44 protein-coding genes, 1 tRNA gene, 2 pseudogenes and 1 other annotated feature are annotated in these 50134 nt (G+C 62.7%); of the genes and pseudogenes, 31 read left to right on the top strand and 16 right to left on the bottom strand.

Annotation, left to right across the window (positions count from 1 at the left end; translation table 11 throughout):
• Nucleotides 1–138, bottom strand: a pseudogene (locus tag ACOJSJ_RS11030) (NADP-dependent isocitrate dehydrogenase); the annotation flags it as partial.
• Nucleotides 139–299: 161 nt separating this feature from the next.
• Between ACOJSJ_RS11030 and ACOJSJ_RS11025 the strand changes: the two are divergent.
• Together ACOJSJ_RS11025 and ACOJSJ_RS11020 are read left to right on the top strand one after the other, a co-directional pair.
• Nucleotides 300–1034: a phosphatidylserine decarboxylase gene (locus tag ACOJSJ_RS11025; RefSeq protein ID WP_420145026.1), complete on the top strand. Its 735-nt coding sequence runs from the start codon at nucleotides 300–302 to the stop codon at nucleotides 1032–1034.
• A gap of 94 nt (nucleotides 1035–1128) precedes the next feature.
• Nucleotides 1129–1863, top strand: coding sequence for a CDP-alcohol phosphatidyltransferase family protein (locus ACOJSJ_RS11020; RefSeq protein WP_420145029.1), 735 nt, complete (start codon nucleotides 1129–1131; stop codon nucleotides 1861–1863).
• A 130-nt stretch (nucleotides 1864–1993) separates the two neighbouring features.
• On the opposite strand, the gene ACOJSJ_RS11015 is transcribed toward ACOJSJ_RS11020, so the two are convergent.
• Nucleotides 1994–2221: a hypothetical protein gene (locus ACOJSJ_RS11015; RefSeq protein WP_420145028.1), complete on the bottom strand. Its 228-nt coding sequence runs from the start codon at nucleotides 2219–2221 to the stop codon at nucleotides 1994–1996.
• Nucleotides 2222–2477: 256 nt separating this feature from the next.
• On the opposite strand from ACOJSJ_RS11015, the gene rpsB reads away from it, so the two are divergent.
• The 13 genes from rpsB to ACOJSJ_RS10950 all read left to right on the top strand — a co-directional run bounded on the left by rpsB (nucleotide 2478) and on the right by ACOJSJ_RS10950 (nucleotide 15949).
• The gene (gene rpsB / locus ACOJSJ_RS11010) at nucleotides 2478–3236 is read left to right on the top strand and encodes a 30S ribosomal protein S2 (RefSeq protein WP_420145025.1); all 759 of its coding nucleotides are present in this window, start codon (nucleotides 2478–2480) and stop codon (nucleotides 3234–3236) included.
• Between the two features lie 97 nt (nucleotides 3237–3333).
• Entirely contained in the window at nucleotides 3334–4260 is a 927-nt protein-coding gene (gene tsf / locus ACOJSJ_RS11005) for a translation elongation factor Ts (protein ID WP_420145024.1), read from the top strand.
• Between the two features lie 211 nt (nucleotides 4261–4471).
• Nucleotides 4472–5197 carry a UMP kinase gene (gene pyrH / locus ACOJSJ_RS11000; protein WP_311270545.1) on the top strand — a complete coding sequence of 242 codons (726 nt, stop codon included), beginning with the start codon at nucleotides 4472–4474 and terminating at the stop codon, nucleotides 5195–5197.
• A 3-nt stretch (nucleotides 5198–5200) separates the two neighbouring features.
• A complete protein-coding gene (frr, locus tag ACOJSJ_RS10995; RefSeq protein ID WP_420145023.1) occupies nucleotides 5201–5758 on the top strand; it encodes a ribosome recycling factor in 558 nt (185 codons plus the stop codon).
• A gap of 43 nt (nucleotides 5759–5801) precedes the next feature.
• The gene (gene uppS / locus ACOJSJ_RS10990; RefSeq protein ID WP_420145022.1) at nucleotides 5802–6542 is read left to right on the top strand and encodes a polyprenyl diphosphate synthase; all 741 of its coding nucleotides are present in this window, start codon (nucleotides 5802–5804) and stop codon (nucleotides 6540–6542) included.
• Nucleotides 6543–6547: 5 nt separating this feature from the next.
• Complete coding sequence (locus tag ACOJSJ_RS10985; protein WP_420145021.1) at nucleotides 6548–7327, top strand: phosphatidate cytidylyltransferase; 780 nt, start codon at nucleotides 6548–6550, stop codon at nucleotides 7325–7327.
• Entirely contained in the window at nucleotides 7324–8481 is a 1158-nt protein-coding gene (locus ACOJSJ_RS10980) for a 1-deoxy-D-xylulose-5-phosphate reductoisomerase (protein ID WP_420145020.1), read from the top strand. The genes ACOJSJ_RS10985 and ACOJSJ_RS10980 overlap by 4 nt, the downstream gene beginning before the upstream one ends.
• Entirely contained in the window at nucleotides 8478–9611 is a 1134-nt protein-coding gene (gene rseP, locus ACOJSJ_RS10975) for an RIP metalloprotease RseP (RefSeq protein ID WP_420145019.1), read from the top strand. The genes ACOJSJ_RS10980 and rseP overlap by 4 nt, the downstream gene beginning before the upstream one ends.
• 90 nt (nucleotides 9612–9701) lie before the next feature.
• Entirely contained in the window at nucleotides 9702–12353 is a 2652-nt protein-coding gene (bamA, locus tag ACOJSJ_RS10970) for an outer membrane protein assembly factor BamA (protein ID WP_420145027.1), read from the top strand.
• A complete protein-coding gene (locus ACOJSJ_RS10965) occupies nucleotides 12353–13018 on the top strand; it encodes an OmpH family outer membrane protein (protein WP_420145018.1) in 666 nt (221 codons plus the stop codon). Before bamA ends, ACOJSJ_RS10965 begins: the two co-directional genes overlap by 1 nt.
• Before the next feature lie 6 nt (nucleotides 13019–13024).
• On the top strand, nucleotides 13025–13501 hold the full coding sequence (fabZ, locus tag ACOJSJ_RS10960) for a 3-hydroxyacyl-ACP dehydratase FabZ (RefSeq protein ID WP_420145017.1): 477 nt from the start codon (nucleotides 13025–13027) through the stop codon (nucleotides 13499–13501).
• Nucleotides 13502–13644: 143 nt separating this feature from the next.
• Nucleotides 13645–13869: a 50S ribosomal protein L31 gene (gene rpmE / locus ACOJSJ_RS10955; RefSeq protein WP_375284604.1), complete on the top strand. Its 225-nt coding sequence runs from the start codon at nucleotides 13645–13647 to the stop codon at nucleotides 13867–13869.
• 467 nt (nucleotides 13870–14336) lie between these two features.
• Nucleotides 14337–14392 (top strand) — a sequence feature (sul1 is cis-regulatory element that is thought to sense ions involved in sulfur or methionine metabolism; They are found in Alphaproteobacteria).
• 66 nt (nucleotides 14393–14458) lie between these two features.
• Nucleotides 14459–15949, top strand: coding sequence for a SulP family inorganic anion transporter (locus ACOJSJ_RS10950; RefSeq protein ID WP_420145016.1), 1491 nt, complete (start codon nucleotides 14459–14461; stop codon nucleotides 15947–15949).
• Nucleotides 15950–16397: 448 nt separating this feature from the next.
• Here ACOJSJ_RS10950 and ACOJSJ_RS10945 read toward each other — a convergent pair whose 3' ends face one another.
• Nucleotides 16398–16919 carry an SH3 domain-containing protein gene (locus ACOJSJ_RS10945; RefSeq protein WP_420145015.1) on the bottom strand — a complete coding sequence of 174 codons (522 nt, stop codon included), beginning with the start codon at nucleotides 16917–16919 and terminating at the stop codon, nucleotides 16398–16400.
• 92 nt (nucleotides 16920–17011) lie between these two features.
• Between ACOJSJ_RS10945 and ACOJSJ_RS10940 the strand changes: the two genes are divergently transcribed.
• Nucleotides 17012–18010 (top strand): 2-hydroxyacid dehydrogenase, encoded by a 999-nt coding sequence (locus ACOJSJ_RS10940; protein WP_420145014.1) that lies wholly within the window; start codon nucleotides 17012–17014, stop codon nucleotides 18008–18010.
• 12 nt (nucleotides 18011–18022) lie between these two features.
• Here ACOJSJ_RS10940 and ACOJSJ_RS10935 read toward each other — a convergent pair whose 3' ends face one another.
• A complete protein-coding gene (locus tag ACOJSJ_RS10935; protein ID WP_420145013.1) occupies nucleotides 18023–18472 on the bottom strand; it encodes a PA2169 family four-helix-bundle protein in 450 nt (149 codons plus the stop codon).
• A 194-nt stretch (nucleotides 18473–18666) separates the two neighbouring features.
• On the opposite strand from ACOJSJ_RS10935, the gene ACOJSJ_RS10930 reads away from it, so the two are divergent.
• From ACOJSJ_RS10930 to ACOJSJ_RS10915, 4 genes and pseudogenes are all read left to right on the top strand, one after another.
• Entirely contained in the window at nucleotides 18667–18852 is a 186-nt protein-coding gene (locus ACOJSJ_RS10930; RefSeq protein ID WP_420145012.1) for a DUF1328 domain-containing protein, read from the top strand.
• Between the two features lie 4 nt (nucleotides 18853–18856).
• Nucleotides 18857–19060, top strand: a complete 204-nt coding sequence (locus ACOJSJ_RS10925) for a DUF5818 domain-containing protein (RefSeq protein WP_420145011.1) — start codon at nucleotides 18857–18859, stop codon at nucleotides 19058–19060.
• A gap of 119 nt (nucleotides 19061–19179) precedes the next feature.
• A pseudogene (locus tag ACOJSJ_RS10920) lies at nucleotides 19180–20933 on the top strand (DUF885 domain-containing protein).
• A gap of 310 nt (nucleotides 20934–21243) precedes the next feature.
• Nucleotides 21244–24009: a bifunctional aconitate hydratase 2/2-methylisocitrate dehydratase gene (locus ACOJSJ_RS10915; protein WP_420145010.1), complete on the top strand. Its 2766-nt coding sequence runs from the start codon at nucleotides 21244–21246 to the stop codon at nucleotides 24007–24009.
• Nucleotides 24010–24156: 147 nt separating this feature from the next.
• On the opposite strand, the gene ACOJSJ_RS10910 is transcribed toward ACOJSJ_RS10915, so the two are convergent.
• Complete coding sequence (locus ACOJSJ_RS10910; RefSeq protein WP_420145009.1) at nucleotides 24157–24357, bottom strand: hypothetical protein; 201 nt, start codon at nucleotides 24355–24357, stop codon at nucleotides 24157–24159.
• A 286-nt stretch (nucleotides 24358–24643) separates the two neighbouring features.
• Between ACOJSJ_RS10910 and acnA the strand changes: the two genes are divergently transcribed.
• Nucleotides 24644–27313 (top strand): aconitate hydratase AcnA, encoded by a 2670-nt coding sequence (acnA, locus tag ACOJSJ_RS10905; protein WP_420145008.1) that lies wholly within the window; start codon nucleotides 24644–24646, stop codon nucleotides 27311–27313.
• 81 nt (nucleotides 27314–27394) lie between these two features.
• Here the strand turns inward: acnA and ACOJSJ_RS10900 are convergent, their stop codons facing one another.
• Nucleotides 27395–29725 carry a GH92 family glycosyl hydrolase gene (locus tag ACOJSJ_RS10900; protein WP_420145007.1) on the bottom strand — a complete coding sequence of 777 codons (2331 nt, stop codon included), beginning with the start codon at nucleotides 29723–29725 and terminating at the stop codon, nucleotides 27395–27397.
• A gap of 110 nt (nucleotides 29726–29835) precedes the next feature.
• Here ACOJSJ_RS10900 and ACOJSJ_RS10895 point away from each other — a divergent pair, with 110 nt between their 5' ends.
• Nucleotides 29836–30537 carry a glutamine amidotransferase gene (locus tag ACOJSJ_RS10895; RefSeq protein ID WP_420145006.1) on the top strand — a complete coding sequence of 234 codons (702 nt, stop codon included), beginning with the start codon at nucleotides 29836–29838 and terminating at the stop codon, nucleotides 30535–30537.
• A 60-nt stretch (nucleotides 30538–30597) separates the two neighbouring features.
• Nucleotides 30598–31950: a glycoside hydrolase family 27 protein gene (locus ACOJSJ_RS10890; RefSeq protein WP_420145005.1), complete on the top strand. Its 1353-nt coding sequence runs from the start codon at nucleotides 30598–30600 to the stop codon at nucleotides 31948–31950.
• 75 nt (nucleotides 31951–32025) lie between these two features.
• Here the strand turns inward: ACOJSJ_RS10890 and ACOJSJ_RS10885 are convergent, their stop codons facing one another.
• Nucleotides 32026–33690, bottom strand: coding sequence for a M28 family metallopeptidase (locus ACOJSJ_RS10885; RefSeq protein ID WP_420145004.1), 1665 nt, complete (start codon nucleotides 33688–33690; stop codon nucleotides 32026–32028).
• A 41-nt stretch (nucleotides 33691–33731) separates the two neighbouring features.
• Nucleotides 33732–34388, bottom strand: coding sequence for a glutathione S-transferase (locus ACOJSJ_RS10880; RefSeq protein ID WP_420145003.1), 657 nt, complete (start codon nucleotides 34386–34388; stop codon nucleotides 33732–33734).
• A gap of 127 nt (nucleotides 34389–34515) precedes the next feature.
• On the opposite strand from ACOJSJ_RS10880, the gene ACOJSJ_RS10875 reads away from it, so the two are divergent.
• The gene (locus ACOJSJ_RS10875; RefSeq protein WP_420145002.1) at nucleotides 34516–35739 is read left to right on the top strand and encodes a polyhydroxyalkanoate depolymerase; all 1224 of its coding nucleotides are present in this window, start codon (nucleotides 34516–34518) and stop codon (nucleotides 35737–35739) included.
• A 419-nt stretch (nucleotides 35740–36158) separates the two neighbouring features.
• Here ACOJSJ_RS10875 and ACOJSJ_RS10870 read toward each other — a convergent pair whose 3' ends face one another.
• Nucleotides 36159–36512: a YbaN family protein gene (locus ACOJSJ_RS10870; protein WP_420145001.1), complete on the bottom strand. Its 354-nt coding sequence runs from the start codon at nucleotides 36510–36512 to the stop codon at nucleotides 36159–36161.
• A gap of 156 nt (nucleotides 36513–36668) precedes the next feature.
• On the opposite strand from ACOJSJ_RS10870, the gene ACOJSJ_RS10865 reads away from it, so the two are divergent.
• The 6 genes from ACOJSJ_RS10865 to ACOJSJ_RS10840 all read left to right on the top strand — a co-directional run bounded on the left by ACOJSJ_RS10865 (nucleotide 36669) and on the right by ACOJSJ_RS10840 (nucleotide 42032).
• Entirely contained in the window at nucleotides 36669–37097 is a 429-nt protein-coding gene (locus ACOJSJ_RS10865) for a hypothetical protein (protein ID WP_420145000.1), read from the top strand.
• On the top strand, nucleotides 37097–37306 hold the full coding sequence (locus ACOJSJ_RS10860; protein ID WP_420144999.1) for a helix-turn-helix transcriptional regulator: 210 nt from the start codon (nucleotides 37097–37099) through the stop codon (nucleotides 37304–37306). The genes ACOJSJ_RS10865 and ACOJSJ_RS10860 overlap by 1 nt, the downstream gene beginning before the upstream one ends.
• Nucleotides 37307–37371: 65 nt before the next feature.
• Nucleotides 37372–38367, top strand: a complete 996-nt coding sequence (hemB, locus tag ACOJSJ_RS10855; RefSeq protein ID WP_420144998.1) for a porphobilinogen synthase — start codon at nucleotides 37372–37374, stop codon at nucleotides 38365–38367.
• Nucleotides 38368–38465: 98 nt separating this feature from the next.
• A complete protein-coding gene (locus tag ACOJSJ_RS10850) occupies nucleotides 38466–40679 on the top strand; it encodes a spermidine synthase (RefSeq protein ID WP_420144997.1) in 2214 nt (737 codons plus the stop codon).
• Between the two features lie 13 nt (nucleotides 40680–40692).
• Entirely contained in the window at nucleotides 40693–41292 is a 600-nt protein-coding gene (locus ACOJSJ_RS10845) for a gamma carbonic anhydrase family protein (RefSeq protein ID WP_420144996.1), read from the top strand.
• A 305-nt stretch (nucleotides 41293–41597) separates the two neighbouring features.
• The gene (locus tag ACOJSJ_RS10840) at nucleotides 41598–42032 is read left to right on the top strand and encodes a hypothetical protein (RefSeq protein ID WP_420144995.1); all 435 of its coding nucleotides are present in this window, start codon (nucleotides 41598–41600) and stop codon (nucleotides 42030–42032) included.
• 190 nt (nucleotides 42033–42222) lie between these two features.
• On the opposite strand, the gene ACOJSJ_RS10835 is transcribed toward ACOJSJ_RS10840, so the two are convergent.
• The 6 genes from ACOJSJ_RS10835 to ACOJSJ_RS10810 form a co-directional block, all read right to left on the bottom strand.
• Nucleotides 42223–42735 carry a hypothetical protein gene (locus ACOJSJ_RS10835; protein WP_420144994.1) on the bottom strand — a complete coding sequence of 171 codons (513 nt, stop codon included), beginning with the start codon at nucleotides 42733–42735 and terminating at the stop codon, nucleotides 42223–42225.
• A 60-nt stretch (nucleotides 42736–42795) separates the two neighbouring features.
• The gene (gene eda, locus ACOJSJ_RS10830; protein ID WP_420144993.1) at nucleotides 42796–43413 is read right to left on the bottom strand and encodes a bifunctional 4-hydroxy-2-oxoglutarate aldolase/2-dehydro-3-deoxy-phosphogluconate aldolase; all 618 of its coding nucleotides are present in this window, start codon (nucleotides 43411–43413) and stop codon (nucleotides 42796–42798) included.
• 86 nt (nucleotides 43414–43499) lie between these two features.
• Nucleotides 43500–44474: a glucokinase gene (gene glk / locus ACOJSJ_RS10825; protein ID WP_420144992.1), complete on the bottom strand. Its 975-nt coding sequence runs from the start codon at nucleotides 44472–44474 to the stop codon at nucleotides 43500–43502.
• Between the two features lie 106 nt (nucleotides 44475–44580).
• Nucleotides 44581–46407, bottom strand: a complete 1827-nt coding sequence (gene edd, locus ACOJSJ_RS10820; protein ID WP_420144991.1) for a phosphogluconate dehydratase — start codon at nucleotides 46405–46407, stop codon at nucleotides 44581–44583.
• Complete coding sequence (zwf, locus tag ACOJSJ_RS10815; protein WP_420144990.1) at nucleotides 46400–47863, bottom strand: glucose-6-phosphate dehydrogenase; 1464 nt, start codon at nucleotides 47861–47863, stop codon at nucleotides 46400–46402. Before zwf ends, edd begins: the two co-directional genes overlap by 8 nt.
• Nucleotides 47864–48018: 155 nt before the next feature.
• Nucleotides 48019–48429 (bottom strand): MerC domain-containing protein, encoded by a 411-nt coding sequence (locus ACOJSJ_RS10810; RefSeq protein WP_420144989.1) that lies wholly within the window; start codon nucleotides 48427–48429, stop codon nucleotides 48019–48021.
• Nucleotides 48430–48777: 348 nt separating this feature from the next.
• Here ACOJSJ_RS10810 and ACOJSJ_RS10805 point away from each other — a divergent pair.
• A tRNA-Leu gene (locus ACOJSJ_RS10805) sits at nucleotides 48778–48862 on the top strand.
• Nucleotides 48863–49044: 182 nt separating this feature from the next.
• On the opposite strand, the gene ACOJSJ_RS10800 is transcribed toward ACOJSJ_RS10805, so the two are convergent.
• A partial coding sequence (locus ACOJSJ_RS10800; protein WP_420144988.1) for an MFS transporter occupies nucleotides 49045–50134 on the bottom strand: 1090 nt, incomplete at its 5' end.

Genomic DNA, 50134 nt, shown 5'->3' with positions numbered 1-50134 from the left:
GACGGACAGGTCATAATATTTCAGGTCGATGTCGAGATAGGGAAGGATCAGGCGTTCACGAATCCATTCCCAGATGATGCGGGTCATTTCGTCGCCGTCGATTTCCACGACGGGGTTTTTCACCTTGATCTTCGCCATAGCGCGTATTCGCCTTCTTGCTCTTGGGTGGAATATGGGGACGCCCTAGGCCCAGCGACGGGATAGTTCAACCATGCAACGGTATGAATCTGCCCTCTGACGGAGCCATGGACGGCATCGGTCGTTGTCAGGTCAACAGTCTCTCCCTAAAGACGATGTCCATGGAAAATGACGAGATCACGATTGCCGCAGGCGGCAATGTCAAATGGCGATTCCCTTCGGTCCATCCGGAGGGGATGAAATTCGGCCTCATCGCCGTGGCTATTACCGCTGTACTGTTCCTGCTGGGGTGGGAAATCGTCGGCTGGCTGATGGTCATGGTGACGATCTGGGTCTTTGCCTTCTTCCGCGATCCCGTCCGCGCCGTGCCGCAGGACGAAGCGGCGATCGTCGCACCCGCGGACGGCCTCGTCACGCTGATCCAGCGCGTGCCGCCGCCGCGCGAAATGGCCGGGCCGAACGGCCTTGGCGATCAGCCGCTGATCCGCGTGTCGATTTTCATGAGCGTGTTCGACGTGCATATCAACCGCACGCCCATCGGCGGGACGGTGAAGTCCGTCGTCTATATCAGCGGAAAGTTCCTCAACGCGGACCTCGACAAGGCGAGCGAGGATAATGAGCGCCAGCATATATTGGTCGAACGCCATGACGGCGTGCGCATCGGCTTTACCCAGATTGCGGGTCTGGTCGCGCGGCGCATCGTCCCCTTCGTCAAGCCCGGCGACATGGTCGCGGCGGGGCAGCGCATCGGCCTCATCCGCTTTGGCAGCCGCGTCGACGTATATCTGCCCGCAGGCACCGCGCCGCGCGTGATCCTGGGCCAGCGCACCATCGCGGGCGAAACCATTCTGGGTCAGATGGGCGACACGCGGGTGATTGCGGGTATTCAGCAGTGATGTCGGATCGGGGCATCACCCTGTCGGCGGCGCGCGCATGAGCCGCCAGCGGCGCAGGATACCGCTGGGCATGCGGCGCGGCATCACGCTGCGCATGCTGGCGCCCAATGCGGTGACGGCGATGGCGTTGTGCTTCGGCCTGACCGGGGTGCGTTACGGCATTTCAGGCGAGTGGGAACGGGCGGTGCTGTCTATCCTGTTCGCGGGTGTTCTGGATGGGCTGGACGGGCGTATCGCCCGCATGCTGCGCGGCGAAAGTCGTTTCGGCGCTGAACTGGATTCGCTGTCGGACTCGATTGCGTTCGGCGTCGCGCCGGCGCTGATCCTCTATCTCTGGTCGCTGCATGCGATGCCCAAATTCGGCTGGATATTCGCTCTGGCCCATGCGCTGTCCTGCGCGCTGCGTCTGGCGCGGTTCAATGCTGCGATCGACGCGGACGAACAGCCGCACAAGTCGGCGGGCTTCCTGACCGGCGTGCCTGCGCCTGCCGGGGCGGGGCTGGCTTTCGTGCCGCTCTATCTGTGGCTGGTGACGGGCGAGGAACTGTTCCGCGCCTGGTATGTGGTGGCCCCCTGGGCGGCGTTCGTCGCGTTCCTGATGATTTCCAACATCGCCACCTACAGCTGGTCGGCGCTGCGGCTGCGCAAGCGTATCCGGCTGGAGATGATCGCGCTGGCTGGACTGCTGGCGGCGCTCCTGATCACCGATCCCTGGCTGACCCTGTTGCTGATCTGCGCCATCTATGTCGCGCTGATCCCGTTGGGCGTCATGTCCTATGCCAAGGTGCGCAAGGCGCGGGAAAGCGCGGCGGCTTTGGTCGAGGGCTGAAAGGCCAAGGTGGGAATTGGGCGCAGGTCTGGAACAGAATCCGGCGCGCGATGATGTCTGCGTCCATATCGGGCTGAATTAAACGGAAATGGGCTGACCTGACGCGTGCAAGCGAATGACCTTGTGCCGTTCAGGCGGCGACCGCGTGTGCCGATACCATTCGTGCAGCGGGGCGGGGGTTCTGCGCCACGCGGGGGCGACGGATGCGCAGATGATAGACCGGCGGATTCTGCGGAATAGGTTCGAAGGTCAGCGCAGCCATCATCTTGTCATGATAGAGCATGAACATCCATGCGATGGTGCCGATGGACAGCAGGAACGCCGCCGAAAAGAGAGCCGCTGCAACAAGAGTGAACATGTCGACCACTTTCTGTCTTGCCATATGAACGCTATGGCGCATTATGGCTGTTTGAACGGGCGTTAACCGTATTTGTTCCGTCTGTTCCCTTTATGTTCTCATTTGAGAACGGCGTCAACCCTTGCCAATCATTTTTTTCGGCGTTAAAGGCGCGCCCATTCCACATGGGAATCGACATATCCGGTGCCTCGCCCGGCCTTTGAGGTCGTCGTCAGGTTCCTGATTCCCAGAGGTAGCAACCGGAAGGAGACATATTATGGCGGCACCTGTCGTCACCATGCACCAATTGATCGAGGCTGGCGCCCATTTCGGCCACCAGACCCACCGCTGGAACCCGCGCATGAAGCCCTACATCTTCGGCGAGCGCAACGGCATCCACATCCTTGACCTGTCGCAGACCGTGCCCCTGTTCGGCCGCGCGCTCGACTTCGTGTCGGCGACCGTCGCCGCCGGTGGCAAGGTACTGTTCGTGGGCACCAAGCGCCAGGCGCAGGATCCCATCGCGGACGCCGCCCGCAAGTCGGGCCAGCACTTCGTCAACCATCGCTGGCTGGGCGGGATGCTCACCAACTGGAAGACCATTTCGGGTTCGATCAAGCGCCTGAAGACCCTTGAGGAAAAGCTGTCGGGCGACACCCATGGCTTCACCAAGAAGGAAGTCCTTCAGATGACGCGCGAGCGCGAAAAGCTGGAACTGTCGCTGGGCGGCATCCGCGACATGAACGGCATCCCCGATGTCATGTTCGTGATCGACGCCAACAAGGAAGAACTGGCGATCAAGGAAGCCAACACGCTGGGTATCCCGGTCGTCGCGATCCTCGATTCGAACGTGTCGCCCGACGGTATCGCCTTCCCGGTTCCCGCGAACGATGACGCCAGCCGCGCCATCCGCCTGTATTGCGACGCGATCGCCGCCGCCGCCACCAAGGGCAACCGTGGTGCGCAGCAGGCTTCGGGCGTCGACCTGGGCGCGCTGGACGAACCGGCCGCTGAAGAGATCGTTGCCGAAGCCTGAGAGCGTCGCACGACTGTAGGAATGACAGGCTAGGGCGCGCTCTTCGGGGACGCGCCCTGCCTTATATTTAAACCCCTCTGAATTTAGGAGCCGAAACATGGCCGAGATTACCGCTGCCGCCGTCAAGGAACTGCGCGACCGTTCGGGCGCGGGCATGATGGATTGCAAGAAGGCGCTCACCGAAGCCAATGGCGACATCGAAGCGGCAACCGACTGGCTGCGCGCCAAGGGTCTGGCCGCTGCCCAGAAGAAGTCTAGCCGCACCGCCGCCGAAGGTCTGGTCGGCGTCGCCGTCGCGGGCACCAAGGGCGTGGCCGTCGAAGTCAACAGCGAAACCGACTTCGTCGCCAAGAACGACCAGTTCCAGGACTTCGTGCGTACCGCTTCGGCCGTTGCGCTGGAAAGCGGCGCCGCTGACGCCGAAGCGTTGACCGCGCAGGCGCACCCCGCCGGCGGCACCATCGCCGAAAAGCTGGTCGCCAACGTCGCCACCATCGGTGAAAACCAGACCGTCCGTCGCGTTGCTCATGTCGAAGTGACCGAAGGCGTCGTCGTCCCCTACGTCCACAACGCGGCTGCGCCGGGTCTGGGCAAGATCGGCGTTCTGGTCGCGCTGGAAGGCAATGCGCCTGCCGACGTTCTGGAGCCGCTGGGCAAGCAGCTGGCCATGCACATCGCCGCCGCTTTCCCTCTGGCGCTGTCGGCTGCCGACATCGACCCCGAACTGCTGGAGCGTGAACGCGCCATCGCCGCCGAAAAGGCTGCCGAATCGGGCAAGCCCGCCGAAATCGTCGCCAAGATGGTCGACGGCGCGGTCGCCAAGTTCGCCAAGGAACAGGCCCTGCTGTCGCAGCTGTTCGTGATGGACAACAAGACCCCGGTCGCCGACGTCGTTGCAAAGGCCGCCAAGGATGCAGGCGCGACCATCACGCTGAAATCCTATGTTCGCTTCCAGCTGGGCGAAGGCATCGAAAAGGAAGTCAGCGACTTCGCGGCGGAAGTCGCGGCTGCCGCGGGCGTCTGATCGACCGCACAAGCACTGTGAAAAAGGAAAGGGGAGTGGCCGCAGGGCCGCTCCCCTTTTTCTTGGCGGTCGACGGCGCGGATTTGCGGCCCCGCCATATTCTCCATCGGATTAGCAGCATTACGGTAACAATCGCGCTTCACATCCTGATCGCGCCCCACTAATGTCCGGCCGCTTTCCCTGTCCCCTTGTCCAAGGATTCTTGCCCCGCATGACCCGGCCTGCCTACAAGCGCATCCTGTTGAAATTGTCCGGCGAAGTGCTGATGGGCCAGGGGCAGTTCGGCATCGAACCCGAAACCGTCGCGCGGGTCGCGGGGGAAATCGCGGCGGCCAAGGATGCGGGTTTCGAAATCTGCGTGGTCGTGGGCGGCGGCAACATCTTCCGTGGTCTTGCAGGCGCGGCCAAGGGTTTCGACCGGGCGAGCGCCGATTATATGGGCATGCTGGCCACCGTCATGAACGCGCTGGCCGTGCAGAATGCGCTGGAAAAACTGGGTTACGACACCCGCGTCCAGTCCGCCATTCCCATGGCGTCGGTGTGCGAACCCTATATTCGCCGCAAGGCCGAACGGCATATGGAAAAGGGCCGGATCGTCATCTTCGCGGCGGGTACCGGCAGCCCCTTCTTCACCACCGACACGACCGCAGCGTTGCGCGCGGCCGAAATGAACTGCGACGCGCTGTTCAAGGGCACCAGCGTCGACGGCATCTATAATGCCGATCCCAAGAAGGTGGCCGACGCGGTCCGTTACGACAGCATCAGTTTCGATCAGGTGCTGAACGACAACCTCAAGGTCATGGATGCCAGCGCGATCGCGCTGTGCCGCGAAAACAATATTCCCATCGTCGTGTTCAACATCCGCGAAACCGGTAACCTCGCCACCGTGCTGGCCGGGCAGGGTGTCGCGACGATCGTTCAGAATCAGGAGTCCTAAGTCATGCCCCAATATAACAAGTCCGATCTTGAACGCCGCATGGCGGGCGCGCTAGAATCGCTGAAGGGCGACCTGACGGGCCTGCGCACCGGCCGCGCCAATGTGCAGTTGCTGGACCCGGTGACGGTCGAAGTCTATGGTTCGCACATGCCGCTGACGCAGGTGGCGACGGTGTCCGCGCCCGAACCGCGCATGTTGTCGGTGCAGGTGTGGGACAAGAGCAATGTGGGTCCGTGCGACAAGGCGATCCGTTCGGCGGGCCTTGGCCTCAACCCCATCGTCGATGGGCAGACGCTGCGCCTGCCGATCCCTGACCTGACCGAAGAACGGCGCAAGGAACTGGCCAAGCTCGCCAGCAAATATGCCGAAGGCGCGCGCGTCGCCGTGCGCAACGTGCGCCGCGACGGCATGGACAGCCTGAAGGCTGACGAGAAGAAGGGCGAAATCAGCGAAGACGAACGCAAGCGTCTGGAAACCGAGGTGCAGAAGCTGACCGACAGCACCATTGCGGACATCGACGCGGCGGCGACGTCGAAGGAAAAGGAAATCCTCGGCCAATAAGCCGGGGCTTTTCTTTCGCGGCCAAAGCACGCATCCTCCACTGATGGCCACCAAAGCCAAGCCCGACCTGACCAGCATCGCGCCTGCCCATGGCGTGCGCCATGCCGCCATCATCATGGACGGCAATGGCCGCTGGGCGAAAAAGCGGCTGTTGCCGCGCGTCGCCGGGCACCGCGCGGGGGTGGAGGCGGTGCGCCGCGTCGCCCGCGCCGCCCAGGAACTGGGGTTGGAATGCCTGACGCTCTACGCCTTTTCTTCCGAAAACTGGAAGCGTCCGGCGAGCGAAGTGTCCGACCTGATGGGGCTGCTGCGCCATTTCATCCAGTCGGACATTGACGAATTTCACGCCAATGGCGTGCGGTTGCGGGTGATCGGCAATTATCGCGCGCTCGACCCGGCGCTGGTGGAGATGATCGACGGCGCGATGGCGCGCACGGCGGGCAATAGCGGGCCGATCGTCGCGATCGCGCTCAATTACGGCGCGCAGGACGAAATGGTGCGCGCGGTGCGCGAACTGGCTGCCCGTGCCGCCAATGGCGACGTGGCGGCGCAGGACATCGGCGTGGCGGACATCGATGCGGCGCTCTACACCGCCGATCTGCCGCCGCTTGACCTGATGATCCGCACGTCGGGCGAACAGCGGCTCAGCAATTTCCTGTTGTGGCAGGCGGCCTATGCCGAACTCTATTTCACCGATATGCTCTGGCCCGATTTCGACGGGCGTGCATTGGCGCAGGCGCTGGACGCCTTTCGCTTGAGGGACCGCCGTTTCGGCGGATTGTGATCGACATGCGTAGCGAATTGCGGACCCGCAGCATCGTGGGCGTCGCGCTGATCGCGGTGGCGCTGGGCGCGCTGCTGTCGGGTGGCCTGATATTCTGGACGCTGCTGGTGGTGGCGGGCGTGTTGATGCAGGGCGAATGGGCCGACCTGACCGGCGCCAATCCGCAACAGCGCAAGGCGGCGATGTTCGCCGTGTCCATTCCGCTGGCATTGCTGTGCCCGCTGGCCGCCGGGATCGACTGGCCGGTGCTGATCGCGGGGGCGGCGGCTTTCTTCTTCGTCGCGCTGACCAGCCGCAGCCTGAAGCTGGCGCTGGGCATCCCCTATATCTGCCTGCCGATCGTGGCGCTGCTCTATCTGCGCGGGCAGGCGCCCTATGCCTATGGCCTGTTGCTGGCATTCTGGACGCTGGGCCTTGTCTGGGCGACCGACATCGGGGCCTATTTCGCCGGGCGTTCCATCGGCGGGCCGAAGCTGGCGCCGCGAGTCAGTCCGTCGAAGACATGGGCGGGGCTGGCGGGTGGCGTGCTCGCCGCGCTGGTGCTGGGTTTCCTGCTGCATCGTTTCGCCGATCTGCCGATCCAGCTGGCCGCGGCCAGCGGCGTGCTGGCGGTGGCGGCGCAGGCGGGCGACCTGCTGGAAAGCTGGATGAAGCGTCGCGCGGGCGTGAAGGATAGCGGCACGTTGCTGCCCGGCCATGGCGGGGTGATGGACCGGCTGGATGGTGTGGCGACCGCCGCACCGCTGGCGGCCTTATTCTATCTGCTGATGGTGATCGGCGGATGAAAAGCGTTTCGATTTTCGGCGCGACCGGATCGGTTGGCCTGTCGACGCTGGACCTGATCCAGCGCGATCCCCATGCCTATCGCGTGATCGCGCTGACCGCGAACAGCGATGTAGACGGTCTGGCGGAACAGGCGCGGGCGACCGGCGCGCAGATGGCCGTCATCGGGCAGGATCATCTGTACGGTGCGCTTAAGGATGCGCTCGCCGGATCGGGCGTGGAGCCGATGGCGGGCGAGGGCGCGCTGGTCGATGCGGCCGGGGCCGGTGCGGACTGGACCATGGCGTCGATCGTGGGCTGCGCCGGGCTGAAGCCCACCATGGCGGCGCTGAAGGTCGGGAAGACGGTGGCGCTGGCCAACAAGGAATCGCTGGTGTCGGCGGGCGGGCTGATGATGGAAGCCGCCTCTGCTTCCGGCGCCACCTTGTTGCCGGTGGATAGCGAGCATAATGCGATATTCCAGTGCCTTGCGGGCAGCAGTCTGGACGATGTCGCAAGAATCACCCTGACCGCCAGCGGCGGTCCGTTCCGCACCCGCAGCCGCGCCGAAATGGCGGCGATGACGCCTGCGCAGGCGGTCGCCCACCCCAACTGGTCGATGGGCGCGAAGATCAGCGTCGACAGTGCGACGATGATGAACAAGGGGCTGGAACTGATCGAGGCGGCGCATCTGTTCCCCGTCGGCCTCGACCGGATAGAGATATTGGTGCATCCGCAGTCGGTAATCCATTCGATGGTCGAATATCGCGACCGGTCCACCCTGGCACAGCTGGGATCGCCCGACATGCGCATACCCATCGCCCATGCGCTGGCCTGGCCGCGGCGGATGGCCACGCCCTGTCAGCCTCTGGACCTCGCACGTATTGGCAGGCTCGATTTCGAAGCACCTGATCTGGACCGTTTTCCTGCGCTGCGTCTGGCACGCGAAGCGGCGCAGGCCGGGGGCGTGACCCCCGCCATCCTGAACGCCGCCAATGAAGTCGCGGTCGCCGCTTTCCTGGCCGGCCGCATCGGCTTCCTTGATATTGCCATGATTGTGGAGGATGTGTTGAACCGCTATAGCGCGGCCACGCCCTGCGCGATCGACGATGTGCTGGCTGCCGATGGGCGGGCACGCGTACATGCTGGCGAAGTGATGGAAAGATTGACGGCTTGATCCAGAATCCGGGTTTCCTGCTGACCGTGCTGGCCTTTGTGGCGGTCATCGGACCGCTCGTCTTCGTGCATGAGCTGGGCCATTATCTGGTGGGCCGCTGGTGCGGGGTGAAGGCGGAGGCTTTCTCCATCGGTTTCGGCCCGGAACTGTTCGCATGGGTCGACCGTCGCGGCACCCGCTGGCGCGTCGCGGCATTGCCGCTTGGCGGCTATGTCCGTTTCAAGGGCGACATGAACGCGGCCAGCATGACCGATCCGGCCTGGCTGCAAATGTCGGCGAAGGACCGGGCGGAAAGCTTTCCTGCAAAGCCGCTGTGGCAACGCGCGGCGATCGTTGCGGCCGGACCTGCGATCAATTTCCTGTTCGCCATCCTGATCCTTGCCACCTTCGCCTTCGTCCATGGCGAAAGCCGCACGCCTGCGGTGGCGGGCATGGTGCAGCCGGGCAGCGCGGCGGCGGCGGCGGGCATCATGCCGGGCGACCGGATCGTGTCGATGGGCGGCCGCGACATGGCGACGTTCGACGACATCCGCCTGTATGCGCAGATCCGTCCGGGTGAACCGGTGGCGATGGTGATCGAACGCAACGGCGCGCGCTTCACGCGCGACGGCCGCATCGGCAGCGTCACCGAAGATGACGGGTTCGGCAATAAATTTCAGGTCGGCCGTCTGGGGCTGGCCCCCGGCGATCCGGTGATCGAACCGGTCGGCCTGCTGCGCGCGCCGGTCGTGGCGATCGAGCGGACCGGTCAGATCGTGCGCACCATGGTCGAAACCATGGGTCAGATCGTCAGCGGCGGCCGGTCGGTCAAGGAACTGGGCGGGCCGCTGAAAATCGCGCAGGTATCGGGACAGGCGGCGACGCTGGGGGTGGAAAGCTTCATCTTCTTCGCCGCGCTCATCTCGATTAATTTGGGGTTCATCAACCTCTTGCCAATTCCCATGCTGGATGGCGGGCATCTGCTCTTTTACGGCATAGAGGCGGTGCAGCGGCGCCCGGTCAGCGCGGCGGCGCAGGAATGGGCCTATCGATCGGGGCTGGCGGTGCTGATGGCGGTGATGGTGCTGGTGACTTTCAACGATTTGTCGTCTTTCGGGCTTTGGAAGAGCCTGTCCGGCTTGATCGGTTGACGCGCATCGGGCAGGGAAGCCCGGTTTGGCGTCGTCTGTGTCGGCGGAAACATTTTAGTGCGAGTTTTTGAGGTGAAGCGGGTGACAGCGATAAACAGCAGCTTGAGGCAGCGCCCGGTCGTGGCCGCCCTGTTGGCGACGACCATGATCGCGGGCGTGCCGGCGGGCAGCGCGATGGCGCAACAGGCCCCGGTGCCTTCTGCTGCTCCGGCGGTCGCCGCTTCGGCCCCGGCATCGCAGGGCAATATCCGCGCGATCGCGGTCACCGGCACCCAGCGTCTGGAACCCGACACCGTCCTGTCCTATACCAAGCTGCGCATCGGTCAGTCCTACAGCCAGGAAAGCCTGGACCAGGCGCTGCGCGACCTCTACGAAACCGAGCTGTTCGCGGACGTTCAGATCCGCAACGACAATGGTTCGCTCACCGTGGAGGTGAAGGAAAACCCGGTCATCAACCGTATCGTCCTTGAAGGTAATAAGCGCCTCAAGGAGGACAAGATCCGTCCGGAAATAAAACTGGCCCCGCGTCAGATCTATACCCGGTCCAAGGTCCGCGCCGACGTCGCCCGCATCGTCGAACTCTATCGCCGTCAGGGCCGCTTCGCCGCGACGATCGAACCCAAGATGGTGCAGCTGGACCAGAACCGCGTCGACATCGTGTTCGAAATTTCCGAAGGGCCCAAGTCCAAGGTTCGCCAGATCAACATCATCGGCAACGAAAAGTTCAAGGACGGTGAACTGCGCAGCCAGATGGTGACGAAGCAGTCGCGCTGGTTCCGCGTCTTTTCGTCGGGCACCAGCTATGACCCGGATCGTCTGGCCTATGACCAGCAGAAGCTGCGCCAGTTCTACCTGACCGAAGGCTATGCCGATTTCCGCGTGATTTCCGCTGTCGCGGAACTGACGCCCGACAAGCAGGACTTCATCATCACCTATGTGGTGGAAGAAGGCGACCGCTACAAATTCGGCGATGTGAAGGTCGAATCCGACATTCGCGACCTGTCGGGCGACAGCCTGACCCGCATGCTGCCCATGAAGAAGGGTGACTGGTACAACGCCAAGCAGGTGGAAGACACCGTCGATACGCTCAGCGAAACGGCGGGCCTGTTCGGCTATGCCTTTGCCGACGTGTCGCCCGACTTCAACCGCGAAAAGGAATCGCTGACGATGGGGATTAATTTCCGCATCGCCAACGCGCCGCGCGTCTATGTCGAACGGGTCGACATCAACGGCAACACTCTGACGCAGGACAAGGTCGTGCGCCGCGAATTTCGACTGGCCGAAGGGGACGCGTTCAACAGCTTCCTGGTCAAGCGTTCGAAGGACCGCATCAACTCGCTCGGCTTCTTCCAGGAAAAGCTGGACATCGAACAGAAGCCCGGTTCCGCGCCCGACCGCATCGTGCTGGAAACCAACGTGCAGGAACGGTCTACCGGCGAACTGTCGCTGTCGGCCGGTTTCTCGTCGCTGGAACGCTTCATCGTGTCGGCGTCGATCACCCAGCGCAACTTCCGCGGCAAAGGGCAGGAACTGCGCACGTCGGTCAATTATTCGGCCTATTCCAAATCCATCGAACTGGGCTTCACCGAACCCTATTTCATGGACAAGAGCATCGCGCTGGGCGGCGACATCTATCGCCGCGACCTCAACAGCTTCCGCTATCTGACCAGCAACACGCGCGATACGACCTATGAACAGACCACGACCGGCTTCATGCTGCGCGCGGGCGTGCCGCTGACCGAATATATGTCGCTGGCGCTGCGCTATACGCTCAACTTCGACGACGTGACGCTGGATCAGGGCACCTATTACACCAATGGCCAGTGCGACCCGCTGCTGGCCGGTCGTTATCTGTGCGACGCCATCGGCAAGCGGACGACGTCCTCGCTCGGCTATTCGCTGATCTACGACACCCGCGACAACCGCATCCGCCCGACGCGCGGCCAGAATGTGACGCTGAGCCAGGATTTCGCGGGCCTTGGCGGCAGCGTGAAATATGTGCGCACGCGCCTTCAAGGTTCGAAATATGTGCCGCTGGGCGGTGGCTTCATCTTCTCGCTGAACGGCGAAGGTGGCTATATCCACAGTCTGGAAGGGGAACGTCGCGACGCGACCGGCCAGTCGGTCGACCGGGTCCGCCTGACCGACCGTTTCTTCCTGGGTGAACCCCAGTTCCGCGGCTTCGACATTCGCGGCGTCGGCCCGCGCGTGAAGCGCTATTACCTCACGGCGCAGGCCAATGAGGACGGCTCCACCAGCTACGTTCGCAATACCAGCAACAATAACGTCACCGACGACGCGCTGGGCGGCAAGATCTACTATCTGGCCCGCGCCGAAATCGAAATTCCGCTGGGTTCGGGCGCGCGCGAAATGGGCTTGCGTCCCTCCATCTTCATGGATGCGGGCGCGGTCGCGGGCCTGAAGAATCCGGGCACGATCAATTTTGCGGGTTACTGCACCGTCACGACCGGCACCGGTGACACCGCAACCTCTTCCACCGTACGTGCGCCGTCGGTCGGCAATTGCGATACGCCCGCCGTCGGTTCGACCGCCACCTATGCCGGTGGCGCGTTCGAGGAAGAATATCTCGGCGACACGCTCAAGCCGCGTCTGTCGGTGGGCTTCGGCGTCAACTGGAACTCACCTTTCGGCCCGTTCCGGATCGACATCGCCAAGGCCCTGCTCAAGGAACCAGGGGACGACAACAAGCTCATCACCTTCAACGTAGGGACTCAATTCTGATGAAGACGATTATCAAGGCCGCGGCTCTTGTGCTTGCGCCCGTGACTGCCATTGCGCTGACTGCCGTTCCGGCCGCTGCCCAGACCAAGTCTGGCATCGCCGTGGTCGATCTGGAAGAAGCCGTCGCCAAGAGCGCGGCCTTCACCACCGCGATCACGCAGATGCAGACCACCTACAAGCCGCAGATCGACGCGCTGAACACGCGCCGCACCGCGATCGAAGCCGACCTCAAGACCAAGGGCGACGCGCTTCAGGCCGCGCTCAAGGCCGCGGGTAACAAGCCGACCCCGGCGATTGAAACCCAGTATCAGCAGTATCAGCAGTCGCAGCAGGCCGCGCAGGCCGAACTGCAGCGCATGGGCCAGCCGATCGGCCTTGCCCGCGCCTATGTCGAACAGCAGATCGTCGACAAGCTGGACGACGCGCTGAAGGCCGCGACCGCCAAGACCAAGTCGGAAATCGTGTTCAAGAAGGGCGCGACCGAAAGCTTCGGCGCCGGTGCGGACATTACCCCTGCCGTCATCACCGAACTCAACACGCTGGTCCCCAGCGTCGGCATCACCCCGCCTGCCGGCTGGCAGCCGGGCGGTCAGCAGGGCCAGCCGGCCGCTGCCGCGCCCGCCGCTGCTCCGGCGACCCCGGCGCAGGCGCCCAAGTCGCGCTGATAAGCGATGACGGGAGAGGTTGAAACGACCGCGCTTGGCCCGATGGATGTCCGTCGGGTCATGGCTGCGCTGCCGCATCGTTACCCGATGCTGCTGGTCGACCGTGTGGTGACGCTGGTGCCCAACCAGTCGATCCACGCGATCAAGGCGGTGTCGGTGAACGAACCGTTTTTCCAGGGGCACTTCCCCACCCGGCCGATCATGCCGGGCGTGCTGATCGTGGAAGCGATGGCGCAGGCGGCGGGCGTGCTGGCGGTGGAATCGATGAATTTGGCCGATTCGGGCAAGCTCGTCTATTTCATGAGCATCGACGGTGCGAAATTCCGCTCGCCGGTGGAGCCGGGCTGCCTGCTCGACCTGCATGTCGAATCAACACAGACGCGTGGTTCGGTGTGCAAGTTCAGCGGCAAGGCGATGATCGACGGCAAGCTGGCGGCGGAAGCCAATTTCGTCGCCATGATTTCCGACCCGCCAAAGGCCTGATCCCGCCGCGCCGTTCCGGTCCGCAAGGGGGCGGGCGGCGCCATAATGACTTGCCAAGGCGCGCCGAAACAGATAACGGCGCGCCTTCGCTATTTTCAGCATCCAGGCCGGTCGGAACCGGCCAACATGACGGAGCATATGCCATGAAGGCCGATACCCATCCCGATTACCACATGATCACCGTCCAGATGACCGACGGTACCACCTTCCAGACCCGCTCGACCTGGGGCAAGGAAGGCGACACCATGGCGCTCGACATCGATCCCAAGTCGCACCCGGCATGGACCGGCGGCAACCGCCAGCTGGACACCGGTGGGCAGGTGGCGCGCTTCAACAAGCGCTTCGGCGGCCTGACGCTGAAGAAGTAAGCGGCCTTTCACGGTTGAACGAAAAGGGCGCCACGCGGCGCCCTTTTTTGTGCCCGGACGCCCTGTTTCTTTGCGGACATGAAAAAGGGCCTCCAGCGAAATCGCTGGAGGCCGAGGTTCAGGGGAGGATCAGCGGCGACGGAAGGGGGATCCGCACAGAGGATGCCGCTGACAGACATGGGTCTGGGCGCGATATGATGCAGGCGAATGTCGGATTGTTGCCGGATGGGCGGCGGGCTGACATGTTTGTCGCGGGCGGCGGCAAGGGGGGCTGCGCTCGTCTCTCCATGTCATGCGTCTCTCCCTGTCATGTCAGCGCAGGCTGGCATCTTCATCGGCTGGCGCGTGATGAGCTGAAATGTCGGCCTGCGCTGGAACGATCGACAGGTTTTAAAGGCAGGCTGGCTATTTGCAGCCTTCCCATCTTGATCTGCCCCGTCACATTCCGCTAAACTTCTGCACATTCGCATGGACCCGGTGAAATCCCGGGTGGCTATTCCGGCCGCCGATCCGCCGGACAACATCCCACATGATCCTGAACCGATGCGCCGCCCATGTGCGGCGTCATGTGCCTTGTTGTGGACCCTTTATGACCGAAATACTCACCCGTTACCGACGCCAGTGGTTTGTCGATGCGGCGTCCGCGCGGCGCGACGCGCTGGCCGGGATCGTCGTCGCGCTGGCGCTGATCCCCGAAGCCATCGGATTTTCCATCATCGCCGGGGTCGATCCGCGCGTCGGCCTCTATGCATCGGTGGCCATCGCCATCACCATCGCGCTGATCGGCGGGCGGCCGGGCATGATTTCCGCCGCGACCGCCGCCGTCGCCGTGCTGGTCGGCCCGCTGGTAAAACAGCATGGCGTCGATTATCTGTTCGCCGCCACCATATTGATGGGCCTGTTCCAGATCGTCGCGGGCCTGTTGCGGCTCGACCTTCTGATGCAGTTCGTGTCGCGATCCGTCATCACCGGTTTCGTCAATGCGCTCGCGATCCTTATCTTCATGGCGCAGTTGCCGCAGCTGATCGGGGTCAGCTGGCACAGCTATGCCATGGTCGCGGCGGGGCTGGCGATCATCTACCTGTTCCCGCGCGTGACGAAAGCGGTGCCGTCGCCGCTCGTGGCGATCCTGACGCTGACGGCGATCAGCCTGTGGCTGGGGCTGCCGGTCAACAGCGTGGGCGATATGGGGCAATTGCCGCAGGGTCTGCCCAGCCTGGCCCGGCCGCAGGTGCCGCTGACATGGGACACGCTGCGCATCATCGCGCCCTATTCGGTGACGATGGCGGCGGTCGGCCTGCTCGAATCCATGCTGACCGCGCAGATCGTGGACGACATGACCGACACGGACAGCGACAAAAAGCGCGAAGCCATGGGGCAGGGCGGGGCGAATATCGTCGCGGCGCTCTTTGGCGGCATGGGCGGTTGCGCCATGATCGGCCAGTCGGTCATCAATGTGACGTCGGGCGGGCGCGGGCGTTTCTCCACTTTCGTGGCGGGGGCGTTCCTGCTGTTCCTGCTCACCATGCTGGGGCCGTGGGTCGGGCAGATGCCCATGCCTGCACTGGTTTCTGTCATGGTCATGGTGTCGATCGGCACGTTCAGCTGGAACAGCATCCTCAACCTGCGCCGCCATCCGCCGACATCCTCCATCGTGATGCTGGTGACGGTCGCGGTGGTGGTCGGCACGCGCGACCTGTCGCTGGGCGTGCTGGCCGGGGTGCTGCTATCGGGCATCTTCTTTGCAGGGAAGGTGCAGCGAATGTTCGCGGTGGAGCGCGAAGGGCGGGGCGACACGGCAACCTATCGCGTGACGGGGCAGATATTCTTCGCTTCGGTCGACCGCTTCACCCGCGCCTTTCAGCAGGATGACGGCGCGGCCCATATCGTCATCGACGTTTCGGGCGCGCATTTCTGGGACATTTCGGGTGTCGGGGCGCTGGACAAGATCGTCGCCCGGTTGCGCCGGGACGGTCGGCAGGTGGAGGTGATCGGTTATAACCGGGCCAGCGCCGACCTGATCGACCGCTTCGCCCTGCATGACAAGACCGGCGTGGAGCTGGGCGCGGTGCCGCATTAAAGCGATTTCCAAGCGATCGGAACCGATCGCTGGTTAAGAAATCGCGGGAAACAAAAGACTGAGAGCGGTCATCTGATCCAATCAGATCGAAAACCGCTAAGGCATCATGCCTTCAATCGGGATCATTGCCCTAGTTCGCCCTGAGTCTGCCGAAGCCTGCCCAGAGCGTTGGAGGCCGAAAACCTCTCGCTCCAGACCAAGGAAAGGGCTTCGACACGCTCAGCGCTAACGGATTTTATGGAAGGCGCGATGTTCCAAAGGCCGGCCTTCATCCGCCGCGTGATGCGCGCCGTCGGTTACCTGTCGGGAGGGGCTGCCTGTCCTACAGCTCGCCTGGCCGCTATATCTGCCGACAGGCATCGCGACGGCGGATTGTAACGAAATTTCGGGCTCAGGCATGAAAATGTCGCAATAAGCGGGAAATATGCGAAGTTAAGCGCTGGCGATCCTATTTGTCGGTCGCGCCCCACAGCTCGCTGGCCTTCACATAGCCGCGCTGCCCCTTGACGTCGAAGGCGCACCAGCCCCCCGAACAGTCGGCAAGGCGGCCCACCACGCCCCGTTCCGCCCGAAACAGCGTGCGGGTATTGTCGCTGGCCGATTCATGCAGTTGCGCCACGTCCGCCTTGACGATGGCGGTAGGGGTGTCGCTCAACAAACGAACATGCATCCATCCCTGCGCGCCATCGGGGTCTTCCACCTTGCGCCACAGGCCCAGCACCTGCACCACCTTCACCGGCAGGTCGCGGCGGCGATAGATCCAGTTGGACGGGTAATCCAGACTTGGTCCCACCCGCATGCGGGCTTCGTCATGGGACAGCGACGCCCAATATGGGGTGGGCTTTCCCGGCGCGGCAACGGCCATGTCGGCGCCCGGCAATATCCCCGCCATCGTCGCGGTCAGCGCCGCAACCATGCCCGCACCCGTCAGCAGGCGCTTCATTCCCGAACCATTCCCCATGTCAGCCATGGCCATCCCATACTCCCTGCCGGGGCGCTGCGACAAGCATTGATCTGCATATCCGCTTGACCGGGCAGGCGGGCAGGAATAGCGGCATATGCATGGCCAGAAAACCGCGTCCCGCAAAGCCGCGCGTCATCGTCACGCGTCGCCTGCCACCCCATGTGGAGGCACGCATGGCCGATCTGTTCGACGCCAGTTTCAACGTGGCCGATGTGGCGATGGATCGCGCGGCGCTGGCCGAAGCGATGGCGCAATGCGACGTTCTGGTCCCCTGCATCAGCGATCAGATCGGCGCGGACCTGATCGACGGCGCGCCCGACCGGTTGCAACTGATCGCCAGTTTCGGCAGCGGGGTCGATCATATCGATCTGGCCGCCGCGCGGCGTAAAGGCATCATCGTCACCAACACGCCCGGTGTCCTGACCGAAGATACGGCCGACATGACGATGGCGCTGATCCTGTCGGTCCCCCGCCGTCTGGCGGAGGGGGAAAAGCTGGTGCGCAGCGGCGAATGGCGCGGCTGGAGCCCGTCGGGCATGCTGGGGCATCGCATCGGCGCCAAGAAACTGGGCATTATCGGCATGGGGCGGATCGGCCGTGCCGTGGCCCGCCGCGCGCGCGCATTCGGCCTGTCCATCGCCTATCATAATCGCCACCGCCTGCCTTTCGAAGTCGAGCAGGAACTGGAGGCCGAATGGCATGGCGATCTGGACGGCCTGCTGTCGGGCAGCGACATATTGTCGATCCATTGCCCGCTCAACGCCGACAGTCGCGGGCTGATCGACGCGCGGCGCATCGCGCTGCTGCCGCCCCATGCCTATCTGATCAACACGTCGCGGGCGGAGATTACCGACGAACAGGCGCTGATCGTGGCGCTGTCCGAAGGGCGGATCGCGGGGGCGGGGCTGGACGTCTACACCCATGAACCGGCGGTCGATCCGCGCCTGATGGCGCTGTCCAACGTCGTGCTGCTGCCGCATATGGGGTCGGCCACCGTCGAAGGACGCGATGCCACCGGCGCACGGGTGATCGCCAACATTCGCACCTGGGTAGACGGACATCGTCCGCCCAATCAGGTACTGGAAGGCTGGGTGTGAGCCGTCGACCGGTCAGGCGGCGGCCAGCTGATCCTTCAGGCCTTTGACCACCATATGGCCATGCGCCACCGATTCATGGGCGCGGCGGACGATGGCCTGCGTTTCCTCGTCGATCGCTTCGTCCTTCAGGACGCGCTCAAATTCCTCGCGCAGATAATCTTCCCCGCGATCGATCGCCTGAATGACCGCCTTGTCCCCGCCGCCCAGCGCCACGAACAGGCCCTCCATCTGCCGATGCACCGTGCCCGCCATCGACCCGAAAGCATTGGGTTTGCCGCCCAGCGCCCGACTGCGATCCTGCAACAGGTCGACCGCCTTCGTCCGTTCGCCCGCCAGATCGCGGAACAGCGTCTGATATTCGACCGACTGTATTTTCTCGGCGCTATGTTCATAACCCTTGACGCTGTCGATCAGGGTGGTGATGAGGTCATCCAGCTTGCTGATGGCATGATTGTTCGACATGGCCTGCTCCTTTTGCAGCTTCTCCTCTGAGCGGGATGGGGGCAGAACGGGCAAAGCGCCGACATGGTTCAATCAAGTGACTGACAATCAACCTTAATCCGGCGTTATCCATAATGGCGCTGCATCTGGGAACCCGTGCGAGCGATGTCGGTTGAACGGGGTATGACCGCTTTCGAAACGAAAGGATGTTTCCCATGATCAAACTGGCTCTCATATCGCTTGTCATTGCCGCCATACTGGCGCTGCTGGGGTTTGGCGGCGCGGCGGGCACCTTCGTCGGCATCGCCAAGATCCTGTTCTTCATCGCCGTTGCGGTGTTCGTGCTGTTCCTCGTCCTTGGCATATTGGCTGGCAGGGGCATCAAGGATGCCATAGACTGATGCCATGACGGACATTGGCGTTGATGTGGACGAAACCGGCCGGTTGCTGCGCGACGAATCCGGTTTCCTGCTTCAACGCGATGCCGGGGGCAGCTATCGCCTCGTCCTGTTGCGCATACCCGTCGACCATGTCGAAAAACGGGTGCGCGTTCAGGGCTATTATATCGGCGACGGCATTGTGGAGGCGGAAGGCGTGGCGGCGGCCTGAATTGGCGCTTGAACTTGCGGCTGAACTGACGCCCGACGAACCCTATTGCCGATGGCGATACCGGCGGGGGCGTTGCTTTCCCTTGCCAAAATTGACGCATCGGGCGAACCATTGCGCCCATGCGCAAGATTCTTTCTGTCCTGATCGCTATTGCCACGCCAGTCATGGCGCAGACGCAAGCCCCGCATGACCAGTTGAACAGCATCATCGATGATCATTGGACATGGTATCTGTCGACCCATCCGGTCGAAGCCACGTCGCGGGGCGTGCGCGATTATGACGATCGGATAAACGACATGTCGCTGGCCGCGCGGGATGGACAGATCCGTGCGGAAAAAGCCTTCGTCACGCGGTTGCAGGCTGTGCCTGCGCAAGGGCTGGACGCTGCCGACCGGGTGAACCGCGACGTGCTGCTATGGATGCTGCGCGACGATATGGATGGCGACCGCCATCAGGCCGAACGGTTGATGCTTTTCACCACCTATTATGGCTGGCATCAGGGTTTTTCCGGCATGGCCGATGGCCTGCCTTTCTACAACCGTGCCGATTATGACAGCTATCTCAAGCGGCTGTCGCTTTATCCCGGACAGAATGGGGACGCGCTGGCCATCACGCGGCAGGCGATAGTGGGCGGCTATGTTCAGCCCTGTTCGGTGCTGCAAAATTACGCCGGAACGATCAGCGGCATCGTTGACGGCAAGCCGGAAGATACGCGTTTTTACGAGCCGTTCACGCGGACGAAGCCGCGCGACATCAGCGATGCGGACTGGGCCGCGATGCAGGCACGCGCCGTCGCCCTGATCCGCGATGTGCTGACGCCCGAATATCGCAAATGGCATGACTTGTTCGTGCAGGATTATCTGCCCCATTGTCGTAAAAGCGACAGCGCGTCGGCGCTGCCCGGCGGCGCCGCCTGGTATGCGTCGCGGGTGAAGGCGCACACCACCACCGACCTGACGCCCGATCAGATCCACCGGATCGGCCTTGATGAAGTGACCCGCATCGGCAGGCGGATGGACGAGATCGCGGCGAAGGCGGGCTATCCCGACCGGGCCGCCTATATCCGGCATCTGCGGACCGACCCGTCCTATTACGCAAAGACGCCCGAAGAGCTGCTGCGCGTCGCGGCGCGGCAGGCCAAGGCGATCGACGGCATGCTCCCCCATTATTTCGGTACGTTGCCGCGCCTGCCCTATGGCCTGAAAGCCATTCCGGCGGCGGAAGCGGAAGGGACGACCACGGCCTATTATATGCCCGGTGCGCCGGAAAGCGGCATCGCGGGCACCTATTTCGTCAATACGTCGAAACTGGACCAGCGCCCCTATTGGGAACTGCCCGCACTGACCGCGCATGAAGCGGTGCCGGGGCATCACAACCAGATCGCGCTGCAACAGGAATTGCCACTGCCGCCTTTCCGCAAATATCTGGCAGGCTTTACCGCCTATGTGGAAGGATGGGCGCTCTACACCGAATATCTGGGTGAGGAGATGGGGCTGTACGACACACCCGAAAAGATGATGGGCCGCCTGTCCTATGAAATGTGGCGTGCCTGTCGGCTGGTGGTGGACACCGGCATCCATGCCAAGGGGTGGGACAAGGCGACGGCGGTCGCCTTCATGAAGACCAACAGCGCCCTGTCGGACGCCAATATCGATGCGGAGGTCAATCGCTACATCAGCTGGCCGGGGCAGGCGCTGGGGTATAAGCTGGGCGAGATCAAGATCCGGCAATTGCGGGCAAAGGCCGAACAGGCGTTGGGCCGAAATTCGACCTGCGCCATTTCCATGACGCGGTGCTGGCGCAGGGTGCGGTGCCCCTGACCGTGCTGGAAAGCCAGATCGATGGATGGATCGTGGCGGAAAAGGGGAAATAGCGGGCGAATGACCCTGTCCTTGGAGCGCAACTGTTTGTGCGTGACACGCACATTTGTTGCGCCTGATCGGCAGGCGGGCAGCCATGACGGGCTGCCGTCCTACTTAAGTCCCGTTTTTCCGACATTTGGCCCGGAAACCCACGTAATTCGGCATTTTGGGCCATAATATGCGCCGTTTTTGCCGCGCCGCAGCGACTTGCCAATTTGCATCCGTTGGCGTACCGGGCCGTGTCAGCTCCCAGACCGGGCGTAAAAGTCGGCAAGTGGCGCTGCGCGTCAATTCCGTGCACTTTACGACGTTGGGAACGAAATGAGCATTTACCTGGATTATATGGCCGAAATCGAAAGCCGCAAAACTCAGGGGCTCGCTCCCAAGCCGATCGACGACGGCGCTCTGGTTGGCGCGCTCATCGCGCTCATTCAGGACGCAGGCAGCGAACATCGCGCCGACGCTCTCAAATTCTTCATCTACAACACGCTGCCCGGTACCACGAGCGCCGCAGGCGTGAAGGCCGACTTCCTCAAGAAGATCATCCTTGGCGACGTGACCGTTGCGGAAATCACGCCTGCATTTGCGCTGGAACTGCTCAGCCACATGAAGGGCGGCCCTTCGATCGCCGTGCTGCTCGACATCGCACTGGGCGACGACGCGACGCTCGCCGCGCAGGCCGGGGACGTGCTCAAGACCCAGGTGTTCCTGTACGACGCCGACATGTTCCGCCTGCGCGACGCATTCAAGGCTGGCAATGCGGTGGCGAAGGACGTGCTGGAAAGCTACGCCCAGGCTGAATTCTTCACCAAGCTCCCGGAAGTCGAGGACGAGATCAAGGTCGTCACCTTCGTCGCCGGCGAAGGCGATATTTCGACCGACCTTCTGTCGCCCGGCAATCAGGCGCATTCGCGTTCGGACCGCGAACTGCACGGATTGTGCATGATTTCGCCCGAAGCGCAGCAGCAGATCGTGGCGATGAAGGAGCAGCATCCCGACAAGCGCGTGATGCTGATCGCGGAAAAGGGCACGATGGGCGTGGGTTCGTCGCGCATGTCGGGCGTCAACAATGTGGCGCTGTGGACCGGTAAGCAGCAAAGCCCCTATGTTCCCTTCGTCAACTATGCCCCGGTCGTCGCGGGCACCAACGGCATTTCGCCGATCTTCGCGACCACCGTGGACGTGACCGGCGGCATCGGCATCAACCTGAAGAACTGGGTCAAGAAGACCGACGGCGAAGGCAAGCCGATCATCAACAATGATGGCAATCCAGTGCTGGAGGAGGCTTTCTCCGTCGCGACCGGCACGGTCCTGAAGATCGACGTCAAGAACAAGAAGCTGACCGACGAGGCTGGTAACGAACTGGTCGACATCGCTGCGTCCTTCACGCCGCAGAAGATGGAATTCATGAAGGCCGGCAGCAGCTACGCCATCGTATTCGGCAAGAAGCTCCAGACCTTCGCCGCCGAAACGCTGGGCGTCGAAGCGCCCGTCGTGTTTGCGCCGAACAAGGAAGTGTCGGTCGAAGGGCACGGCCTGACCGCTGTCGAAAAGATATTCAACCGCAATGCCGTCGGCGTGACGCCGGGGAAGGTGCTGCACGCCGGCTCCGACGTGCGCGTCACCGTGAACATCGTGGGTTCGCAGGATACCACCGGCCTGATGACCGCGCAGGAACTGGAAGCGATGGCGGCCACCGTCATTTCTCCGCTGGTCGACGGCGCGTACCAGTCGGGCTGCCACACGGCATCGGTGTGGGACAAGAAGGCGCAGGCGAATATCCCGAAGCTCATGTCCTTCATGAACAATTTCGGCCTGATCACCGCGCGCGATCCCAAGGGCGTCTATCATCCGATGACCGACGTCATTCACAAGGTGCTGAACGACATCACTGTGGACGATTGGGCGATCATCATCGGTGGCGACAGCCACACCCGCATGTCGAAGGGCGTGGCATTCGGCGCGGACTCCGGCACGGTTGCGCTGGCGCTGGCCACCGGTGAAGCCACCATGCCGATCCCGCAGTCGGTCAAGGTCACCTTCAAGGGCAAGATGCAGCCCTATATGGATTTCCGCGACGTCGTGCACGCCACGCAGGCGCAGATGCTGCATCAGTTCGGCGGCGAAAATGTGTTCCAGGGCCGCATCATCGAAGTGCATATCGGCACGCTGCTGGCCGATCAGGCCTTCACCTTCACCGACTGGACGGCCGAAATGAAGGCCAAGGCATCGATCTGCATTTCCGAAAACGAAACGCTGATCGAATCGCTGGAAATCGCCAAGTCGCGCATCCAGATCATGATCGACAAGGGCATGGAAAATGCCGCCGGTACGCTCAAGGGGCTGATCGCTCTGGCCGACAAGCGCATCGCTGAAATCCGTTCGGGCGAAAAGCCCGCGCTGGCACCCGATGCCAACGCGAAATATTTCGCCGAAGTGGTGGTCGACCTCGACCTGATCGACGAACCGATGATCGCCGACCCGGACGTCAACAATGCCGACGTGTCAAAGCGCTACACCCACGACACCATCCGCCCCGTATCTTATTATGGCGGCACGAAGAAGGTGGACCTGGGCTTCATCGGTTCGTGCATGGTGCACAAGGGCGACATGAAGATCCTGGCCCAGATGCTCAAGAATATCGAAGCGAGCGAAGGCAAGGTCGAATTCAAGGCGCCGCTGGTCGTCGCGCCGCCGACCTACAACATCGTCGATGAGCTGAAGGCCGAAGGCGACTGGGACGTCCTCAAGAAGTACGCCGGGTTCGAATTTGACGACAGCAACCCCAAAAATGTTGCTCGCACCGAATATGAAAATACGCTCTATCTGGAGCGTCCGGGCTGCAATCTGTGCATGGGCAATCAGGAAAAGGCAGCGAAGGGCGACACCGTGCTCGCCACCTCGACCCGTCTGTTCCAGGGGCGCGTCGTGGAAGATACGGCCGAAAAGAAGGGTGAATCGCTTCTCGCTTCCACCCCGCTGGTCGTGCTGTCGACCATTTTGGGCCGTACGCCCAACATGGACGAATATAAGAGTGCGGTCGTCGGTATCGACCTGACCAAGTTCGCGCCTTCCGCCGCGCACTGATCCGGAGGGCTGCCCCCTCATTGAATGACAATCGCCCCCATGCTCCTCGACAGGATCGAAGAGCATGGGGGCGACGCTTTATCACGGCGCAGAATTCTGGCCCGTTTGGGGGGCGGAATATCGGTGCTTCATCGACCCTGCGATACGTCAGGAAAATCCGCTGAGCCAGTAACGATGCTGCATTGCAGCAAGTGGCAGAAGCGTTTCACACCGCGCGCATTCCGCCACTACCCGGCCGACGATCCAGTGGCTGCCGCCGCAATCGGGGCAGGGCATATTCTTTCCCAGATGATATTGCGGATTGATAGTAACTGGGCCGGTTTCGATCGAGGAATAGTGTGCTTCCATGGGTGTGTCCCCTTTCCGACCGCTCAACGCACGAAGGGGGCGAACATATCCCTTCGTATAGGGGCAAACTCTATCAAGATTTGACTTGAAGGCAGGCGATAACGTCCCCATTTGGATTTGCAGGCAGTTGCTGTTATGGCGCTGCAGCATCGGGACATACCGGCTTCGACCATGGGTTGGGGCGCTCGCTGCCACCTTGCCGCCCGGTCTCTTATCGCCGCTCGGCGAGCTTCTGGCGGAAACGCGTCATCCTCTGGCGGAGGCCATGCGAGGAGACGCACTTATTATGACCGCTATCGGACAGGATACCCTTGGCACGCGCGACACGATGAATGTCGGCGGCAAGGACATCATCTATTATTCGTTGGACAAGGCCGCAGCGAAGCTGGGAGACGTTTCGCGCCTGCCTTTTTCGATGAAGGTGCTGCTGGAAAATCTGCTCCGTTTCGAAGATGGCGTCACCGTCACCACCGATGATATTCAGGCGATCGTCGATTGGCAAAATGACCGGGGCAAGGCGGAGCGCGAAATCCAATATCGTCCCGCGCGCGTGCTGCTTCAGGATTTTACCGGTGTGCCATGCGTCGTCGATCTGGCCGCGATGCGCGACGCGATGAACGCGTTGGGCGCGGACGCGGCGAAGATCAATCCGCAGGTGCCGGTGCACCTCGTCATCGACCATAGCGTCATGGTGGACGAATTCGGCACGCCCAAGGCGTTCGAACAGAATGTGGAAATCGAATATCAGCGCAATATGGAGCGCTACGACTTCCTGAAATGGGGCAGCAAGAGCCTCGACAATTTCTATGCGGTGCCGCCGGGCACGGGCATCTGCCATCAGGTGAATCTGGAAAATATCGCGCAGGCCGTCTGGTCGAGCGAGGCCGCCGACGGTTCCACGATCGCCTATCCCGACACATGCGTCGGCACCGACAGCCACACGACCATGGTCAACGGCCTTGGCGTGTTGGGCTGGGGCGTCGGCGGGATCGAGGCGGAGGCCGCCATGCTGGGGCAGCCGGTGTCGATGCTGATCCCCGAAGTCGTCGGGTTCAAATTCACCGGCGCGCTCCAGGAAGGCGTGACCGCCACCGACCTCGTCCTCACCTGCACCCAGATGCTGCGCGCGCGCGGCGTGGTAGGGCGCTTCGTCGAATATTTCGGCCCCGGCCTTGCGACGCTCAGCCTCGCCGACCGGGCGACGCTGGCCAATATGGCGCCCGAATATGGCGCGACATGCGGCTTTTTCGGCATCGACGACAAGACGCTGGACTATATGCGTCTGACCGGCCGGGCCGAAGAGAATATCACGCTGGTCGAAGCCTATGCCAAGCGGCAGGGTTTCTGGATCGACCCTGCCGTCGAGCCGATCTTCACCGATACGCTGGAACTGGACCTTGGCACCGTCGTCACCAGCCTGGCGGGGCCGAAGCGCCCGCAGGACCGCGTTTCGCTGCCCGAAGTCGATGATGTATTTAACGCCGACATGGTCAAGACCTACAAGAAGGAACAGACCCGCGTCCCGGTGGAAGGCAAGGATTTCGACATTGGCGACGGCGACGTCACCATCGCCGCGATCACCAGCTGCACCAATACATCGAACCCCAGCGTGCTGATCGCGGCGGGTCTGGTCGCCAAAAAGGCGAACGAACTGGGCCTGAAGCCCAAGCCATGGGTCAAGACGTCGCTGGCGCCCGGATCGCAGGTGGTCACCGATTATCTCGAAAAGGCCGGACTGCAATCGCATCTGGACGCCATCGGATTCAATCTGGTGGGCTATGGCTGCACCACCTGCATCGGTAACAGCGGTCCGCTGGCCGAACCGATCAGCAAGGCGATCAATGATAACGGGCTGGTCGCCGCGGCCGTGATTTCGGGCAACCGCAATTTCGAAGGCCGCGTGTCGCCTGATGTACGCGCGAATTTCCTCGCGTCGCCGCCGCTGGTGGTTGCCTATGCGCTCAAGGGCACGGTGATCGAGGATTTCGTGTCCACGCCGATTGGTACGAGCACGCAAGGCAAGGATGTCTATCTGAAGGACATCTGGCCGACGAGCGACGAGATCGCCACGACCATCGCTGGCTGCATGGACCGTTCGATGTTTCAGGCGCGCTATGCCCATGTCTACAAAGGCGACGCACACTGGCAGGCCATCGACGTGACCGGTTCGGCCACCTATCAATGGCGCGCAGGTTCGACCTATGTCGCCAACCCGCCCTATTTCGAAAGGCTGAGCATGACCCCGGCGCCGGTCACCGACATCATCGAAGCCAAGCCGTTGGCCATTTTCGGCGATTCGATCACCACCGACCACATTTCACCGGCCGGTTCGATCAAGGCGTCGTCGCCCGCAGGCAAGTGGCTGAGCGATCATCAGGTCGCGCAGGCGGACTTCAACAGCTATGGGTCGCGTCGTGGCCATCATGAAGTGATGATGCGCGGCACCTTCGCCAATATCCGCATCAAGAATCTGATGCTGGACGGCGTCGAAGGCGGGATGACCCGTTATGAAGGCGAAGTCATGCCGATCTATGACGCGGCAATGAAGCACAAGGCGGACGGCACGCCGCTGGTCGTCATCGGCGGCAAGGAATATGGCACTGGTTCGTCGCGCGACTGGGCGGCGAAGGGCACCAACCTGCTGGGCGTTCGCGCCGTGATCGTGGAAAGCTTCGAACGTATCCACCGGTCGAATCTGGTCGGCATGGGCGTGCTGCCGCTGGTGTTCAAGGATGGCCAGACCCGCGATACGCTGGGCCTGACGGGCGACGAGAGCTTCACCATTCAGGGTGTCGCCAATCTGAAGCCGCGTCAGGATGTGGATGTTATCGTGACGCGCGCCGACGGGTCGACCTTCACCTTCACCGCGCTGTGCCGCATCGATACCGTCAATGAACTGGAATATTTCATGAACGGTGGCATCCTCCAATATGTGCTGCGCAAGCTCGCAGCCTGATCCCGCCGGACATCGCATCAAATAAAGAAGGGCCTTTCCCGATAGGGAAATGCCCTTCTTTATTACAACGGTCGGTCTGGCTTATCTGCCATAGCTGGTGGTGGAAAATGGCCGGGCCTTGATGCCGGTCGCCCATGTCTTGTTTGGTGTCGCCTGCATCGTGAAGCGCAGTTCGCCACCGGCGCGGATTTCGGCATCGGTCACATAGCCACGATCCAGCGCCCTGCCGTTCAGCGTGACCCGCCCGACATAGGGATTGGAGTCCGACAGCCCATCCGTCACGACGGTGAAATGCTTGCCGCCCGGTAACGCCATGTCTGCCCGTTCCACGAAAGGGCGGCCGATCACATATTCGTTGCTGCCGGGCGCCACGGGGTAGAAGCCCAGCGCCGTGAACACCAGCCATGCCGACATCTGACCAAGGTCGTCATTCCCGGCGAGGCCATCGGGGGTGGGTTTATACTGGCTGTCGACAATCTGTTTCAGCCGTTCCTGCGTGCGCCATGGTTGACCGGCATAGCTGTAGAGATAGGCCACATGGTGGCTGGGTTCGTTGCCGTGAATATATTGGCCGATCAGCCCCGCAATATCTTCCGCATGGCTATAGTCGATCTTGCTGTTGTCATAATCGAACATGGCGTCCAGCTTCGCCACGGTCTTCGCGTCGCCACCCAACAGGCGGAACAGGCCGCCCTGATCATGCGGCATGAACCAGCTATATTGCCAGGCATTGCCCTCCGTATAGTCGGACCCATAGTTGATCGCGGTGGGATCGAACGGGGTGCGGAACGATCCGTCGGCCTTGCGCGCGCGCAGAAAGCCGGTCTTCGGATCGAAGCTGTTGCGCCAGTTCTGGGCACGCTTTTCGAAGCGCCGCGCCGTGGCGGTGTCGCCCAGTTGCCGCGCAAGACGGGCGATGGTCCAGTCGTCATAGGCATATTCGACCGTCTTCGACGCCGCTTCGGGTTCCCGGTCGATGGGGACGTAGCCCAGATTCATATAGTCGCCAAGGCCGCCATAGGGGGCATAATCGGCGCTGGCGACCATGGTTTTCAACGCGGCGGCGCAGTCGATGCCCTTGATCCCCTTAAGGCAGGCGTCGGCGATCACCGGCACGGCATGATAGCCGATCATCGTCCAGGTTTCCTTGCCGCCAAACTGCCAGACGGGCAGGATGCCGAAGGGGCTGCTTTTCTGGCTGGCGATCAGCGAATTGACGAAGTCGGCGTTCTTCGCATCCGGCTGGATCAGCGTGAGGAGCGGATGCTCCGCGCGGAACGTGTCCCATAACGAGAAGGTGGAGTGCATGGTGAAGCGTCGGCCATCCAGCGTTCCATTATGCACCTGATCGTCCGGGCCGCGCCAGCGCCCGTCCGCATCGCTCCACACGCCCGGCGCCATCAGGCTGTGATACAAAGCGGTATAGACATTGGTGCGCATCGGCTTTGGCGCATCGATCTTCACCGCGCCAAGCGCGTCATTCCATGCCGCGCGGGTCTTTGCACGGATCGCGTCGAAATCACCCGGTTCGCTTGCGAGGTTGGCGATGGCGCCATCTTCATCCACGCCCGACAGCGCGACCTTCACCTCCAATGCTTTAGTCAGCGCGCCAAAGTCGAGCTGAGCAACAATGGCGCGCCCCGACAGAGAATCGAGCGTTTCGGGGCCACGGCCCGGTCCCTTGAACCCCTTGTAGAGGACATCCTTCTCGGTGGTGACGAACTGGTGCGCGGCCATCGGCGCCGAAAAGCGCATGGCGAAGAAGATGCGGCGCGGCGTTGCCCAACCACGTATCTCGCGTGATCCCGTGATGGTGCCGTCGGGGCGGATGCGTATGGAGGACCACAGGATCTTGCCCGGATAGTCGTAGATGATGGAACGCAGGTCGAGCACCAGATGCGCGGCCTTGCCCGCCGGGAAGGCGTAGCGATGGATGCCGACGCGCGTCCCCGTCGTCATTTCGGCCCGCACGCCGGGATCAGTCAGGGTGACGGCATAATAGCCCGGCGTTGCGACCTCATCGGCCTTGCGCGATCGGTAGCCGGGCTTTTCGGTCGTGCCGGGTTCCAGCGCGACCGTGTCGCCGCTGACCGGGGTGACGAGGAAATCGCCAAGGTCGCTATGGCCCGCGCCAGAAAAATGGGTGTGGGAAAAGCCAAGGATCGTGGGATCTTCATGGCGGTATCCCGCCGCCCAGTTGTAGGTCTGGCGTGCTGCGCCGACATGGCTGTCGGGCGACAGCTGCAGCATGCCGAACGGCGCGGCGGCACCGGGGAAGGTATGGCCTTCGCCCGATGTACCGATGAAGGGATCGACGGCGGCGGCCGGTTCGTCCGGCGTCTGGGCCGATAGGGCGGTGCCCGCAAGCAACGTGGCGGACATGGCGATGCGTAGGGTGCGGAAAGCTGTCATGCGGCGGTTAAATCACGACTTTTACCTTTGTCCAATAGCGTTGATTGCATGCCGTGAAGAAAGGCTGGGGTGGCGGCGGGCGCCATGATTGTCTAGCGTGCGCCTTAGCAATGAAAAGAGCGCTGATTGTTCGTCATGTACCGCGCGAAGGCGCGGCGGGGTATCTCCAGCCGATCGAGGCGGCCGGCTATCATATCGATCGCATCGATGTGGCCAGCCCCGATTTCGGACATGTGGACCTTTGCGATCCCGACCTGCTGATCATGATGGGCGGGCCGATGGGCGTGTATGAACAGGATGTCCATCCATGGATACCGGTACAGATCGAAAAGCTGGCCGCGCGACTGGCGGCCGATCGGCCGACGCTGGGCGTGTGTCTGGGCAGTCAGATGATCGCGGCGGCGCTGGGCGCGCGGGTCTATCCCGGTGGGCATATGGAACTGGGCTTCGCCCCGGTCAGCGTGAACGGGGCAGGGGCCATGTCGCCGCTGCGCCATATCGATGGCGTGCCGGTGCTGCACTGGCATAGCGATACGTTCGATTTGCCCGATCATGTCGAGCTGCTGGGATCTACGCCCAGATATGCGCATCAGGCGTTCCGGCGCGGCCCCAACCTGCTGGCGCTGCAATTCCATGCGGAAATGGGCGAAGATCCGCGGTTTGAGGATTGGCTGACGCATTTCTGGGCCGATCTGGATGTGGCGCAACAATGCGGGATTGCGTTGCGGCGGGATCATGACGTGCATGGGCCGGGCGCGGTGGCGGCCGGGCGTGCGATGATCGGCGAATGGCTGGCGGGGTTGAAGTCGTAGATCGACGCTTGTGACTTGATCTCGTCACGCCCTTTCTATTAACTCCGACAAATGATGAGGATGACTTGGAAAGCCAGCCGCCGCGATCTGTTCGCGGGCGGCGTGGCAGGGCTTGCGGCTGCGGGAGCAGTACGTGCGGGGGCAGCGCCGATGGCGAAGGATGGTGCGATGCTCGCGCCACGGCCGCCGATGGGATGGAATAGCTGGAACAGCTTCGCCACCACCATCACCGAAGCACAGGCGCGCGAAACCGCCAGGATCATGGCGGAAAAGCTGCTGCCCTTCGGCTATGACATCTTCACCGTCGACATTCAGTGGTATGAACCCGAAGCGTCCAGCTACACCTATAATGCCAAACCCAAACCCGCCATGGACGCGCATGGCCGGATGATCCCCGCGCCCAATCGCTTTCCCTCCAGCGCCGGGGGCAAGGGTTTTACCCAATTGGCGAAAGAGGTTCATGCGCTGGGCATGAAGTTCGGCATCCATGTGATGCGCGGCATCCCGCGCGCGGCTGTCGAAGCGAATTTGCCGATATTGGGCACCCAATATCGGGCCGCCGACATCGCCGACCGGGCAAGCATCTGTTCGTGGAACCCGGACATGTATGGCGTCGATATGACGCGGCCGGGCGCGCAGGCCTATTATGACAGCATCTTTCGTCTTTATGCCGACTGGGGCGTCGATTTCGTCAAGATGGATGACATGAGCCGGCCCTATGACGCCCATGCGCCGGAGATCGAGGCGGCGCATAAGGCGATCGTCGCGACTGGGCGGCCGATCATCCTCAGCCTCTCACCAGGCGAAACGCCCCTGATCCGGGGCGACCATGTGCGCAAATATGCGCAGATGTGGCGCATATCGGATGATTTCTGGGACGATTGGGCGATGCTGGAGGCGCAGTTCACGCGGCTGGAAAACTGGACGCCCTATCGTGGCCCCGGAAGCTGGCCCGACGCCGACATGCTGCCACTGGGGCGGCTGGCGCTGGGCGAGCGGGATACGCGCTTTACGCCGGACGAACAGAAGACGCTGATGACATTATGGGCGATCGCCCGATCGCCGCTGATCATGGGCGGCGACCTGCGCCATCTGGATGCGGCAACACTGGCGTTGCTGACCAATAGGGAAGTGATTGCCGTCAATCAGGCGAGCAGCGGCAATGGCCCGCATTTCGTGGAAGACGGGATGCGCGTCTGGTCGGCGGTCGCCGATGACGGGAAGGGGCGCTATGTCGCCCTGTTCAACACCGGCGACAAGGCTCGCGACGTCGGTGTGAAGCTGCGCGATCTGGGCGTGAGCGGCGCAGTGAGCGTGCGCGACCTGTGGGCTGGCAAGGCGTTGGGGCAGGTGCGGGAGCGCGTTGGCGCGACGTTGCCGCCGCATGGGTCGGCGCTCTATCGATTGACCTGAACAGGCCGTTCGTTTCGAGCGTAGTCGAGAAACGCTTCTCGACACGCTCGAAGCGAACGGACGTTTGCAGGTCTATTACTTTCGTACCGCCGCGCTCTTGTCGCGAATCGCCTTGAACTCGGACCCCGGCTTCCATTCGGGCCAGCGGGTCGAGTTGGCAAGATCGCGGCCGATGTCGAGCATCAGGTCCACGTCCTGCGCCGCGCCCTCCAGCTTCCAGGTGTCATCCACCGCGTCGCATGCCTGATGATAGCATTTGCCAGTATAGGCATCGATCCATGCCTGACCCGCAGCCTGGCCGCCTTCCACCATGTCCGACGCGCCAGCAAGGCCCATCATCAGCAGCACGGGCACGCCGCGCTTCGCCATGGAGAAATGGTCGGCGCGATAGAAGAGGCCGCGTTCGGGCAGGCTTTCCTGCGTGATGACGCGGCCCTGCGCAGCGGCGAATTTCGCCAGATCATCCTCAAGAACATTCTGCCCCTTGCCGATCAGGATCACGTCCTTCGCCTTGCCCGCCGTCTGGAGCACGTCGATGGTGAGGTTGGCGACGGTCTTGTCCAGCGGATAGACCGGGTTCTGGGCATAATGTTCCGACCCCAGCAGCCCGCGTTCTTCCGCCGTCCATGCGGCAAAGACGATGGAACGGTCGGGCGCGGGCGCGGCCTTGAAGGCGCGGGCGATTTCGAACAGACCCGCCATGCCGAGCGCATCGTCATTGGCCCCGGCGCGATAGATGCGGCCCTGCGCATCCGGCTTGCCTTCGCCATAGGCGTCCCAATGCGCGCCATACATGACGGTTTCTTGCGGACGCCTGGCGCCGGGGATGCGGGCGATGACATTGGCGCTCTTCACCACTTCCTGTTTTACGGGGAAGGCGGCGGAGAAAGTCGCGCCCTTGAGTTCGACGGGCTTGAACCTGGCCGAGCGGGCCTGTTTGCGCAGCGCTGCCAGATTCTGACCCGCGCCGCTGAACAGCGCTTTTGCCGCTTCGCCTTCGACCCAGCCCTGCATTTGCAGGCTGGTCAGCTTGTCGGCGGGGCGGACGAGGTCGTAATTTTCGCCGCCGGGGCTGACGACGACGTTCCAGCCATAGCCTGCGCCCGGCGTGTCATGCACGATCAGTGCGCCGATGGCGCCGTGGCGGGCGGCTTCTTCGAACTTGTAGGTCCAGCGGCCATAATAGGTCATGGTCTTGCCGCCGAACTTGCCGAACGGGTCTTCACCCTTCACCGCTTCGAAATCGGGATCGTTGACAAGGAAGACGGCGATCTTGCCCTTCAGATCCACGCCCTTGAAATCGTCCCAGCCGCGTTCGGGGGCGGACACGCCATAGCCCACGAAGACCATCGGCGCATCGGCGACGCTGACCTTGTCCTTGGGCTGAAGGGTGGAGAGATAGACCTGCTTGCCGAAGGTCCATGGGGTCGCCGCGCCATTTTGCGCGACCGACAGGGTTTCCGACTGGCCGAGGCGGGTGTGGAGCAGGGGCACGGTCTGCACCCACTGGCCGTTCGGGCCGCCGGGTTCGAGGCCAAGCTGTTCGAAGCGGGCGACCAGATAGCCGATGGTGCGTTCTTCGCCGATGGTGCCGGGTGCGCGCCCCTGAAACAGGTCGGACGCCATGGTGCGGACGGACTGTTCCAGACGCTGCGGATCGGTCGACCCGGCACCGGTCTGGGCGGTGGCGGGAAGGGTGGCGGTCAGGCCAAGGGCCAGAGCGAGGATGCGTGTGATCATGGCGACGCTCTAACCCCGCGACGCCGCAGGGGAAAGAGTGTTCAGAATTCGGTTTCGAGTTCGATCATCTCGTCCGGTTCAGCGCGGGCATCGTCGATCCATTCGCGCATCAGCGGCCAGCTGTTGATCATGTGGCAATAGGCGGCGGATTGTTTGGACACCGGCACGGCGTAGGTGATGAACCGCTGCGCCACCGGGGCGAACATCGCGTCGGCCACGGTGGGTTCATCGCCGAACAGCCAAGGGCCGCCATAATCGCCGAGGCATTCGGCCCAGATGGTTTCGACCCGTTCGATGTCGGCCTTTGCCCCCGAAAAGATCGGGAAGCGATCATGCCGGACCTTGAGGTTCATGGGCAGGGCCGAGCGCAGATTAGTGAAACCCGAATGGATTTCCCCCGACACCGACCGGCAATGGGCGCGGGCGATGCGATCTTTCGGATACATGCCGATATTGGGATAGAGTTCGTGCAGATATTCGGCGATGGCCAGCGTGTCCCAGACGCTCGCCCCTTCATGGGTCAGGCGCGGCACCAGCACGGAGGGGGACAATAGCAGCAGTTCGGCGCGCACTTCCGGATCGTCCAGCGCGACCATCTGTTCTTCGACCCGCAATCCCGCCAGGCGGCAGAGCAGCCAGGCGCGCAGGGACCAGGACGAATAATTTTTGCTGGAAAGGGTGAGTATCGCTGTCGCCATGGCTGACGCTCCTGCTTTGGTGAAATCCTCACATTTATGATGATGCGGTGCAACATAAAAAGCATGTATAGCGTTGCATCATAATATCGATTCGGTTCGCAGAACAGAATAAGGCTTATTCGTCATCATGCGTATGCTTTACAGTGGTTATCAGGCCTTGAACGACATGCTGGCGCCGGCCCGGTTCGGGGCGCAGATCGCGCTCGGCATGCGGGACAAGATGGGGCCGATGGCCGATTGGGCGATGCCGCGCCGCATGTTCGCGATGATGGACGTGTTTCAGGGTGCGAAGCTGACGCACAAGCGCCCATCCTACGAAATTCACACCGTCCAGAGCGGCAATGCGGAAGTGTCCGTCCGTGAAGAGGTGGTCCTGGACCTGCCGTTCGGCGACCTGCTGCATTTCGTGAAGGACGAGGTAGAAGCCGATCAGCCCAAGGTGCTGGTGGTGGCGCCGATGTCCGGCCATTTTTCCACCCTGTTGCGCAGCACCGTCGCGACGCTGTTACAGGACCATGACGTCTACATCACCGACTGGAAGAATGCGCGCGACGTGCCGCTGGAGGCCGGGCGTTTCGGGTTCGACGATTATGTCGACTATGTGATCCAGTTTCTTCAGGAACTGGGCGAAGGATGCCATCTGGTGTCGGTATGCCAGCCCTGCGTGCCTGCCATGGCGGCCGTGGCGCTGATGTCGGAGGACAAGGATCGGGCGACGCCCAAATCGATGACCCTGATGGGCGGGCCGATCGACCCCAACGCCGCGCCGACCGCGGTCAACGATCTGGCCAATGAAAAGCCGATTCAATGGTTTGAAGAAAACCTGATTTCCGTGGTGCCGTTCCGCTATGCCGGGCGGGGCCGTGAAGTCTATCCGGGCTTCCTGCAACTGTCGGCGTTCATGTCCATGAACATGGAGCGGCACGGGTCGCAGCATCGCGAGCTGTACCAGCTGCTGGCCGACGGCAAGGTCGAGGCGGCGGACAAGATCAAGACATTCTACGCCGAATATTTCGCGGTGCTGGACATGACCAAGGAATTCTATCTGGAAACCGTGGACATGGTGTTCCAGCGGACATTGCTGGCCAAGGGTGAGCTGACGGTGCGCGGGCGCAAGATCAATCCCGGCGCGATCCGCAACACCGCGCTGCTGACGGTCGAGGGCGAGCGCGACGACGTGTGCGCGGTGGGACAGACATCCGCCGCCCATGCGCTGTGCACCGGGTTGCGGCCGCATCTCAAGCGCCATCACCTGCAACCGGGGGTCGGCCATTATGGCGTCTTTTCCGGCAGCAAATGGGAAAAGCAGGTCTATCCGCAGGTGCGGAACATGATCCTGGCGATGAACTGAGCATCGTGCGCAAAGGTGGGAATCGGTTTTGCGCTAAACAGGATACGACGGCAAAAGCTTGGCGCGCGCGGCCTGCGTCCTGATGAACGCAGCGCGCTCTAAAGCGACGGCTAAACTTCGCACATTTCCCGCTTATTTCGAAATGATCATGCGCCGTCGCGACAGAAAGTTGCGACGGCGTTCGGCTATGGCGTGGTTAACGATGGCAAAGAGCGGCCATCATCCTATCATGCGCCATTCGGGGTAGGACAGGCCGGGACATATATGGTCTGGGGAGACGGTTGACGGTTCGCATGATCCGAGAGGCATTAAGGTCATCAGGGCATGAGCCGTCTCCTTCTGATCGGATCATGCGCAGAAAATCTCGTGTTTATCGTATTTTACTGGCCGTCATCTGTTTCCGATGACGTCAGGCGGTCTCACGCCTCCGGCCGGGTCCAGATCCAGCTGCCGCCGATCAAGGCGGCGGCGAGCGGGATGAGGAACCATGGAAAGGGAGAGAAGATCAGCGCCAGGATCGCGCTGAAGGCAAAGGCAGCGAGGGCGGCTTTCTTGCCCCGGCGGCTGATCGCGCCGCCTTCGCGCCAGCGGCGGATATGTGGGCCGAAATGCTTGTGGTCGAGCAGCTTTGCTTCAAGGCGCGGGCTGGAACGGGCGAAGCAGAAGGCGGCAAGGATCATGAAGGGCACGGTCGGCAGCAGGGGCAGGAACGCGCCGATGGTGCCAAGGCCGATCGAGGCGAACCCTGCAATAAGATAGAGATGCCGCCGCATGGATCATCCTGTTCCGGCGCAACCGGCGGCCATGCCGATGCTGCTATTGCTTCGCAGCTGCCGCATGGGATGGCAAGATGGATATGCGGGCCGCGAGCGGTTGACGCCATGTAACCTATCGGTTACTTGTAACCCATGGGTTACATCGGAGGATATATGCGCAGCATGGCAAAGCGGGCGGAACGGCTGTCCCGCCAGAGATCGATCGCCGCGATCGTGATGGGCACATTGCTGATCGTGACCCAGACGCAGCGCATGGACGATGGCGGCGGCGGGCCGATGACATGGATGATCACCGGGGTCATCGTCGCGGTCTTCATGCTGTGGGCCAGCGGCCTGTTCCGGCACCGCGCGCTGCGCGGGATATTGAACGACGAAGGCAGCGACGTGAACCGTCGCCGGTCGCTGATGATCGGGTTCTGGAACATGCTGGCGACGGCGCTGCTGTGCTATGTGCTGACCTATGTGAAACCCTATGGCCCGCGCGACGCGACCCAGATCATCATGACGGTGGGGATGAGTTCCGCGCTGATCAGCTTTGGCGTGTCGGAACGGGTGACGGAAACGCTGTGCCGGAACGGTTGATGAACCGCATCCGCGAGGAGCGCGACCGGCTGGGGCTGACGCAGGCCGATCTGGCGGCGCGGGTGGGCGTGTCGCGCAAGACCATCAACACCATCGAAAATCTGGTGTTCACGCCATCGGCGCTGCTGGCCATCAGGATCGCGCGCGATCTGGACCGGCAGGTGGAGGCACTGTTCTGGATCGAGGGCGAGGCGGAGGCCGAAATGTGACGGTGCAAGCTGGGACAAACTGCCCCGCTTGATCCCCCCGGCCGGGCCGCCTAAACCCCATGGCCATGACCCATGCTTCCTATCCGGCGCTGCGTATGCGCCGCACGCGCGCGTCGGCCTGGAGCCGGGCGATGCACGCCGAAAACCGCCTGTCACCCAGCGATTTCATCTGGCCGCTGTTCGTCACCGAAGGCGACGGGGTGGAAGAACCGATCGCGGCGTTGCCCGGCGTATCGCGATGGTCGGTCGATCTGATGGTCGCGCGGGCGAAGGAAGCGCGGGATGCGGGCATTCCCTGTCTGGCGCTGTTCCCCAACACGCAGGTCGATCGGCGCAGCGACGACGGGCAGGAGGCGCTGAACCCCGACAATCTGATGTGCCGGGCGATCCGCGCCATCAAGGATGCGGTGCCCGACATCGGCGTGCTGACCGACGTCGCGCTGGACCCCTATACCGCCCATGGGCAGGACGGGTTGCTGGACGAGGACGGCTATGTCGTCAACGACGCGACGATCGACGTGCTGATCGGCCAGTCGCTCAATCAGGCGGCGGCAGGCGCCGACATCATCGCGCCCAGCGACATGATGGACGGCCGTATCGGCGCCATCCGCGAGGCGCTGGAGGAAACGGGCCACGCCAATGTGCAGATCATGGCCTATGCCGCCAAATATGCGAGCGCATTTTACGGCCCGTTCCGCGACGCCGTGGGATCGCGCGGGTTGTTGAAGGGCGACAAGAAAAATTACCAGATGGACCCCGCCAATGGGGAAGAGGCGCTGCGTGAGGTTGCGCTGGACCTGGCGGAGGGCGCGGACAGCGTGATGGTGAAGCCGGGCCTACCCTATCTGGACATCGTCGCGCGGGTGCGCGACCGTTTTTCCGTGCCGGTATTCGCCTATCAGGTGTCGGGCGAATATGCGATGATCGAACATGCGGTGGCGGCGGGCGCGGCGGACCGCGACGCGATGGTGCTGGAAACATTGATGGCGTTCAAGCGCGCTGGGTGCAGCGGCGTGCTGACCTATCACGCGTTGCATGCGGCAAGGCTGCTGAACGACTGAGAGGACCAGATTGGCCGATCGGCCATCTTCCGCTTGAACCGCAGCGGTGGACTGTTCCATGACAGGAGCAGAACGGCCGACAAGGGGTTGAAAAGCGGATGATAGGTACACGCACGCGCTTTGTCATGACGATTTGCGCGGGGTCGTTCCTGCTGTTTCTGGTGCAGCCGATGATCGCCCGCATGGCATTGCCCCGTCTGGGCGGCGCGCCATCGGTGTGGAATTCGGCCATGCTGGTCTATCAGGCGCTGTTGCTGGCGGGATATGGCTATGCCCATATGCTGGGGCGGTTTTCGGCGCGGCGGCAGGCGCTGATCCATCTGGCCCTGTTCCTGATCGCCGCGATATTCCTGCCGATCGGCCTGGCCGGATGGCAGCCGCCCGCGGGCACGGAACCGGCGCTGTGGGTGCTGTGGCTGCTGGGCGCGTCGATCGGGCCGCTGTTTTTCGTGGTCGCGGCGCAGGCGCCCCTGCTGCAACGCTGGTATGCGCTGGCGGACGGAAGCGATCCCTATCCGCTCTATGCGGCGTCGAACCTGGGCAGCTTTGCCGGGTTGCTGGCCTATCCGCTGCTGGTCGAACCGTTTCGGACGCTGAAGGCGCAGAGCATCCTGTGGTCGACCGGTTACGGGGCGCTGTTCTTCCTCGTCTATATGAGCGCAAGGCGGTTGCCGCCGGACGGCGCGGGCGAGGCGGCGGGCGAAGGGGCGGGCAGGGGCGATGATGCGCCCCGGCCCGATGCGCGCACGATGCTGCACTGGCTGGCGCTGGCGGCGGTGCCGTCTGGCCTGATGCTGGCGACCAGCCTGTACCTGACTACCGACATCGTCGCCATGCCATTGCTGTGGATATTGCCGCTGGGCCTGTATCTGCTCAGTTTTTCGGTGGCGTTCGCCGTGAAGCGGGGCGGGGCGGAACTGTGCCTGACCATCGCGCCGCTGATCCTGCTGATCGGCGCCTGCATCGCCTTTACCGGTGGGGTCAATTTCCCGGTCTTCATTGCGCTGGGCATATTGGCGGTGCTGTTTGTGACCGCGACGGCGCTGCATGCGCGGCTTTACGACCTGCGCCCTGCGCCCGTGCATCTGACGCGTTTCTATCTGCTGATGTCACTGGGCGGGATGCTGGGCGGGCTGTTCTGCGCGTTGTTGGCGCCGCTGATTTTCGACTGGACCTATGAATATCCGATCCTGCTGGCGGGGGCGGCGCTGTTGCTGCCCGCGCGGGACGCGACGATCAGCCTGCCGCGCCTGATCTGGGAAGATCCGGGCCGCCGGCTGTGGCTGGCGGCGGCGATGATGCTGATCGGGCTGGCGCTGTCGATGATCGGCGGGGGGCTGGCGCCCGACCTGAAGACCCCGATCATCAAGACCATCTGTTTCCTGACGATCATCGTCATGGGCATATTGGCGCTGGGCCATCGCTGGCTGATCTTTGCCATGCTGATCTATCTGATGCTGTGCCTGAGCGGGTGGGAGAAGCTGTCGCAATCGGCCACCGGCATGCTGACGCGCAGTTATTTCGGCGTCTATGGCGTGGCGAACAGGGGCGGGACCGAACGGATATTGTTCCACGGCACCACGCTGCACGGCATCCAAAACATGAAGCCGGGACGGGAGCGGGATGCGACCAGCTATTATGCGCCGGAATCGGGCGTGGGGCAGGCGCTGCGCCGGGCGCCCGCGCTGTTCGGGCCGCATGCGCGGATCGATGTGGTCGGGCTGGGGGCGGGGACGCTGGCCTGTTATGTGCGGCCGGGGCAGAACTGGCGCTTTTACGAGATCGATCCGGCGATGGCAGCCATCGCGCGCGATCCGGCCGACTTCACATTCCTGTCGCGGTGCCAGCCGCATGCCGACATCGTGATCGGCGACGCGCGCATGACTCTGGCGGAGCAGGCGGCCAAGGGCGCGGACATATTGGTCATCGACGCCTTTTCATCCGATTCCATCCCGATGCACCTGCTGACGCGGGAGGCGTTCGGGATTTATGGGCGCAGGCTGGCGGATGACGGCGTGCTGATGATCCATATTTCCAACCGCTATCTGGACCTGCGCCCGGTGATCGCGGCGCAGGCGAAGGCGGCGGGGTGGCAGGCGAGGCTGCGCCACTATATACCGTCAAAGCGCGATGCGGCCCGTTTCTATACCGCGTCCGTGTGGATCGCCCTGTCGCGTGATCCGGCAAAGATCGACCGGCTGGCCGCGATGGGACGGCCGGGTGATTGGGAGACGCTGCCGGTGCGGGCGGGTTTTGCGCCCTGGACCGACGATCATGCCAGCATCCTGTCGATCCTGAAGGTCAAACCATAAGAGGAGAGTCGCCATGCCTGTTTCAGGAGCCGTGCCGGATCATCCCGATGTCAGCATCATCCCGTTCAACGGGAAAGCGCCGGTCATCCACTCCAGCGCCTTCATCGCGCCGGGATGCCGGATCATCGGCGATGTGGAAATCGGGCCGGACGCCAGCATCTGGTATAATTGCGTGATCCGCGGCGACGTGAACCATATCCGCATCGGCGCGCGTACCAATGTGCAGGACGGCACGGTCATCCATTGCGACAGCCCCGGCGACCGGGCGGACGGGCGACCGGCGCAGGGCTATCCCGCGATCATCGGCGACGATGTGCTGATCGGCCATATGGCGATGGTCCATGGCTGTGTGCTGGAGGACCGGGCGTTCGTGGGACTGGGCGCGATCGTGATGAGCGGGTGCGTGGTGGAAAGCGACGCGATGCTGGCGGCGGGGGCTTTGCTGTCGCCGGGGAAGCGGGTGCTGCACCGCCAGCTATGGGCGGGGCGACCGGCCAAATATATGCGCGACCTGACCGACGAAGCGCTGATCGACATGCGCGAGGGCGTGGATCACTATGTGCATGAAGGGAAAGCGCATAAAGGCGCGGTGAAGGCGATGGGGGCGGATTGACGGTTTGGGTGGGATGCGGAATGGCGGCTTACGAGGCACGTCGCCCGACAAGCAGCCATTGCACGGTGACGGAAACCCTTTTTGCGAGGTTGCCGGACAGTTGTGCAATCCGGCAGAATTTTTCGGTCATTAGAAAAGGCCTACAGCAACGTCTCAGCAGTCCGCCAAACATGCCCGTCAAACGTGTGATTATCGTCAGATTGGTTGGGAAACGGCCATCACGGAATTGTGTCCATGCCACGTCCGCACGTTAATCTGAAGGCAATACTTCTGATCGATAGCCTCCTTCGAACTGCGGAGGCTTCATGAAGTTATTTTTATTTTCAGGCGCTGCGCTGACGATGCTTTCTGCATGTAGTTCAACTAGCGCGGCAAATCCCGATCCTAAGAAGCCTGCACATTGCGTGGCAGCGTTTCATTATGGACGTGAATTGATGCTTTCTGGCGACAATCCTAACTACAAGGCGGCCATCGGAATGAGCGGGCGCATCCTGTTTGAAATGAAGCGCATGTCAGCGTCAGAATTACCGAAAGCGAAAGAAGTAGGATCGGATCTGCTAGCGCAATATGGAAAAAATTTCGATTTGATGAATAAGTTGCTCCTCGATTGCCGCGATAACCAAAATGCTGACCCTTCCTTTCAGGCTGCAGACAAAAGCGGAGCGATCAAGGCAGCCGCACGCAAGGTAGACCCTATTTGCAAAAATGATCAGGCTTGCTTGGCCGGAAAAAAATATTGAATGTCGATCACCTTCTATCATTTTGCTTAAAACGCATACACTTTTCGCGAGGTAAGTCGCTGCCAGATAGCGACCAATCCAAGCTATTTATTGATGCTTGAAAAATAGGTGTTTTCCGTTAGCGTCTGCTTTGGAGCGAAGCGGCAGTCCGGTCAAATGACGGAGAATTGGTCGCTAATCGACCAGCGCCTTACGGCTGCGGCAGGCGGTTTTTCATTGCGTCGATGCGGTCGTTCTGCTGATCGACCAGCGACAGGGCGGCGGCGCGGGCGGCGTCTATGTCTTCAAGGCCGCCCTGCGCCTTGCCGTCGGCCACCGCGTTGCTGCGTTGGACATAGAGGGTGTCGAGACTGGCGAGCGCGGATACGCTGTCGTTGCGAGCGGATTCCAATGTGCTGATCGCGACCTGCGCCGTGACCCAGGCGTCGCTGGAGACGGCCGCGCCCGACGCGGCGCGGGCGGCCTTGTCCGCTTTGGCATAGGCAGCGTCGAAGGCGGCGGCGCCCTTGTCGGCCTGGCTCACATATTTCGCGATTTCCGACGACAGCGCGGCGTCGGCCGGGACGGGCGCGGCGGGCGGCGCGATTTTGGCCACCGGGGCGCTTTCCGCCGGGCGCTTGGCAAGCGAGGGGTAGCTTTGCGGCGTGCCTGCGCAGCCCGACAGGAACAGGGCGAGAGCGGCAAAGAGGCGGCGCGGAGTCATGACCATTATCTAGGCGGGGCAGGCGCGGGGCGCAATGGCCCCGCGCCCCGTAGGATCAAATCAGCGGGGAAGCGCGGCAGCTTGCCGGGCCAGCGCTTCGATCTTGTCGGGATCCACCGGTCCCTTGGGCACGACCCAGCTGCCGCCGACGCATTTGATGAAGGGCTGGGCCAGCCATTCGGGCGCGCTTTGCGGGGTGATGCCGCCGGTGGGGCAGAAGCGGGCGGTGTGCAGTGGAGCCGCGAGCGCTTTCAGCGCGGGCAGGCCGCCCGACGTTTCGGCCGGGAAGAATTTGAAATGGGTCAGGCCCATGTCCATGCCGCGCATGATGTCGCCCGCCGTGGCGGTGCCGGGCAGGAAGGGGATGTTCGCGGCGATCGCGGCCTTGCCCAGCGGTTCGGTGAGGCCGGGGCTGACGATGAAGCGGGCGCCCGCCTCCATCGCGGCGTCGAGCTGCGCGGGGTTGAGCACGGTGCCTGCGCCCACGACCGCGCCTTCGACCTTGGCCATTTCACGGATCACGTCCAGCGCAGCGGGGGTGCGCAGCGTGACTTCAAGGGCGGGCAGGCCGCCCTTTACCAGCGCCTGCGCGATCGGCAGCGCGTCCTCGACCCGATCCACCACCAGCACCGGGATCACCGGGGCCAGTTCCATCACCTGTTCTACGGTCAAGCTCACATCACTTCTCCCTCCGAGCGTTTTCGAAGCAGATGCTTGCATCTGCTGGCTTGCGAAAACGCGAAAAACAAAAACTCAGAGAAAGATCATCTTTCCCTGAAAGCTGCGGCAGCGCCGAACAGCCCGATTTCTTCATGAATGGCGCAGCGGATGGGGACGGATGCCATCAGGCTTTCGAACCGGCCCTTCGCCTTGAAGCGGGTATGGAAGCCGCTCTGTTGCAGGAAATCGCGCATCCGCTGGGTCAGGCCGCCTGCCAGCACGACGCTGTGCGGGCCATGGGCCAGCGCCAGATCGCCCGCGACCGAGCCGTAGCAGAGGCAGAAGCGTTCGAGCGCACGGCGGGCAAATTCGTCGCTGCCGTCGAGCGCGGCCTGCCACAATTCCGGGTCTTCCATCAGGACCACGCGGTCATGGCCGATGGTGGCCAGCGCCTTGTAAATATAGTTGAGGCCTGGACCCGACACGATCCGTTCGGTGGATACGCGCAGGAACTTGTCGCGCAGATAGGAGAGGATCTTCTCCTCGATATGATCCAGCGGGGCGAAATCCAGATGGCCGCCTTCGGTCGCGATGACATGGGGATGACCCTGATCATAGGCGATCATCGCCACGCCAAGGCCTGTGCCGGGGCCAAGGATCGTCACGCCGCCATCGGTGGGGAAGGGGCGGTCTTCACCGAACAGCAGGGGCAGGTTTTCGTCCGGCAGGCGCGACACGGCATGGGCGACGGCCTCGAAATCATTGACGAGGCGGACGTTATCGACGCCGATGTCCTGCGCCAGCGTATCGGCGCGGATCACCCAGTTGCTGTTGGTCAGCTTTATGACGTCGCGGCCGATGGCGGTGGCAAAGGCGATGGAGGCTGCGCGGGGCAGGTCGCCATGACCAGCGGTCTGTTCATCCGCCGCAAAGGCGGCCCAGCAGGCCTGAAGGCTGGGATAGTCGGCGACCTTATATTTGCGCACGGTGCCGAGCGTGGGGACGCCGCGTTCGTCGAGGGACGCACGGGCGAAGCGGGCATTGGTCCCGCCAATGTCGGCGGCGATGATGTCGGTCATCAGGGCATCCTATATAGTGTCGTCATGCCAGCGAAGGCTGGCATCTCAAGCGACGGCGGTGCGACCCAGCCGCACGAGATCCCAGCTTTCGCCGGGATGACGCATGTCAAATTTCGCTGTCCATCGCCGCGAGGATCGGCGACGCGCCCTGTTCGGCAAGATCGCTGTGATGGCGGAACAGCGCGAACAGTTCGCGGCCCGTGTCATAGGGCGGAGGCGGCGCGGCAGGGATGTCGCGTGCGGCCCATGTCGCCGCATCGACCAGCGCGTCGACCGCGCCGGTTTCCGCGCAGACCCGCACCATGTCGCCATCGCGCAGCTTGCCGATGGGGCCATCGGCCAGGGCTTCGGGCGACAGGTGGATGGCGGCGGGCACCTTGCCCGATGCGCCCGACATGCGGCCGTCGGTCAGCAGCGCGACCTTGAAACCGCGATCCTGAAGCACGCCCAGCGCCGGGGTCAGCTTGTGCAGTTCCGGCATGCCGTTCGCCTTTGGCCCCTGGAAGCGGACCACGACCACGACATCGCGTTCCAGTTCGCCCGCCTTGAAGGCGCGCAGAACATCGTCCTGATCGTGGAAGACGGCGGCGGGGGCTTCGATGGTCCAGCGTTCCTTGTCCACGGCGCTGACCTTGATCACGCAACGGCCGAGATTACCCTGAAGCAGCTTCATGCCGCCATCGGCCTGAAACGGATTGGATGCCGGGCGCAGCATCGATTCGTCGCGGGAGGCGGGAACGTCGTTCCATACCAGCCCTTCGTCGGTCAGCGCGGGTTCGGTGCCATATGCCGTCAGGTCATCCGACGCGACGGTCATGATGTCGCGGTGGAGGAGGCCAGCATCCAGCAGTTCGCGGATGATGACCGCCATGCCGCCCGCCGCATGGAAATGGTTCACGTCGCCGGAGCCGTTGGGATAGACCCGTGCCAGCAGCGGCACGACGTCGGAGATTTCCGCGAAATCGGTCCAGTCGATATGGATGCCCGCCGCCCGCGCGATGGCTGGCAGGTGGATGGCATGGTTGGTGGAGCCGCCCGTCGCCATCAGGCCGATGATGGCGTTCACGATCGCCTTTTCATCGACGCAATGGCCAAGCGGGCGGTAATCGTCGCCGTCCCAGCCGATCTGCGCCATGCGATGGGTCGCCGCGCGGGTGAGTTCCGTGCGCAGCTTCGGACCCGGATTGACGAAGGCGGCGCCCGGCATGTGCAGGCCCATCATCTCCATCATCATCTGGTTGGAGTTGGCCGTACCATAGAAGGTGCAGGTGCCCGCGCCATGATAGGAGGCGCTTTCGGATTCCAGCAGTTCGTCCTTGCCCACTTTCCCTTCGGCATAAAGCTGACGGATGCGGACCTTTTCCTTGTTGGCGAGGCCCGACGGCATCGGCCCGGCGGGGACCAGGATGGTCGGCAGATGACCGAAACGCAGCGCGCCCATCAGCAGGCCCGGCACGATCTTGTCGCAGATGCCGAGCAGCATCGTGCCTTCGAACATCGCGTGGCTGAGCGATACGGCGGTCGACAGGGCGATGGTGTCGCGGCTGAACAGCGACAGGTCCATGCCCGCCTGCCCCTGCGTCACGCCGTCGCACATGGCGGGGACGCCGCCCGCGACCTGCGCGGTGGCGCCGACTTCGCGGGCCGCGATCTTGATATGCTCCGGGTAGCGGCCATAGGGCTGATGCGCGGACAGCATGTCGTTATAGGACGTCACGATGCCGATGTTCATCGCCGCGCCGGTGCGGATGACCGGTTTGTCCTCGCCACTGGCAGCGAAGGCGTGGGCGAGGTTGCCGCAGGACAGCTGCGCGCGGTTGGTGCCTGCGTCGCGGCCCCGTTCGATCAGGTCCAGATATTTCAGGCGCGAAGCGGCGCTGCGTTCCACGATACGGTCGGTGACCTTTGCGATCACCGGATTGAGATCAGTCATGCCAGCTGGCTCCATCACGTTCGATAAGGGCAATGGCCGAAGACGGACCCCAGTTCCCCGAAGAATAGGCGGCGGGCTTCACATTGGCCTCTTTCCACCCGTCGATGATCGAATCGATCCATGTCCACTGGGCCTCCACCTCGTCACGGCGGACGAAGAGCGTGGCGTCGCCGGCCAGCAGGTCGAGGATCAGCCGTTCATAGGCGATGCGGCGGCGCTGCCCGGCAAAGGCGGCGGTCAGCGACACGTCCAGCGTCACTTCGTCCAGCTTCACCTGTCGTTCCAGACCCGGCCTTTTGCTCATGATGGCCAGGCGGATATATTCCTCCGGCTGCAACCGGATGACCAGCGTGTTGGGTTCCAGCCCCGTACTATGCCCATCGCGGCCGAAGATGCTGTGGCGCACCGGTTTGAACTGAATCACGATTTCGGACTGGCGCGCGGGCATCCGCTTGCCGGTGCGCAGGTAGAAGGGCACGCCCTGCCAGCGCCAGTTGTCGATATGCGCCTTCAAAGCGACAAAGGTTTCGGTGTCGGAGGCCTGACCCAGTTCGTCGGCATAGCCGGTGACGATCTGACCACAGACCGCGCCCGGCGAATATTGGCCGCGCACGCTGTTGGTCTTGACCGTTTCGTCGGTCATGGGGCGCAGCGAACGCAGCACCTTCACCTTTTCATCGCGCACGGCGGTGGGGTCCATGCGGGCGGGCGGCTCCATGGTGATGATCGACAGGATTTGCAGAATATGATTCTGCACCATGTCGCGCAGCGCGCCGACGCCGTCATAATAGGAAACGCGGCCTTCAAGGCCCACGGTTTCGCCGACGGTAATCTGCACATGGTCGATGGCCGTCGCGTTCCACAGCGGTTCGAACATGACGTTGCCAAACCGCAGGGCGAGCAGGTTTTGGACCGTTTCCTTGCCCAGATAATGGTCGACGCGGAAAATCTGATCCTCTGCAAAGAGCGCGCCGATGCCGTCGTTGACGACCTTTGACGAGGCGAGATCCTTGCCGATCGGTTTTTCCATCGCGATGCGGGTGTCGGGCGTGATCAGGCCCGCCTGCGCCAGACCCTGCGCCGTGGGAGCGAACAGCGAAGGCGGCGTGGAAAGATAGACCGACAGGCCGCGGTCCAGCCGACCGTCGATCCGCTTTGCCAGCGCGGCGAACTGATCCGCATTGCCTGCATCGACCGGCTGATAGGCGATCATCGCGGCGAAACGGGTCGCAACTTCATCGTCATAGCGGTCGGCGGCGAGGAACTGGCGCAGCGCGGCGTCCACTTCCTGACGGAAGGCGTCGTCGTCCATTTCAGACCGGCCGGACGCGACGATCATGAAGTCGTCGGGCAGCAGGCCGTCGGACAGAAGATTGTAAAGCGAGGGAAAGATCATCCTTCGCGCCAGATCGCCAGTGGCGCCGAATAACAGGAATGTGGCAGACGGATCGGTCAAAGGATGGTCCTTCTCCGTTGAGGAATTATCTATGTCTGCACGAAGCCGCCCTTATAGCGGGCGCGGATCGTTACGCAAGAAGGCTATCGCGCGCGTTCGCTCGCCGCAACAGCATGTGCCTTGAACGGACGGAAATCGACGGAAAATAACGCGGGTCAGAGCGATTGCGGGGCGCGGGTGGATCGCCAGTTGGCGATGTGGGCGGTTGCCAGCATCATGCTGCCGATCAATGTCCATGTCGTTCCCGCAGCGGCGCTGGTCGTGGCCAGCGCGCCCAGCGCCATCGCGCCAAGGCCGATCAGGCCCAGTAGCGGCAGGGCGATGCGGCGATGCCTGCGCCAGCCCTGCGTCAGCGCGATCAGGCTGGTCGGCACGGCCAGCGCCAGCATCCAGAGGTGAAAGGATTCGCCCGGATCGATGCGGCTGCCCAGCGCGGGCAGGATCGCAAACAGCAACGGCAGGGCGAGGCAATGGATGGTGCAGAGCGACGATGCGCATAGCGACAGGCCGTCGAGCCAGCGGATGGGAGATGATGGGGCAAGGCGCGATGGGCGGCAGGAAGGCATGGGTTCTTTCTTGAAATGATATAATATCACATTAATGCCATCTGGGTTTCTGCGCCCGATCTGTCAACCATGATGCGAACTGTTTTATGGTGTTGCGCGTTTTTCGGCTGGACGCCCGCGCCGGATTTTGTCATTTGCCGCCGACCAGCCGTGCGGGTGTGGTGAAACTGGTAGACGCGCCGGACTCAAAAAGTGGTTTGTCTACCAATCCACAGAAAAACACGATGAGTTGAAAACGTCGTGTTTTGAGCGGGTTACGGGTGAAGGAGAAGTGACTGTCGGAGTTCGGTTTTCGCTCTAGGTGCAGTATAGGTGCAGAGAGCGTCGGCTAGAATCGGCGGCAAATGTGCGGGTGTGGTGAAACTGGTAGACGCGCCGGATTCAAAATCCGGTTCCGAAAGGAGTGTCGGTTCGATTCCGACCACCCGCACCATCCTTGTCCCAGCAATGTTAGATGCGGCATGTCTAGCATGATCCTGTGTGGTCGGATGGCATCGAGCCGGCAACGGGAGCTTGGCCGTTCTCGCGACCGCCAGGAAGTAGCGGAAGCCGTCTTAGCTACGATCGAGAGCTAGTTGGCCATGATAAATGGTTGGCGCCACTCCGGGCGCGCGCTCAGGTAAGCCGCAACGGCTTGCCCGCTGTTTCTGGCACAAAGACGATGGTGACGAATAGCGCCAGCACGAGGACGGCTATGGCATACCACAATCCGTCGAAGGGATTGCCCGTTTGGGTGACCACATACTGACTGATCAGCGGAAGGAAGCCGCCGAAATAGCCGGTGCCGATATTATAGGCGATCGATAGCGAGGTGTAGCGCGTGCTCGCTGGATAGAGCTCCACCAGGAGAGCGGCCGCCGGACCGTAGGTGAGCGCCGACAACAGGCCGATAACGGCCAGCCCCGCAAGCACTTTGAGCGCGCTGGCGAACCCCAGGGAATGCTGTGTCCGGTCGTACCCGGCGTCACGCAGAACCTGGTCCAACTTGCCTGGATCGCCGGCATCAATGATGGCTCCGGCAACCATAATCGTCGGTCTCGCCACGCCGGCCATATCCGACTTATCATAGGTCACTTCCCGCTCGCGAAGCATCTCGCCGAGCTGTGCGCATCGGGCCTGTGCCTGTGGGCTTGCGCAGTCCCCCGCGAGCACCACAGGGTTCTGCTTCATGGCTTGGACGAGCTGGGGATTGGCCGCTCCAGCGATCCAGTGGAAGGTGGGGAACAGCAGGGCCAGCGCCCCGACATAGCCAACGATGCTCAGTGTCTTGCGGCCCACCTTGTCCGAAAGCCAGCCCATGGCGATGAACATTACCATGTTCAGCGCAGCCCCGACGCACACCACCAGCAGTGCCGAATTTTCCTCAACGCCCAGCGCGTTCTGAAGGAAATAGAGCGACTGGAAATGAGCGAGATACCAGATCACGCTGATCCCCGCCGCGACCCCGAACAGGCCAGCCAGCAATCGGACGATTTTCGCAGGGCTGTTGAAACTCTCCTTCAGCGGATTGGCAGCCTGTCCGCCCTCTTTCTTGAGCTTCTCAAAGACCGGGCTCTCTGACAGTTTCATGCGCGTTGCGATAGAAACGGCGAGCAAGACGATCGAAAACAGGAAAGGAAGCCGCCAGCCCCAGCTGTTCCACGCCTCCGCGCCGACGAGTGCGCTGAAGGAGGACACCACGACGACGCTGAGCAGAAAGCCGCCG

The organism is Sphingobium sp. (assembly GCF_048594625.1).
In the GTDB taxonomy this organism is placed as follows: domain Bacteria; phylum Pseudomonadota; class Alphaproteobacteria; order Sphingomonadales; family Sphingomonadaceae; genus Sphingobium.
This window is presented reverse-complemented; position numbering and strand designations above follow the sequence as displayed.

Excerpts from the sequence above, each read along its gene's own strand:
- ACOJSJ_RS10945 (WP_420145015.1), bottom strand. The coding sequence starts at position 16,919 with ATGGCTGACATGGGGAATGGTTCGGGAATGAAGCGCCTGCTGACGGGT.
- glk (WP_420144992.1), bottom strand. The coding sequence starts at position 44,474 with ATGACCGACATCATCGCCGCCGACATTGGCGGGACCAATGCCCGCTTC.
- ACOJSJ_RS10840 (WP_420144995.1), top strand. The coding sequence starts at position 41,598 with ATGAAGTTATTTTTATTTTCAGGCGCTGCGCTGACGATGCTTTCTGCA.
- ACOJSJ_RS10880 (WP_420145003.1), bottom strand. The coding sequence starts at position 34,388 with ATGGCGACAGCGATACTCACCCTTTCCAGCAAAAATTATTCGTCCTGG.
- uppS (WP_420145022.1), top strand. The coding sequence starts at position 5,802 with ATGGCCACCAAAGCCAAGCCCGACCTGACCAGCATCGCGCCTGCCCAT.
- tsf (WP_420145024.1), top strand. The coding sequence starts at position 3,334 with ATGGCCGAGATTACCGCTGCCGCCGTCAAGGAACTGCGCGACCGTTCG.
- ACOJSJ_RS10940 (WP_420145014.1), top strand. The coding sequence starts at position 17,012 with ATGGCCAGAAAACCGCGTCCCGCAAAGCCGCGCGTCATCGTCACGCGT.
- ACOJSJ_RS10845 (WP_420144996.1), top strand. The coding sequence starts at position 40,693 with ATGCCTGTTTCAGGAGCCGTGCCGGATCATCCCGATGTCAGCATCATC.
- ACOJSJ_RS10930 (WP_420145012.1), top strand. The coding sequence starts at position 18,667 with ATGATCAAACTGGCTCTCATATCGCTTGTCATTGCCGCCATACTGGCG.
- ACOJSJ_RS10895 (WP_420145006.1), top strand. The coding sequence starts at position 29,836 with ATGAAAAGAGCGCTGATTGTTCGTCATGTACCGCGCGAAGGCGCGGCG.
- fabZ (WP_420145017.1), top strand. The coding sequence starts at position 13,025 with ATGACGGGAGAGGTTGAAACGACCGCGCTTGGCCCGATGGATGTCCGT.
- rpmE (WP_375284604.1), top strand. The coding sequence starts at position 13,645 with ATGAAGGCCGATACCCATCCCGATTACCACATGATCACCGTCCAGATG.
- ACOJSJ_RS10890 (WP_420145005.1), top strand. The coding sequence starts at position 30,598 with ATGACTTGGAAAGCCAGCCGCCGCGATCTGTTCGCGGGCGGCGTGGCA.
- ACOJSJ_RS10835 (WP_420144994.1), bottom strand. The coding sequence starts at position 42,735 with ATGACTCCGCGCCGCCTCTTTGCCGCTCTCGCCCTGTTCCTGTCGGGC.
- ACOJSJ_RS10985 (WP_420145021.1), top strand. The coding sequence starts at position 6,548 with ATGCGTAGCGAATTGCGGACCCGCAGCATCGTGGGCGTCGCGCTGATC.
- ACOJSJ_RS10885 (WP_420145004.1), bottom strand. The coding sequence starts at position 33,690 with ATGATCACACGCATCCTCGCTCTGGCCCTTGGCCTGACCGCCACCCTT.
- hemB (WP_420144998.1), top strand. The coding sequence starts at position 37,372 with ATGACCCATGCTTCCTATCCGGCGCTGCGTATGCGCCGCACGCGCGCG.
- ACOJSJ_RS10950 (WP_420145016.1), top strand. The coding sequence starts at position 14,459 with ATGACCGAAATACTCACCCGTTACCGACGCCAGTGGTTTGTCGATGCG.
- ACOJSJ_RS10860 (WP_420144999.1), top strand. The coding sequence starts at position 37,097 with ATGAACCGCATCCGCGAGGAGCGCGACCGGCTGGGGCTGACGCAGGCC.
- ACOJSJ_RS10935 (WP_420145013.1), bottom strand. The coding sequence starts at position 18,472 with ATGTCGAACAATCATGCCATCAGCAAGCTGGATGACCTCATCACCACC.
- ACOJSJ_RS11025 (WP_420145026.1), top strand. The coding sequence starts at position 300 with ATGGAAAATGACGAGATCACGATTGCCGCAGGCGGCAATGTCAAATGG.
- ACOJSJ_RS10870 (WP_420145001.1), bottom strand. The coding sequence starts at position 36,512 with ATGCGGCGGCATCTCTATCTTATTGCAGGGTTCGCCTCGATCGGCCTT.
- ACOJSJ_RS11020 (WP_420145029.1), top strand. The coding sequence starts at position 1,129 with ATGCTGGCGCCCAATGCGGTGACGGCGATGGCGTTGTGCTTCGGCCTG.
- ACOJSJ_RS10915 (WP_420145010.1), top strand. The coding sequence starts at position 21,244 with ATGAGCATTTACCTGGATTATATGGCCGAAATCGAAAGCCGCAAAACT.
- rpsB (WP_420145025.1), top strand. The coding sequence starts at position 2,478 with ATGGCGGCACCTGTCGTCACCATGCACCAATTGATCGAGGCTGGCGCC.
- ACOJSJ_RS10810 (WP_420144989.1), bottom strand. The coding sequence starts at position 48,429 with ATGCCTTCCTGCCGCCCATCGCGCCTTGCCCCATCATCTCCCATCCGC.
- ACOJSJ_RS11015 (WP_420145028.1), bottom strand. The coding sequence starts at position 2,221 with ATGTTCACTCTTGTTGCAGCGGCTCTCTTTTCGGCGGCGTTCCTGCTG.
- acnA (WP_420145008.1), top strand. The coding sequence starts at position 24,644 with ATGACCGCTATCGGACAGGATACCCTTGGCACGCGCGACACGATGAAT.
- ACOJSJ_RS10910 (WP_420145009.1), bottom strand. The coding sequence starts at position 24,357 with ATGGAAGCACACTATTCCTCGATCGAAACCGGCCCAGTTACTATCAAT.
- pyrH (WP_311270545.1), top strand. The coding sequence starts at position 4,472 with ATGACCCGGCCTGCCTACAAGCGCATCCTGTTGAAATTGTCCGGCGAA.
- ACOJSJ_RS10925 (WP_420145011.1), top strand. The coding sequence starts at position 18,857 with ATGACGGACATTGGCGTTGATGTGGACGAAACCGGCCGGTTGCTGCGC.
- ACOJSJ_RS10875 (WP_420145002.1), top strand. The coding sequence starts at position 34,516 with ATGCGTATGCTTTACAGTGGTTATCAGGCCTTGAACGACATGCTGGCG.
- edd (WP_420144991.1), bottom strand. The coding sequence starts at position 46,407 with ATGACTGATCTCAATCCGGTGATCGCAAAGGTCACCGACCGTATCGTG.
- ACOJSJ_RS10865 (WP_420145000.1), top strand. The coding sequence starts at position 36,669 with ATGCGCAGCATGGCAAAGCGGGCGGAACGGCTGTCCCGCCAGAGATCG.
- ACOJSJ_RS10980 (WP_420145020.1), top strand. The coding sequence starts at position 7,324 with ATGAAAAGCGTTTCGATTTTCGGCGCGACCGGATCGGTTGGCCTGTCG.
- ACOJSJ_RS10900 (WP_420145007.1), bottom strand. The coding sequence starts at position 29,725 with ATGACAGCTTTCCGCACCCTACGCATCGCCATGTCCGCCACGTTGCTT.
- ACOJSJ_RS10850 (WP_420144997.1), top strand. The coding sequence starts at position 38,466 with ATGATAGGTACACGCACGCGCTTTGTCATGACGATTTGCGCGGGGTCG.
- frr (WP_420145023.1), top strand. The coding sequence starts at position 5,201 with ATGCCCCAATATAACAAGTCCGATCTTGAACGCCGCATGGCGGGCGCG.
- ACOJSJ_RS10965 (WP_420145018.1), top strand. The coding sequence starts at position 12,353 with ATGAAGACGATTATCAAGGCCGCGGCTCTTGTGCTTGCGCCCGTGACT.